We start from the raw sequence: 57671 nt of genomic DNA on the forward strand, positions 1-57671 counted from the left end.
CAGGCTCGCCCTCGACACCGAGAAGGGCAAGACGGTCCCGCACTCCGCGAAGGCCGGCACCACGGTCGGCGTACTGAGCGTCGGCGACGGCAAGAACGACGCCGTCGAGGTGCCCGTCGCCCTCCAGAAGGACCTCACCGAGCCCGGCTTCGGCGCGAAAATCAAGCGCGTCGGGTGACGTCCGTGCGGGAGGCTGGTGACCACCGGCCTCCCGCGGCGCCCGTTCACAGGTGCCGTGCTAGCGTCGCGAGACCGGGGCAGGACCGGGACGTTCGGGACGTTCCCTCGGTCGTTACGACGAAACGCACGGGGAGTGTCAGCAGTGACCACAGCGGAGCCGACGCGCGCCGACGACGCGGATCCGGGCTCGGGGCGGGTACGAATACAGCGGCCCGCGCAGCACGCGGGCACGGCGGGACCGCAGCCGGAGCAGGACGCGGCGCGGAGCGAGCGACAGGGAGCGTGGGCGCGGCGCGCCGCAGGCCATCCCGTGGTCCTCACCACCGCCATCGCGGGTGTCCTGCACCTCATCTGGTTCTTCACGTTCGCGAACAGTGGCGGTGACCTCGCCGCGCAGGACGCGTGGGCCGAGTTCGTCGGCCGGCACCCCGACTCCGCGTACAACCTCGCCTGGTACGGCGGCATGCACCCGGTCTCGTACAGCGTGGTGTCGCCGTATCTGATGTCCGTGCTCGGGGTGCGGACGACGATGATGATCGCGGGGACCTTCTCCGCGACCCTGCTGACGATGATCCTGATCAGGACGCGGGCCGTCGCCAAGCCGCTGTGGCCCGCGCTCGCGGGCGTCTTCGCGCTGCTGTGCAACGCCGCGTCGGGGCGCGTCACCTTCGGGCTCGGCATGATGTTCGGGCTCGGCGCGGTCGCCGCCGTGTTCTGCTGGCCGTACCGCTGGCGCCGCCGGCGCTGGGCCAAGGCCGCCGTCGCCGCGCCGCTCGCCGGGATCGCGACCGCCTGCTCGCCGGTGGCGGGGCTCTTCGTGGGGCTCGTCGCCGTCGCCCTGTTCCTGCAGAAGAGACGGCCGGGTGCGTACGCGCTCGGGCTCGCGCCCACCGCCGTGGTCGGGCTGTCGGCGTGGCTGTTCCCGTTCTCGGGGACCCAGCCGATGTCGTTCTGGTCGGCGCTGCTGCCGATCGTCTACGGGGTCCTCGGCTTCGTACTCGTACCGAAGGAATGGGTGACGGTCCGGATCACCTCCGCCGTCTACACCCTGTCCGTGCTGCTCGTCTGGCTGATCAGCTCGCAGATCGGCTCCAACATCACCCGTCTTCCGATGCTCTTCTCGGGCGTCGTGCTCCTCGCCGCGCTGCCGTTCACCGTGCCGCGCTCGCGCAAGTGGTACGTGATCGTGGTGGCGTTCATCGGGTTCAACGGGTGGATCGGCTTCAAGTCCGTCGACGACGTCGTGCACACCACGCCCGCCGCCTCCTGGGCCCGCGAGCTGGCGCCGCTCGTCAACGAGCTGCAGGAGGTCAGCGCCGGGCGCGGCCGTGTCGAGGTCGTGCCGGCCCGCTCGCACCGGGAGGCCTCCGCGCTCGCCCCGTACGTGAACCTGGCGCGCGGCTGGAACCGCCAGGCCGACATGGAGCGCAATCCCCTCTTCTACGACGACACCCTCAACTCGGCGAACTATCACGAGTGGCTCAAGCGCTGGGCCGTGCACTACGTGGTGCTGCCCAAGGGCGAGCCGGACGGCTCCGGCGGCGAGCGCGAGCGGGAGCTGGTGCAGCGCGGCCTGCCGTATCTGAAGCAGGTGTGGGGCGACGCCAACTGGCAGCTGTTCGCGGTCGCCGACCCGACGCCGATGGCCGAGCCGCACGCCGTCGTCGACGCCGCCGAGCAGGGCGAGCTGACCATCGAGGTGACGCAGCCGGGCCGCGTCCTGATCCGGATCCCGTACTCGCCGTGGCTGTCCGTGGTCGACGCCGAAGGCAAGAGCCTGGGCGCGCCGCAGGAGACCGAGGCGTCGAAGCGGGCGCGGGAGCAGGACGACAGCCTGCCGAAGCGGTACGCGAATCCGCACGGGTGCCTGATGGAGACCGAGGAGGACGCGGCGGGGGACCAGTGGACGGTGCTGCTCGCGCCCAAGGCCGGGACGTATCACCTGGCGGCGCCCTACAAGTGGTCGCGGGGCACCCCGTGCCCGGACGAGCTGCGCTAGCGGGATCGCGTCCGCCGGATCGGGTCGCGTTGCCGGACGCGGCTCGTGGTGGGTCGCTCGCGCAGTTCCCCGCGCCCCCTGGGCGAGCGACGCTCGCATCCAGGGGCGCGGGGAACTGCGCGACCAGCCACGACGAGAGCCGCACCCGGCAACGGAACCGCACCTGGCAGACGCTCTCAGCGGCTCAGCGGGTCAGCAACCCCGCCAGCCGGGGCAGCTGAGCCGGGTCCTCCAGCGCCGAGCCCACCGCGACGACCCGCGCCCCGGCCTCCAGGTACGCGGCAGCGTTCCCCGCGTCGACGCCGCCCGTCGCCACGAACGGCACCTCGGGGAACGGCCCGCGCATCGCCCGGAACCAGCCCGTGCCGAGCACGCTCGCCGGGAACGCCTTCAGCCAGTCGAGGCCGAGCGCCCGCGCCGCCTGCACCTCGCCGGGCGTGGCCACCCCGGGCAGATGCGGCAGGCCCGCCGCGACACTGGCCCGCGCCACCTCCGCGTCGAGCCCGGGGGCCACCGTGAACGCGGCGCCCGCCGCCACCGCCCACTCCAGCCGCTCGGCCGAGGTGACCGTGCCCGCGCCGACCGGCCTGCCGCGAGCGGCCCCGGCGGCGACGACCGCGGCGAGCACCCCGGCGGCCGCCTCGGTCTGCACCGGTACCTCGACGCACTCGATGCCCAACTCCCATGCCCGCTCGGCGAGTTCGACGGTCCTCGCGGCGGGCATGCCGCGCAGGATCGCCATCACGGGCACCCCGGCGAACAACTCGTCGAAGGTCGGCGGTGCGGGGGTCGTCACGGTCGCCATCCCGGCTCCCTGGAGATCGTCTCGGTGGTGGTCGGCAGATCGGGCAGGACGTCGCGGGTGAGCGCGTCGAGGCCGGCGCGCGCCTTGAGCGCGGTCACCGACACGGCCGCGACGATCGCGCCGTCGCAGTCCTCCCGCACGGGGGCGGCGACACGGTTCACGTACGCCTCGTACTCGTCGTCGTACTGTCGTCGTACTCGTACTCGTCGTCGACGGCCCGGCCGCGCGCCCGTACGGTGTCGAGGGCGGCGCGGTAGGCGTCCGGACCGGAGATCGTGGGGTCCGTGTCCGTGTCCGTGTCCGTGCGCGGGGCTCGCGGGCGGCGTGCTCCGGGATGTCGGCGGCCCGCCGCACGGTCTGGGACACCGGGTCACCGCCCTTCGGCCGGGACGTAGTCCTCGATGCTGCGCAGGGTGCGCGCGGCGAGCCGGTGCCCGAGCGCGAGGCGTTCGCGCACCGGCACGCCCGTCAGCAGGCCGCTGAGATACCCGGCGGCGAAGGCGTCCCCGGCGCCGACGGCCTCGACCACGTCGACCGCGGGCGCGGCCACGAACTCGCTTGCCCCGCCGCTGAATCGGGTGGCTCCGACGGCGCCGTCCTTGACGACGAGGACGCCGCGCGGCGCGAGGTGCGCGTGCAGAGCGTCGGCGGTGCCGGCGCCCCACAGGGCCTCGCCCTCGTCCCGGCCGACGAGCACGAGACCGGCGCGGCGGGCGAGCGCGAGCAGGACCTCGGCGGCCTGCTCCCGTGAACTCCACAGGGCGGGGCGGTAGTTGACGTCGAACGAGAAAAGCGTGCTGGCCGCGGCGGCCCGTTCGGCGAGCGTGTCGACGAGCTCCGCGCAGCCCTCGGACAGCGCCGGGGTGATCCCGGTCAGATGCAGCAGCCGTACGCCGTCCAGATCGACGCGGCGGGCGTCGGCGGCCGTCATCCGGGAGGCGGCCGAGCCGCGCCGGTAGTAGTGGACGCGGGTGGTGCCGTCGGGTCCGGGGTCCTTGAAGTAGACGCCGGTGGGGGCGTGCCGGTCGACGGCCACGCCCTCGACGTCCACCCCGCGCCCGGCGACCGAAGCGACGATCCGCCGCCCGAACGGATCGTCCCCGACCCGGCTCACCCACGCCGTGCGGTGCCCCAGATCGGCGAGGTACTGCGCGACGGTCGACTCGGCCCCCGCCACGGCGAGCCTGACCTCCCCGCTGTGCTCAAGGCCCACCCCGTCGGCCGGGGTCAACTGCGCCATGGTCTCGCCGAGACATATCGCCTCGGGACGGTGCGGGGACGGCACGGGCGGCTCCTGTGACGGCGGCATCGGACGGACCGCGGCCGACGCTAGCAGGGGCCTCGCGACAGGTGTGCACATGCTGCAACGGGGGTCCGCCGGGCCGGTTTTGGGCCGGACGCGGTCACGACGCCAGGACCAGCGCCGCCACCACCGGGGCCGCGTACAGCAGCGGGAACGGGACGTGGCCGAACCAGCGGGCCCGGACCACCGTCACCACGGCTCCCGTGAAGTACAGGAGGAGCCCGATCGCCGCGGCGATGCCGATCGGCGGTACGGCGAGGCCGACGAGCAGGCCCACCGCCCCGGCGGCCTTGGCCGCGCCGAGGAACGGCAGCCAGTGCGCAGGGACCCCGTAGTCCGCGATCGGCTTGACCACCCAGGCGGCGCGGGCGAAGACGGAGGCGGCGGAGAAGGCGGTCATGGCGGCGGCGACCACGGTGACGGTGACAAGGGCGACGGACATCGCGAACTCCTCGGTTCAGGAACGATCAAGGCCCTCAACTGGCCTTATGCGGCGCGGAATCGATCCGCTGCCTGTCTGACGCGGCCCGCGCGGAGAATGTGACGGCCCGGCCGCACCCGACCGCGTACGGAACCTGCGGGAAGCACTCTTGACAGCGTGCGTACTGTTTCGCGACCTTTGAGCCCCATGGGGGAATAGGGGGGCCCATGCTGCGCAGCACGTTCTGCACGCCGATCCACTCACGTACTGATCCACGCGCCCCTGCGGAAGGGCGGTCGATCGCACGGTGAACATCACCACGCACAGACCCGACGAACTGAGCCCGTCGCTGCGTGCCGTCTGGCACGAGACGATGGACGACGCGCCGGACTACCAGAACCCGTTCCTGTCACCGGAGTTCGCGATCGGCATGGCCGCGCACCGGTCCGGCGTCCAGGTGGCGGTGCTGCGCCAGGGGGGTGAGCCGGTCGGGTTCCTGCCGTACGAGAGAGGCCCGCTCGGCGTCGGCCGCGCCATCGGGCTCGGGCTCTCCGACTGCCAGGCCCTGGTGCACAGACCCGGAGTCACCTGGGACACCCAGCAGCTCCTGAGAGCCTGCCGGCTCTCGGTCTTCGAGTTCGACCACCTCGTGGAGGAGCAGAAGCCCTTCAGCCGCTACGTCACCGGCACCTTCGCGTCCCCGGTGCAGGACCTCAAGGACGGCGGCCACGACTCCTACCAGGAGTGGCTGAAGGCGACGTATCCCGGACAGGCCAAGACGATGCTCAAGAAGGAGCGCCGCCTGACCCGGAACGTGGGGGAGATGCGTTTCGTCTACGACGAGCGCGATCCGCGCGTGCTGCGCCAGCTGATGCGCTGGAAGTCGGCCCAGTACCGGCGCACGGGCCGTATGGACCGCTTCGCCCGCCCCTGGATCGTGAACCTGGTGAACCACCTCGCCACCGTCCAGGAGCCGCACTTCACCGGCGTTCTGTCGGTCGTCTACGCGGGCGAGCGCCCCGTCGCCGCGCACTTCGGGCCGACGTCGCGCACGGTCTTCGCGGGCTGGTTCACCGCCTACGACCCGGAGTTCAGCTACTACTCGCCGGGCCTGATGATGCATCTGCGGATGGCCGAGGCGGCGGGTCGGCACGGCATTCGGATGATCGACTGGGGGCGCGGCGAGAAGGAGTACAAGGACTGGCTCAAGACCCGTGAACTGCGGGTCACCGAGGGCTTCGCGACCCGCCGGCACCCGGTGGCCGCCGCCCACCGCCTGTGGCGCCGCCCGGTCCGCGGCCTGCGCAACACCGTCCTGGCCCACCCCGAACTGCGGGACCGGGCGGACCGGCTGCTGAAGACGGCGGGGGCGCTGCGGGGTGGTTCCCGGCCGGGCCGGCCTTAGGGCCTGTCCGGCGGATCTTGTCGCGGGCGCGGGGTCTGGCACGCCGACCCTAGGGCAGGCGGGCCACGCCGCCGTAGAACCCGATCTTCGCCGCCTCTGCGGGCGGCGGGGAGTCGGGACGCCAGTACGAGATCTGGGCGAGCCCGGGTTCGACCAGTTCGAACCCCTCGAAGAAGGACTCCACCCGGTCCTTGGACCGCAGGTTCAGCGAGGCGGACGCCTTGCGGCTGTACCCGGCCTCGGCCTCGCCGCGGTCCGCGAAGTCACCGGTGGCGTGCGAGAGCACCAGGTGGCTGCCGGCGGGCAGCGCGTCCCTCAACTCGGCGACCACGCGCGCCGGTTCGTCGTCGTCGGTCAGGAAGTGCAGCACCGCGACGAGCAGCAGCACCACCGGCTCGTCGAAGTCGATGAGCCGCCGCACCTCGGGGTGGCCGAGGACGCTGCGTGGCTCCCGTACGTCGCCGAGCACGATGCCCGTCGAACCGGTGCGGCTGAGCAGCGCGTCCCCGTGCGCCTTCACGATCGGGTCGTTGTCGACGTACGCGACGCGCACGCCGGGCGCCACGCTCTCCGCGATCTCGTGCACGTTGGGCGAGGTGGGCAGCCCGGTGCCGATGTCCAGGACCTGACGTACCCCGGCCCCCACGGCGTACCGCACGGCCCGCTCCATGAAGGCGCGGTTGGCGCGCACCCCGGCGCGGGCCTCGGGCGCCGCGGCGAGCAGCTCCTCGCCGGCCAGCCGGTCCGCGGCGTAGTGGTTCTCCCCGCCCAGCAGGTAGTCGTAGATCCGCGCAGGGTGCGGCCTGCTGGTGTCGATCACCCCGGCCCGCAGGTCGTCCTGGTCCAGATCCACGATGTGCTCCCTCCGCGCGCGAATGCGGACAGCTTGGCACATCAACTGGACTGTCGAAGCCGGGAGTTGGCGGGTGGCTCGGGCGGGTAGCTCAGTCGGTGGTGGGCTCGGTGCAGGCCAGGATCGCGGCGCGCAGGGCGACCGCCTGCTCGCGGTACGCCGCCGCCTGCCCGGGATCTTCCAGGGCGAGCCGCGCCTCCCGCTCGTCGGCATCGTCGTCACGACGGTCCTCGCTCATGACGTCGGTATGACCACGGCTGCCGCCCGGCGGACCGCACGCGGGAGTCAGGAGCGGCGGTACTCGTCGGTCATGGTCGGCGTGGTGTTGTGGACGGCCAGGGCGTTGAACGACCCCTTGTCCCGGCCCGCCTGCACCCGCCGGGCCTGTTCGATGAGCAGCCCTTCCGCGTTCTGCGTCCGGCTCCGTCCCCGGCGCAGCAGGATGACGATCATGAAGAGCGCGGCACCCGCCAACAGCCCGAACAGTATGCCGAGTTCGACCATGTGAATCCCCCCGTACCGTCAGTGCCTGTCCCTCACGGTAACGAGCGTACGGACGCGTGACCAGGGCCTCGGCAGGCTCCGGGGGGCCTTCGGAGGGTCCAGGCACGGGATCGGCCCCCCGGAGTGCTCCGAGGGGCCGATCCCGTCTGGCCGGGCCAGAGTGTGTGCCCCCGGCAGGATTCGAACCTGCGACACCAGCTTTAGGAGAGCTGTGCTCTATCCCCTGAGCTACGGAGGCGTACCGGCGTCAGTGTAGCGGGTGGGCTCCGCCGGTGGCTGAGGGTGCCGGAGGGTATCGGCTTGGCGGCCCTGGGCGCGGACGGGCCGGGGGCGGTGTGCGGGCGCTACGTCGCCGAGCCGGGGGTCGTCGTGGTGCTCGGGCTGCCGCCGCGGGCGTTCGAGTCCTTCGCGGCGGGCAGTGGGGTCTCGGACGCGGTCGCCGCCGATGTGGCCCGGGAGTTCGCGGCCGTCGGCGCCGTCATCGAGGTCGAGGGGCGGCGTACGCGGCCGATGCGGGGTTCACCGAGCGGCGGTCCCGCGTGCCGGTCGCCCGGGTGCTGTCGGGCGCCGCCGCACCGGTGCAGGCGAAGGAGCAGGTCCCGGGCGGGCCGGGCGCGGACAGCGCGACGCCCGTGCGGGCCGGGGCGGTGTCCGCGCGGGGTGCGCGTCACCGGCCGGCCGCACGGGCGGCGGGGTCTACTGGGGGCCCGAGTGGTGCGGGCAGGCGGCGATGCCGGAGACCATGGCGGCCAGGGACGCCCGGAGGTCGTCCCCCAGGGAGAAGCCCGCCCTGCCCTCGGTGGACTGGCTCCACCGGAACAGGGTGCCCAGGTAGATGTCCCGCAGCATGAACCCGATGCGGGCCGAGTCCACCATGGCGTTGATCTCGCCCCGCGCCTGGCCGCGCTCGACGATCTTGGCGAAGGTCTTGGCGACGTACGGCTCCTCGCTGAGGGGATGACCGGCCTTCACCCAGGCCGTGAGCATGGGGACGACCAGCGTGCCCTCGCTCTCGTTGATCTGGCTCAGCGTCGACATGCACTGCTCCAGCTGGCTGAGCGTGTCCGGCGCGGCGCTGGAGCGGTCCTGGGCCAACGACTTCTCCAATGCCGCCCTGCGGCGCTCGCCCCAGGCGCTGATCAGGTCTTCTTTGCGCTGGAAGTAGTTGAAGAAGGTCCCGCGCGCCACGTCCGCGTGCTCGGCGATCTCACCGACGGACGTCTGGTCGTAGCCGCGCTCGGCGAAGAGGGTCATCGCCGAGTTGTAGAGGCGTTCCCTGACCCTTTGCTTGTTGCGCTCGCGACGGCCCAGTGACGTCGTCGTCTCCGGCATGTCCACGCTCATGAGGGCCATCCTCGCCTTCGTGCGGCCGATGCAATCTCTGCACCAGAGTACATGTTTTGTCTGGTGTCAGGGTTGGCGTGCGGGACCTTCCTTGGTCTCTACACGCTTTTTTCGCGTTCCAGTGTCGCCAGGCTCTCGTCCCCGAGCAGGCGACCTGCGGTGATGTCGATGCCGTGATCGCGGCGCAGTCTCACCTGCAACTGCGCGGCCATCAGTGAGTCGAGCCCGAACTCGCGCAGCGGACGGCGGATGTCGAGCCGCTCGGGCGGGAGCCCGAGCACGGTGGCGGCCTGGGCGCGGATGACGTCCGCCGGCGCGGTCCGCGCGGTGCGCGGGGACGGCGGGGCGGTGGTCAGCGCCGGTGCGGGAACGCTCGCGGTGATCCGCTGCGCGCCGGTCGTGGGCAGGTGCGGTGCGGGGAAGACGGTCCGGGTCCCGCGGGTCCGGGGCAGCAGGGTCCTGGCGCGCTGCATCAGCGTTCCGTTCAGCAACGGGAGCGAAGCGGGCAGTCGCACCGGCAGCGACGTGGCCGGGCGGGGTCTGCCCGTCGGCAGGGCGCGCAGCCGGATCCCCGCGAAGTGCGCCAGCACCCGCCCGTCCGGGGCGATGAGCGAGACGTCGGCGCTCGCGGAGTCGCCGGTCCCGGGCTGGAAGGCGCAGACGCTCCAGAACTCGTCCGGCAGATCGGCGTAGAGCTCGACGCGGTCGAAACCGACGGGGGCGTACGGGCCCTGGTGGGCCGGCCAGGCGGCGAGCAGTGGCTGCAGACCGGTCTCCCAGGCCGCCGGGGACGAGGCCTTGGGGCGCCGCATCCGTGCCACGGCCTCGCCCCTGCGCCGCCACAGCATCTCCGTCGCGCGGAACGGCTCGTCGATCTGGTAGCCCTGGCGCAGCGCCACCGACTCGAAGCCGCGGGCCGAGGAGTACTGCGCGCAGCGGGCGAGAGCGGAGTCGATCAGCCGCAGGCCGTCCGGGGCGTCGGCGTCGTCCGACGCGTGCACCTCGGCCGTCAGGCAGGTGATGCCCCTGCCGGAGCCGGGGCGCAGCGCCGTGACGCAGGCGCCGCGCACTCCGCGCTCGTCGGCGTCCGCGACGGTGACCCGCAGCACTACGCCCTCGCAGTCGCTCAGATCGAGCAGCTCGGTGCCGAGCCGTACGTCGGCCAGCCGGGACTGCTGCCCGGGGAAGGCGTCGCGCACCGCGCCGAGCAGGGTGTCGATGTAGACCGCGGGCGGCACGGGGGCGACGCCGTGCAGACGGACGCCCGCGCCCCAGTCGCGCAGCCCGAGGCTCTCCAGCGGCACGTCCGTGACGTGCTCCGGCGCGGCGGCGACGGGGCGGGCGGCTGCGGCGGCCCGCCGGTGGCGGAACTGGGTGGGCTCCCAGGGGTAGGCGGGCAGCGGGACCGCCTGCCGGGGCCCCGGGTACCAGCGGGTCCAGTCCACGCTGCCGCCGACGGCCCAGAAGCGGCCCGCCGCGCGGATCAGTTCGAGGGTCTCGTCCGTGTCGCGGCGCAGCGAGGCGACCGCGGTCTCCGTCCCCTGCTCGGGCTGGGCCGACAGCGTCTCCTCCAGCCCGGCCAGCAGGACGGGGTGCGGGCTGACCTCGATGAAGACGCTCTCCCGGGTCCGGGCGGTCTCGGCGATCGTGCCGGTGAAGCGGACGGGCCGGCGCAGATTGTCCGCCCAGTACGCGGCGGTGAGTTCGGGTCCGGCCACCGGGTCGCCGCTGACCGTGGAGATCATGGGCGTACGTGCCTCGGCCGGCGTCAGATGGCGCAGTTCGGCCAGCAGTTCGTCCCGCAGCTCGTCCATCAGGGGGGAGTGGGAGGCGACGTTCACCTTCACCCGGCGGCAGAACACCTGCCGGGCGCGGAGTTCCCGCTCGACGTCCGACAGGATCTCCTCGGCCCCGGACAGGACCGTGGAGTTGGGGGCGTTCTCCGCCGCGACGCAGATCCGGTCGGGGTGGCGGCCCGCGATGCGCCGTGCCTCGGCCGCGGTGAGCTCGGTGACCAGCATGGCGCCCCGGCCGGCGACGCGCTTCATCAGCCGGCTGCGACGGCAGATCACCGAGGCGGCGTCGGCCAGGCTCAGCGCGCCGGAGAGGTGCGCGGCGGCGACCTCGCCCATGCTGTGCCCGACGCACAGATCGGGCTCGACGCCCAGCTCGCGCCAGGCAGCCGCCAGCGCGACCTCCATGGCCCACAGGACCGGCTGTACCTGCTCGACCGCGCTCGGCACGGAGTCCAGGTCCCGGTGCAGCAACTCGACCACGGACCAGCCCAGTTCGTTCGCGACGTGCTGGTCGCAGGCGTCCAGCGCGGTACGGAAGGCGGGTGAGGAGGCGTAGAGCCCCCGCCCCATACCCAGCCACTGGGAGCCCTGTCCCGGCAGGACGAAGACGGTCCGCCGGGGCCCCCGCACCCCGGCGTCGCCGAATCCGCCGTTCGCCACCCGGTCGCCCGCGACGAGGGCGCGCAGTGCGGCCACGAGGTCGTCGTGCGTCTCGCCGACGGCCCACAGTCGGGACGGATGGGTGTCCCGGTGCAGCGCGGCGGTGGCGCACACGTCGCTCAACGGCTGTGCGCGACCCGGTCCTTCGAGGTGCTCGGCGTGGGCGGTCGCGACCCGCAGCAGCGCGTCGTGGTTGCGGGCGCTGAGCACGAGCAGGTGCGGGCGGCCGGGCCGCTGGACGACGGGTGCGGCGGTGCCGGGCGCGTCGGCGGGGACGTACTCGCCGACGACGGCGTGCGCGTTGGTTCCCGACAGGCCGAAGGAGCTGACGCCGATGGCGGCCCGGCTGCCGGCGCGCTCCAACGGGCGGTTCGCGCGCACGACTTCGACCGGGGCACTGCCGTCGGCGAGGAACGGGTGCACCTCGTCGACGTGGAGGGAGGCGGGGATCGTGCCGCGCTGGGCGATGAGGACCGCTTTGATGAGCCCGGCGAGTCCCGCGGTGGCCTCGGTGTGCCCGATGTTGGTCTTCACGGAACCGGTGAGCAGGGGCCGGTCCGCGGTGCGCTCCGCCGCCACCGCCGCCGCCAGGGCCTGCAGTTCGACGAGGTCGCCCGCCGCGGTCCCGGTGCCGTGGGCCTCCACGTAGTCGAGCGCTCCCGGGGTGATCCCGGCGCTGTGGCACGCGGCGCGCAGCATCTGCTCCTGTCCTTCGACGGAGGGCCGCAGCAACAGGCCGCTGGCGGCACCGTCGTTGGTGACGGCGCTGCCGAGGAGGAGGCCCAGCACCGGGTCGCCGTCGCGCAGCGCGTCGGGCAGCCGCTTCATGACGACGGCCGCGATGCCCTCGCTGCGGACGAATCCGTCACCGGAGGCGTCACCGAACCGGCAGCGTCCGCCGGGGGAGAGCATCGAGCCCTGCGAGTACGCGATGGCGTCGTCGGGGGAGAGGATGACGTTGACGCCGCCCGCGATGGCCAGGTCGCTGTCGCCGGTGAGCAGGCTCTGCCGGGCGGAGTGCACCGCGACCAGCGAGGAGGAGCACGCGGTGTCGATGACCACGCTGGGCCCGCGCAGGTCGAGGGCGTAGGAGATGCGTCCCGAGGTCACCGCGCGTATTCGGTTCCCGGCCACGTCGTGGACGCCGCGGTGTTCGGGCGACGGGCCCGTCTCGGCGTACTCGGACGTCGCCTGGCCGACGAAGACGCCGCTGCGGGTGCCCGCCAGCGACGAGGGCCGGATACCGGCCGCTTCCAGGGCCTCCCACACGACCTGGAGGAGCAGGCGCTGCTGCGGGTCCATCCCGTGCGCCTCGACGGGTGAGATGCCGAAGAAGGCCGCGTCGAATCCGTAGACGTCCGGCAGGAAGCCGCCGTGCCGGGATGCGGTCCTGCCCGGGGTGCCGGGTTCGGGGGCGTACAGGGCCTCGACGTCGAACCGGTCGGTCGGCACGGTCGTGACCGCGTCACCTCCGGACGTCAGGAGGTCCCAGAAGGCCTCGATCCCGGGCGCACCCGGGAATCGGCAGCCCATACCCACGATTGCGACGGATCTTTCCAAGTCCACTACTGCCACCTTCTGATGACGAGCGCGCCTGACGTGACGGCACCGAGGATGTCCCGCGTGCGGAGCGGGATCTAAAAATACACCGGGGATCAATTTTGTCCACGAGTTCTGGACGGGCAGTGTGCCGCCTTCGTGAACCAGGGGTTACGGCAGCACTGACGCGAGGCGTCGCCGCAGGTCGAATCGGGGCAGCCCGCCATGCAAAGCAGACATTTCAGGATGGATGCCGCCTCGTTGCGTGACGTCGATCACAAGTGGCGCGCGTTCAAGTTCCATGCATAGACTGCCGACTGTTCTTGAACGTGGGTCCAAAATTGCACGCGCGTCGCACATTGAGGCGCCGCCGCGCTCCCGCAAGGTTCGAAAACAGGGGGTAGTGATGACCACAGAGGTGCGCCACAGGTACGACGCCCGGCTCCTTCGCCGGCCGGGCGCGGGCCTGTCGCCGGCCCAGCAGGCGCGCATCGAGATGCGCCGACAGCAGGAGCAGTTCCTGCGCGAGATCCTCGGCTCGCTGAGCCGGCGGGACCAGCGGGAGCGCGCGGAGCGGTACATGCGGGGGCTGCTGACCGCGGACGGCCGCAAGTCGATCCGGAACATCGCCGCGTGCCTGGGCCTGCCGGACGAGGAGCAGCGCCTGCATCACTTCATCAGCGGTTCGACGTGGAGCTGGGACACGATGCGCGCCGGTCTGGCGTCCTGGGTCGGCTGTGTGGCATCGCCGCAGGCCTGGGTGGTGCAGGCGGTGACGATCCCGAAGGTCGGTGACCACACCGTCGGGGTGGACCGGTTCTTCGACCCGCAGGCCGGGCAGATGGTCGCGGGCCAGCGGGCCTTCGGCGCCTGGCTGGCCACCCCCGACCTGAGCGTCCCGGTGAACTGGAAGCTCTATCTGCCGCGCCACTGGCTGAGCGACGGCGCGCTGCGCACCCGCGCGGACATCCCGTCCGCCCTGGACTACGCCTCGCTGGAGGAGTGCGCCGCCGACGTGGTGGCCGACCCGACACGCATGTGGGGCACCGCGCCCCGGCCCGTCCTGATGGATCTGCGCGGGCACGCGGACTGGCGCGCCCTGCACCGGCTGAGCGCCGCGGGCATGCCGGTGCTCGCCCGGATCTCACCGACGACCCGGCTCGTCGTGGACGATCCCGCCTTCCCCGCGTCCCGGGCCACGGTGCAGCGGTCCTGCGAACTGCTCGGGACGGTCGCGAGCGTGCGGCGCGGCGTCGAATGGCTGGATCCCGCACGGTCCGCCGAGCCGTGCCTGTCACAGGTCGCCGCGGTGCGGGTGCGCATCCCGGGGGCCGCGCCCGGCCTCGACCGCCCTCTTCTGCTGCTCGGTGAGTGGCGGGCCGGGCAGGCGAGCACCGCCCAGGTGTGGATCACCCATCTGACCAAGGTGCCCCCGGCCACGCTGCTGCAACTGACCAAGCTGACCCGCCGCGTGGCGTGGGACGCGCAGCGGGGGGTCGAGCAGACCGGGGCCCGGGACTTCGTGGGCCGCTCCTACGGCGGCTGGCACCGGCATCTGACGCTGGCGTCCACGGCGCACACCGTGCGCATGATCGCGGACCGCGGCAGCCGGCCGGATCCGGCCGGGCCGGCCGGAGCGGCTGGTTCCACGGCCCCGGAAGCGGCCCGGGGCCGTGGTCTCAGCTCATCTCACACGAGGGCTTCCGCCGGCACCGCCGTGACCTGAACCGCGTCCAGCAGCAGCGGGAAGCGGGCGTCGATGTCGTCCCGGCGCAGCGAGATGACACGGGACGTCCCGCGGATCTCGGTCTGCATGAGGCCGGACTCGCGCAGCACCTTCAGGTGGTGCGAGAGGGTCGACTTCGCGATGGGGTAGCTGAGTTGACCGCACACACGTGGTCCCTCCACGTGCATGGTGCGAGCGATGTCCCTGCGGATCGGGTCGCTGAGTGCGTGCAGCACCTTGTCCAGGGAGATGTCGTCCCGGTCAGGGTGGAAGAGTTCGTTGCGCACGCCTGTCCTCCTCGTCAACTGGTCGTCATGGCCAACGTCCTGTGCGGGCGCGGTGGTCCGCGCTGCCGCACGGTCGGGGTCGCCGCCGGCCGCACGGGTCAGATCTCGCGGAAGCGGTCGATGACGGTGAGAGCCTGCTCCAGGTTGAGACGAGGATCGCACAAGGTCGTGTAGCGGTGGCCGAGTGCCTCCTCGTCCGGCACCGGCCCGCCGACGCACTCGGTGACCTCGGGGTCCGCGGCCGTCTCCAGATGCAGCCCCCCGGGGCGCAGGCCGAGGCCGGTCAGGACGCGGGCGAATCCGACGGCCTCGGCGGCGACCTGGTCCACGTACCGCGTCTTGACGCCGCCCGGCGTGCGCACGGTGTTGCCGTGCACCGGGTCGGACACCCAGACCACGGGGTGGCCGGCCGACCTGACCGCCCTGACCAGCTCGGGCAGCCGCTCCGCCACGAGACGGTGTCCCATCCGGGCGACGAGGACCAGGCGCCCGGCCTCCCGCTCGGGGTCGAGCAGCCGGCACAGCTCCAGGACCTGCTCCGGTGTCGCCGAGGGGCCGATCTTGCAGGCGACGGGGTTCGAGATGTTCGCGAAGAGCCGCACGTGCGCGCCCCGTACGTCCCGGGTGCGCTCACCGATCCAGGGCAGGTGGGCCGAGCCCAGGAACCAGCGTCCTTCCCGGTCGTCGTAGCGCACGAGCGGCACCTCGTAGTCCATCACGAGGGCCTCGTGGCTCGTCCACACGCGCGGCCCGCCGGCCCGTGCCTCGGCGTCCAGCTGCGCCGCTGCCGCCGCCGAGAGGTCGTAGGCCCGCAGCATCCGCGCCGGATCGTTGGCGCGCTCCGCGGCCGTCGCGCCTTCGCCGTTGACGAGGTGCCCGCGGAAGCTGGGCAGCAGCTCGCCGTCGATCTCCTCGTACCCCTCCGAGCGCGGCTTGGCGAACTGGCCCGCGGTCCGGGCGATCGCCACGACGCGGTCCGCGGGTCCCAGCCGCCGTGCCATCGCGGCGACGGCGGCGCTCTTGGCGCGGATGTGCTCGGGCGTGTACTCGTCGAAGCTCTCGGCGCAGTCGCCGGCCTGGATCAACTGAGCCTCACCCAGGGCCACTTGGGAGAGTTCCTGTTTCAGGCGGTGCAGCGCGCCGGGGGTCACGAGCGGTGCGGCCGAGGACAGGGCCCGGCAGACGAGGTCGCGCTGCGTCGGGTTGTCCCAGTTGGGCTGCTGCGCGGTCGGGAGGTACTTCCAGCGTTCCACGTCGTCCTGGCGGGCGGCGTCGGCGAGCGGCAGCGGAAGGCGTGTGCCGGACAGGGCCATGAGGTCTCCTCGCAGATTCTGTGACGGTGTGCCGAGGTGCGCGGGTGCCCAAGGGGCGCGGCGCCCGCGGCATGGAGCCGCGGGCGCCGCGCCCAGGCAGTGCTGCGGCCGTCAGGAGACGGCGATGGCGAAGTAGGGGGTCAGACCCTTCGCCAGGATCGCGAGCGACTGCACGGCGGCGAAGCCCTCGTCGATGGTTCCCGAGGTGACACCGGGGATGTTGGAGAAGCCGCCGTCGGGCGTCTGGCACCCGGTCAGCCACTGCTGGACCTCGTCACGGCGCAGCGGCTCGGCGTCGAGGAGGTAGAGGGCCGCGACCGCGTGGTAGGTCGCGATCAGGCTCTCGCGGCTGACCAGGTCGTGGCTGAAGCCGCCGCCCGGGCCCTGGCAGTCCTGGAGGAAGCGGATGGCCTCCTCGCGGAACGGCAGGTCCTTGCCGAGCAGGGCGAGCGTGCCCACGGCGCGGTAGACGGAGTACGTGTCCGAGGGGGTGCCCACGCGCTCGCCGTAGCCGCCGTCCTCGTTGCGCGAGGCCATGATGTAGCGGACGCAGGCGTCCGGGTCGGCCGGCTCGGAGCGGAGCGAGTCGAGCGCCACCACCGCGAGGTTGGTGTGGAACAGGTCGCTGGCGAAGCCCGGCACCACACCGAAGCCGCCGTCCTCGTTCTGGCAGGCGCGCAGGAAACTCACGGCGGCCTCGTGGTCGCGCGGGCCCGCCTCGTGGCCGAGCAGCTGGAACGCGTTGACCGCCAGGTAAGTGTTGAGCACGTCGGCCGGGCCGCCGGGGAACTCCGCGAAGGCGCCGTTGGCGGCCTGGGCGTAGGTGAGCCAGGTGGTGACCTGCTCCAGCTCCTGCGGGTCCTCGCCGAGGACGCGCAGGTTGGCCACGGAGTGGTGGGTGCCGAACACGGACGGGGCCTGGTTGGCGCCGGAGCCGATCGGGGCGATGCGGGGGGTCCACCCGTAGCCCTGGCCCGGGGTGAAGCTGGAGCGGATGTACCGCAGGTGCCGCTCGACGTCCATGACCCCGGAGAGGTCGACGCCCTCCATGGCGTAGATGTTCTCGATCGGCGCGGAGGCCGGCTTCAGCGCCGCGGCGAGCTCGGTGACCTCGGACGTCTGGGTGGGGGCCAGCTGGGTCAGGTCATCGGAGGTGACCGTGCGGGTGGTCTCCAGGGCGAGTGCCGTCAGGATCTGCGGCGTGGCCTGCTTGTTGTACAGGCGCAGGAAGCTGCTGGAGCCGAAGTGGAAGATGCCGGGCAGATCGCGCGGGGGCAGCATCTGGCGCACGAAGGGGCCGACCGGGGTGCCCGGCGGCGTCCAGAAGTAGCCCTCGCCGATGAAGACGCCGCCGTTCTCGCGGTCGGTCATCGTCTCTATGTAGCCGCGGGTGCGGGCTATGGAGCGCTCAAGGGCGTCCCGGCCGTCGGCCGGCAGGGTCTGCACGACGCGGCCGTAGGCCAGCAGCGCCCAGGCGTTGGCCGCGGTCGTCTTGATCGGGATGGCGGAGTTCAGGAGCGTGATGAACTCGCGGTGGATCGTGATCCGGCCGTCCAGGTCGCAGTGGTTCCAGTGACCGCCGAAGCGCTCGTCCCACAGGTGCTCGCTGTTGTACGTGACGATCGTGGCGGCCTGCCGCAGCAGCCCCTCGTCGTCGAGGACCCGGCCGGCCTCGGCCAGCGCGATCGCGGTCAGCGACGACGCGGTCAGGTCGACCTTGGCGGTCGGCACCGGCAGGCCGTCCACGCCCCGCCAGTCCGGCACCGAGCCGTCGGCCTCGACATGGCGTTCGACCAGCGTGGCGGCGGCCTGCGCGGCGGCGTCCCGGTCCTCCTGGCGCCCGGAGAGCCCGGCGATCCGGGCCAGGGCGAGCAGTTCGGCCGCGGCGCCCGCGGCGGGGGAGCGGTCGTCCAGCACGGAGCTGCCGTCGCGGGCCACGGAGCCGAGCATCCGGCCGTCGCGGACCAGCAGGCCACGGGCGTGGGCGAGCTGCTCGCGGCCGGCGGTGAGGTCGCCGTCGCCGTGCGCGGCCGCCTCCAGGAGCGCGGCGGCGACGAGGAACTGCCGCTGCGCGGTCTTCACGCTGCTGAGCTCGTGCGGGATGCCCGAGACCTCGAGGAATTCGAGGTAGCCGCCGTGGAGGGGGTCGACGAAGTCCGCCAGGCTCTGCACCAGTTCGGCCTTGCCCTCGGTGAACCCCCCCTCCGCCATGGCCCAGCGGGCGAGCACCGCCGTCTCGACCATTCGGTCGGCCGTGATGGACCGGGTCGCGTCGTAGTCGATCGCCGAGACGAAGCCGCCGAACTCGGTGTTGGCGAACTTGGTGACGTAGGTGCTCCACAGAGCCTTGGGGGAGAGGGAGTTCTGGGACATGTCGATCTCCGTAACTGGTCGGTGGCCGTGCGGCCGGGATTCAGGAGCTGGTTGCGGTGCTCTTGGTGGCGACGACGTTGGCGAGGACGGCGATGCCGGTCGCGATGACGGCCGCGATGCCGAGGGATCCGAAGGACGCGTGGGAGAACAGCGCGCCGAAGACCGCGGAGCCGAGGGTCAGGCCGAGGTAGATGCTGGAGCTGTTCAGCGACATCACCGTGGCGCGCGACTGGGGCACCGCGCCGGCCGAGACGGTGGTCATGGCGGTGACGGCGAAGCCCTGGGTGAAGGCCCACAGGATCAGCAGGACGAGGACGCCCCAGGTGGCGAGGTGGGCCGTGGTGAGCGCGAGCACGATGACGGCCGAGAGCACGCCGTTGACCAGGACGGTCTTGCGCGGGCCCAGCTTGGCGACCGTCCAGCCGGCCAGGAAGCTGGCCACGAAGTTGCCCGCGCCGTAGGCGAGGAGCAGGGAGCCGACCGTCGCGGTCGAGATGGCCAGCGAGTCCCCGAGGTAGGTGCCCAGGTAGGTGTAGACACCGTAGAAGCCGGTCATCCAGGCCAGGGTGGTGAGGAGCGCGAAGACCGCGGTCCGCGAGCGGAGCACCTCGGCGTAGGAGGCGGCGTAGGACTTCTTGGGGCCGGGGGCGGGCGGGGTGTTGGGCAGCACCGAGCTCAGGATGAAGGCGGCCACCACGGCGACGATCGCGACGAAGTAGAAGCTGGAGCGCCAGCCGGCCGCCTCGGCGAGGTAGGAGCCGATCGGCACGCCGATCACGATGGCCAGCGAGAGCGCGGACATCACGATGCCGATCACCTTCGGCAGCAGCGGCGGCCGGTACGTGGTCGCGATCAGGGCCATCACGTTCGGGGTGACCATCGCGGCGCCGACGCCGGCCAGGCCGCGGGCGACGCAGAAGGTGACGACGTCGGAGACGAAGGCGCTGAACACGGTGGCCAGGACGAAGACCGTCATGCCGGTGAGCAGCATCCGCTTGCGCGAGTAGCGGTCGGCCAGCGGGCCGAGCAGCGGTGCGCCGACCGCGTAGCAGATGGCGTACGTGGTGACGCCGAGGCCGGCCGCGGCGAGCGAGGAGCCGAGCGCGTCACTGATGGGGCGCAGGATCGGGGAGATGATGAACGAGTCCGCGCCGATGCAGAAGACGGCGAGGAACATGCCCGCGATGGTCAGCACGTCCTTGGCCGCCAGGCGCTCTGCCGTGGTGGTGGGGGCGGCTGCCGCGGCCGATGTCTGAACAGACATGACTGCTCCAGGGATTGGGGTGAAGGTGGGGGGTCCGTCCGGGCGGCGTACGGCCGTCCGTCGATGAGTGGCACTGCCGGTTTTCGATGTTCTACGAATGTCGAACTTCGATATCGGTGACGGTATCGGCCGACCGCCGGACCCCACAAAGGGAGAAGACAGAGTTCTTGAAGTCAGACCGCGGTGGCGGCGGACAGCACCCTGTCGTCGGTGTCGCGGGTGTCCGCGGCGACGAACGCGGGGTTGAACTTCTCCATCACGTACAGCTGCGAGCCGTCCTCGCAGGCGATGATGTACTCCTTGTACGCGCACGGCTGGTGGGCGTCGTCGCCCGGCCATTCGGAGATGCCGCTGGACAGGATCCGCCGGTGCTGCTTGGTGCCCGCCTCGCGCAGCCGCCTGCCCAGGGGCGCGGAGTCGGCGGAGGAGCCCGACCAGCCCGACGGCGGGGCCGCGTAGCTGACGACGTTGACGCTGACCACGTCGTCCGAGGGGGCCAGCAGCGCCGAGTGTCTCTCGACGGCCGTGTCACCGGGTGCCAGGCCCAGTTCGAGGCGGGCCCGCGGATAGAGGGACTGGGCCTGCACGGGGCCCTGGCTGTGCACGCGCACGGTCAGTGAACAGTCCAGCAGGGCTTCGAGCAGCGTCGTCGTGGAGCCGTCGCTCGACAGCAGCATCCGGGTGGCGCCGGCGGAGAGTGAGGGGGGTGTGGTGGGTTCCACGGATGGCTCCTTCGGTCCGCCTCAGGCGGCGTCGAGGTCGGCGTTGCGGAGGGCACGGCGGGCGGTCGCGCGCACGGCGGCCTCGGCCAGCAGGCCGACGGCACGCTCCGTGCCGGAGCCGGCCGGGGCGATGGTGCGCGAGGCCCGCTCGACCTGCTCGGCGGCGGCGCCGCCGAGCAACGGGGCGATGGCCTGGGCGAGTTCGGGGACGCGGGGTGCCACCAGGGTGGGGAAGCCCAGCTTCGCCAGCCGGCGTACGGCCTCGACCTCGTGGTACTCGCCCATGCCGCTGAGCACGAAGAGGGTGGGGATGCGCATGGCGGACACCTCGGTGACGGTGATCCAGCCGGGCGCGGACAGCAGCAGGTCGGCCTCCTGGAGCAGCGGCATCCAGTCCGGCAGGTAGCTCAGTGTCACGACGTGTTCGGGGACGGTGGCCCCGTCCCGGGTCAGCAGCACCAGCTGGAGATCCGGGCGGTCGCGCTTCAGCAGGTCGTACGCGGCGACGTAGTCCTCGATGATCCGTTCCCGGTTCTCCGCGAACATGGTCGTGCCGCCGACCGAGCCGACGATGACCGGTCCGTCGCCGAGTCCGAGCCGGCGCCGCACCTCGGCCCCGTCGGACCTGGCGGGGAAGTCCCGGACCACGGGGCCGGTGAACACCGCCGTGCCGCGTTCGAGCGCCGCGGCCACCGGGGTGCCCGCGTCGAGCTCGGGCACCATCGGCTTGTCCGTGATCACGAGTTCGGCGCTGTCCACGATCCACGAGAAGAGCGCGTGCAGGGACTCCCGGGCCCGGCGCATGTCCTCGGTGTCGACGGTGAAGCCGCCCGCGCGCAGGGTGTCGTCGTCGAGCTGGCACAGCGTGAAGTCGTACCGCTCGGTGACGAGGGCGTGCGGGACGCCCAGGATCGCCGCCGCCATGGACGCCGAGATGTTGTAGTCGCTGATGACCAGGTCCGGGTCGAGGTCCCGGTAGTGGGCCAGGTGGTTGAGCACCTTGTCACCGCTGACGAAGGCGGGCGCGGCGTACTGCCGCACGTAGGTGTTCCAGTCCATCTCCCGGCCCAGGTGGCTGGAGACCGCGTAGTCGACGTGGTGGCCCACGGCGTCGACGACGGTGACGCCCGCCTCCTCGAAGAGCGGGGTGAAGGTCGGCTGCAAGGACCCCAGGAGGACGAGGAGTTCGGCCTCGGGGAGGCGGCGGCGCAGGCCGCGGGCGACCGCCAGCATGCGCATGTTGTGGCCCGAACCGGTCGAGTTGGGTGCCAGGACGATCCTCATCGCGGTGCTATCCCTTTCTGCAGTACGCCAGACGTGGTGTGGCCGGGTGGTACGTCCGAGACGACGAGCGCCCCCGGTTCGACCACGGCCCCGTCGCCGAGCGAGAGCGGACCCACGAGGGTCGCGCCGTCGCCGACGGAGCATCCGGCGCCGATGGTGACGGGACCGCCCTGCCAGGGCAGCGAGCGGCGGTTCATGTCGTGTCCGCTGGAGACGACGAGGACGCCCCGGCCCAGCCGGCTGCCGTCGCCGACGTCGATGCCGCCCGACGCCTCCAGGATCGAGTCGTCGCCGACGGACGCGTCGTGGCCGAGCCGGACCCCGCCGTCGGGCGAGGGGCCGTCACCGCGCCCCATCGTGATGACGCGGTCGCCCAGCGCCGCGCGTCCCGGACCTGCGAGGTCGGAGTCGAGGAGGCAGTCCGCACCCACGGTCCAGCCCTCGGGCACGGCCGGCGCGGCGGTCTGCGCGGCGCGCGCCAGTACCGTCGCCACGATGCTCCCGATGCGGGGCAGTCCGTCCTCGACGGGCCTGCGGTGGCGCAGGAACCGGCCCGGCCGGCCGACCACGACGGCGTCCTCGCCGACGTCCTCGGTGACCTGCGCACCGGCCGCGATCACGGCCCCCGCGCCCACCGTGACGCCCGGCGCGATGTCGGCGCGGGCACCGATCCAGGCGCCGGGGCCGACGACGGTGCGCGGCGCGTCGGGCCGCCCTATGCGGGCCTGTGAGGCGATGAGCGTGCCGGCCCCGATCTCGGCCGACGCGATGACGCAGCGGAAGCCGGCGAAGACCCCTTCGGCCAGCAGCGAGTCGCTGACCGTGGTGCCGGATCTGAGCCAACTCCCTTCGGAGACGACGGAGTCGGCGGCCGCCGTCGCTCCGTCCTCCAGCAGGACCACAGACATGCCTCTCCCCGAGCTTGTGAGTGTGGTGGCGCGCGGCTCTTCCGTCGACTGCCGACGGAGGCCTTGGAAGCCCTCGGCTGTTACTCAGCGATATTTCGAACTTCCACGAACGTGAACGAAATTACTGACCGGCTCGTCGATCGCGCAAGCGTTCACCCGCCTACTTGACGGACTCGCGGCAAGGTTGGCCGCCGCGCCCTCGCGGCGCGGAGGGTGATCGGATTGAACGTGTAAGTAAGCCTCTGACCTGCAAGTTCATGGGTCTGTACGGTCACGGTGGAAGAGGTGTTCGACCGGCCGTCAAGGTGGTCGCGGCTCTTGGCGGCCGATTGCCACGCCGAAATCCGGCCCTCTAGGGTCGGCCGGGCCGGGCCGCTCGAAGGCCCCTGTGGCGGCACGGGAAACGCGCATCCGTTACGCACAGTCACATTCTCTGGAGGCCGGTGCGCATCGGCCGGCCGTCTCGTCGACTCTTGAGCAGGAGCACCTTCATGCATCTCCTGGTGACCGGTGGAGCCGGTTTCATCGGCAGCAACTACGTCCGCAGGGCACTCGCGGGCGAGTACGGCGAGGGCGTCACCGCCGTCACCGTCCTCGACAAGCTCACCTACGCGGGCAACCTCGCCAACCTGGCTCCCGTCGCGGACAGTTCACGCTTCCGCTTCGTGCAGGGCGACATCGGCGACGCGCAGCTGCTGCGCCGCGTCCTGCCCGGTGTCGACGCGGTGGTGAACTTCGCCGCCGAGAGCCATGTCGACCGGTCCATCGGGAGCGCGGGGGAGTTCGTCACGACCAACGTGGTCGGCACCCAGGTGCTGCTCCAGGCGGCGCTCGAAGCGGGCGTCCCCCGCTTCGTGCACGTGTCGACCGACGAGGTCTACGGGTCGATCGACTCCGGATCCTGGACGGAGGAGTGGCCGCTGGAGCCCAACTCCCCCTACGCGGCCGCGAAGGGCGGCGCCGACCTGCTGGTCAGGGCCTACGCGCGCACCCACGGCATGAACGTGAGCATCACCCGCTGCAGCAACAACTACGGGCCCTACCAGTTCCCGGAGAAGGTCATCCCGCTCTTCGTCACCACGCTGATGCGCGGCGGCAGCGTGCCGCTCTACGGCGACGGCCTCAACATCCGCGACTGGCTCCACGTGGACGACCACTGCCGCGGCATCCACCTCGTCCTGGAGCAGGGACAGCCCGGCGAGGTCTACAACATCGGCGGCGGACGGGAGTTGACGAACCGTCAGCTCACCGGGCTGCTGCTCGACGCCTGCGGGGCGGACTGGGGCCGGGTCCGCAACGTCGCGGACCGCAAGGGCCACGACCGCCGCTACTCCCTGGACGACAGCAAGTTGAGGGCGCTCGGCTACCGGCCGCAGGTCGCCTTCGAGCAGGGCCTGGCCGACACCGTGGCCTGGTACCGCGAGAACACCGACTGGTGGCAGCCGCTCGTCGCCGTCGCCGCCTGACCACATCCACCGAAGGGGAATCCCATGCGCGGCATCATCCTGGCCGGCGGCTCCGGTACCCGCCTGCGACCGCTCACCAGCGTCCACTCCAAGCAGCTGCTGCCGGTCTACGACAAGCCCATGATCTATTACCCGCTCTCGGTCCTCATGCAGACCGGGATACGCGAGATACTGATCATCTCCACGCCCGAACACCTCGACGTCTACCGCGCGCTGCTGGGCGACGGCAGCCACCTCGGCATCCGCCTGGACTTCGCCGAGCAGGTCGAACCCAAGGGTCTGGCCGAAGCCCTCCTGATCGGCAGCGACTTCGTCGGCTCCGAGCAGGTCTGCCTCATCCTCGGCGACAACATCTTCTACGGGCACCGGCTGCCCGACATGCTGCGCGCGGAGGCGGCCCGGCTCGACGGGTGCACCCTGTTCGGCTACCCGGTGAGCGACCCGGAGCGGTACGGGGTCGCCGAGGTCGACGAGGACGGCGCCATCCTCTCGCTGGAGGAGAAGCCCGCGAACCCCCGCTCCAACCTGGCCGTCACCGGGCTCTACCTGTACGACAACGACGCCCTGCGCCAGGCCGCCGAGCTGACTCCGTCCGCCCGCGGCGAGCTGGAGATCACCGATCTCAACCTGCGCTACGTCGACCAGCAGCGGGCCCGCCTGGTGAACCTGGGCCGCGGATCGGCCTGGTTCGACACCGGCACGCACGACAGCCTGCTCGAAGCCTCACTGTTCGTGCAGCTGCTGGAGAAGCGCCAGGGCATCCGGATCTCCTGCCTCGAAGAAGTCGCCTACCACATGGGGTACATCGACGCGGAGCAGCTCATCGTGCTCGGCAAGACCCTGTCGCCCGCCACCAGTTACGGGCGGTACGTGCTGGAACTGGCCGGCGCGGCATGAGCCCCTCGGCCACCGTCCCCGCCCGCAGGAGCGCGGCGCTCGTCCTCGCCCTGTGCTGGACGGTCGTCCTCCTCGACGGCATGGACCTGAACGTCTACGGCGCCGTCATGCCGTACATGCTCGGCGACCACACGCTCGGGCTCACGGCCGGGACGGCCGGGACCGTGGGCAGCTGGACGACCTTCGGGATGCTGATCGGCGCCCTGGTCGCAGGGAACGTCACGGACCGGGTCGGACGCCGTCCCGTCGTCGCCGGGTGCGTCCTCGTCTTCGCCGCGGGCTCCGCGCTCTGCGCGACGGCGCCGACGGCCGCCGAGTTCGGCGCGGGGCGGCTCGTCGCGGGCCTCGGACTCGGCGGCGTGATGCCGACCTGCCTCGCGCTGGCCATGGAGTTCGCCCCGGCCGGACGCGCGGCGCTCAGCACCGGCGTGCTGATGACCTCGTACCACGTGGGCGGCATGATCGCGACGGTCCTCGGCCTGGTGGCCGCGCCGTCCGCGGGCTGGCGGCTGCCGTTCTGGATCGCCACGGCGGCCTCGTGCGCCGTGCTTCCCGTACTGCTGCGGCTGCTGCCCGAGTCGCCGACCGCGCTGCGGGCCATGGGCCGCGAGCGGCAGGCGGCGCAGGTCGCGGACGCCTACGGGATCCACCTGGCGCCGCAGCCGGTGACCCGCTTTGCGGGCGGCCGCGCGCCGCTGCGCGGGCTGCTCGATCTCGTGCGGGGCGAGGGCCGTCGGGCCACTTCGCTGCTGTGGGCGGCGTCGTTCTGCGGCCTGCTGCTCGTGTACGGGGTCAGCACCTGGCTTCCCCAGCTGATGCGGGCCTCCGGCTACGGGCTGACGTCCTCGGTCGGCTTCCTGTTCGCGATCAACGCCGGCGGTGTCGTCGGGATGCTGATCGCGGGCCGGGTCGCCGAACGGTTCGGGCCCGCCCGGGTCTCCGCCGCCTGGTTCGTGCTCACCGCGGCCGGGTCGCTGCTGCTCGCCTTCCACCTGCCGCTCCTGGCGACGTACGCCGTCGTCTCCCTCACCGGCGTCTGGCTCTTCAGCGCCCAGGTGATGGTCTACGCGACCGCGGGCCGGGCCTATCCGCCCGGACAGCGCGCGGCGGGCCTCGGCTGGACGACGGGGATCGGCCGCTTCGGAGCGGTCGTGGGACCGGCGCTCGGCGGCGCCGTCGTCGCGGGCGGCCGGGAGCAGTGGGGCTTCGTCACCTTCGCCGCGGCCGGACTCGTCGGCGCCCTCGCCGTCGCGGCGCTGGCCGGGTCGACCGGGGCGCGTGCCGCGGGCCCCGCGCCCACGGCGTACGAGGCCGAGCGGGCCGTCCCGCAGGCACAGCACTGAGCGCGGCGGGAGCCCGTCCGTGTCCTTCACCTATCTCGACGCCCTCGGGCGGTCGTTCGCCGAGCGGCTGCGCCCGCGCGGCGCCCGGACATCACACGAACCAGACACCTCGGAAAGGAGAAGCGCCACCATGAGCAGGTTGCGCTGGCTGACCGCGGGGGAGTCGCACGGCCCCGCACTGGTGGCGACGCTGGAGGGTCTTCCCGCCGGCGTTCCGGTCACCACGGAGATGGTGGCGGACCACCTGGCACGGCGGCGCCTCGGTTATGGCCGCGGGGCGCGGATGAAGTTCGAGCGGGACGAGGTGACCTTCCTCGGCGGGGTGCGCCATGGTCTGTCGCTGGGTTCGCCGGTCGCGGTGATGGTGGGTAACACCGAGTGGCCGAAGTGGGAGCAGGTCATGGCGGCCGATCCGGTCGATCCGGAGGTGCTGGCGGGGCTGGCGCGTAATGCGCCGTTGACCCGGCCGCGGCCGGGTCATGCGGATCTGGCGGGGATGCAGAAGTACGGGTTCGAGGAGGCCCGGCCGATCCTGGAGCGCGCCTCGGCGCGGGAGACCGCGGCCCGGGTGGCTTTGGGGGCGATCGCGCGGTCGTATCTGAAGGAGACGACCGGCATCGAGATCGTCTCGCACGTGGTGGAGCTGTGTTCGGTGAAGGCGCCGCAGGGCGTGTACCCGACGCCGGCGGACGTGGAGAAGCTGGACGCGGACCCGCTGCGCTGCCTCGACGCGGACGCGTCGAAGGCGATGGTGGCCGAGGTCGACCAGGCGCACAAGGACGGCGACACCCTCGGCGGTGTGGTCGAGGTCCTCGCCTACGACGTGCCGGTGGGTCTGGGGTCGCACGTGCACTGGGACCGCAAGCTGGATGCCCGGCTGGCGGGTGCCCTGATGGGCATCCAGGCGATCAAGGGCGTCGAGATCGGCGACGGGTTCGAGCTGGCGCGGGTGCCGGGTTCGCGGGCGCACGACGAGATCGTGAACACCCCCGAGGGCATCCGCCGCGTCTCCGGGCGCGCCGGCGGCACCGAGGGCGGTCTGTCCACGGGTGAGCTGTTGCGCGTACGGGCCGCGATGAAGCCGATCGCTACCGTGCCGCGCGCGCTGAAGACCGTGGACGTGACGACGGGCGAGGCCACCCAGGCCCACCACCAGCGCTCCGACGTCTCCGCGGTGCCGGCCGCCGGCATCGTCGCCGAGGCCATGGTCGCGCTGGTCCTCGCGGACGCCGTCGCGGAGAAGTTCGGCGGCGACAGCGTGCCCGAGACCCGCCGCAACGTGCGTTCCTACCTCGAGAACCTGCACATCCGGTGACCGGGCCGCAGGTCGTCCTGGTCGGCCCGATGGGGGTCGGCAAGTCGACGGTGGGCAGCATGCTCGCCGGGCGGCTCGGCTGCGCCTACCGGGACACGGACGACGACATCGTGGCCGCGCAGGGGCGCACCGTCGCGGACATCTTCGTCGACGAGGGCGAGGAGGCGTTCCGGGCGATCGAGAAGGCGGCGGTGGCCGCGGCGCTGGCCGGGCACGAGGGTGTCCTCGCGCTGGGTGGCGGCGCGGTCCTGGACGCCGGCACCCGCGCGCTGCTCGCCGCCCATCCGGCGGTGGTCTATCTGTCGATGGATGTGGAGGAGGCCGTCAAGCGGACCGGGCTGAACGCGGCCCGGCCGTTGCTGGCCGTCAACCCGCGTCAGCAGTGGCGGGAGTTGATGGAGGCGCGGCGTCATCTGTACACCGAGGTCGCCCGGGTGGTCGTGGCCACCGACGGCCGTAGTCCCGACGAGGTCACCGAAGCGGTCCTCGACGCACTGGAGTCGGAACACGGAAGGGGCGCCATCGGCCGCTCCGTCGACATCGTCTCGACCCTGCGCGTGCTGTCCGACCCGGTGCGGCTGCACATCTTCACCCAGAGCGTCCGCACCGGTGAGTACCTGTGCGTCCCGGAGCGGCTCGGCATCGACCACCGCCGTCCTTCGACCCTCTCCCACCACGTGCGCCTGCTCCGGGAGTCCGGCGTCGTCACGACGAGAGCCGAAGGACCGGTGCTCTACGTCCGGGTGCGGCAGGACGACCTCGAATCCCGGTTCCCGGGCCTGATCGACGCGCTCACCGGCGCCGCCGACCGTACCGACCTCATGAACTCCCGCTTGCCGAAAGGAAGTTGACCCGTGCAGATCGGACTGGGGCAGTGGAGCACCTATCTGGAGCTGCTGCTCCACCACATGGGAGGGACGGATCCGCTCCCGCCCGAGCAGCCGCCGGCCGAGGAGGCCCAGGAGCCCGAACCGACCCCCCGACCGTCAGGAATCCAGGCATGAAGACCGCACCGGCACAGGCCCGCCACGGGCTGCTGCTCGCCGTTCTCTGTTCCCTCAACGCCGGCGGCCTCTTCGCCTCGGACATCAACCTGCCGGGCGTGCCCGCCACCGCGCACGCCTTCCACACGCCGGTCGCGTCCGTGCAGTGGACCTTCAGCGCCTTCATGATCGGCATCGCCGTCTCGCAGGCGGTCTACGGCCCGATCTCCGACGCCTACGGCCGCAAGCGGGTCATCCTGCCCGGCCTCGGACTCTTCGTCGTGGCCTCCCTGATCTGCGCGGTCGCGCCCAGCGTCGAGGTGTTCGGCGCCGGCCGGCTGCTGCAGGCGCTGGGCGCCGGGTCCGGCATGGTGCTCGGCCGCGCGGTGATCGGTGACCTGTACGACGAGAAGGACGCGGCCCGGATGTTCACCACGGTCATGCCGATCGTGGGCGTATCGCCGTCCGTCGCGCCGCTGATCGGCGGCTACCTCACCACGTACGTCAGCTGGCGGGCCCCGTTCGTCGTCACCGCGGTGATCGGGCTCGTGACGCTCTTCGTGGTGGCGACGGCGATCCCGGAGAGCCTGCCGCCGGAGCGGCGCGCCCAGCGCCTGGGGACCACGCTGCGCGGCTACCCGCGGCTGCTGACCCGACCGCTGTTCTGGGCCTACACCCTCAACCTCGCGGTGGCGTACGGCGGTTACTTCGGCTACCTGGCGGCGTCCCCGCTGGTCTTCGAGAAGATGGGCCTGTCCACGCAGGCCACCAGCTACTGCTACATCACCGTCTCGCTCACCTACGTGGCGGGCAACCTGTGCTCGCGGGCCCTGGTGCGCAAGCACGCGGTCGACCGGCTGCTCTGGTGCGGCCACGGCTTCTTCTTCCTCGGCGCGGTCCTGATGCTCGGCCTGGGGCTGAGCGGGGCGGGCGGCCGCTGGGGGCTGCTGGTCCTGGTGTTCATGCCGGTGATGACCTTCGGCAACGGATTCCTGCTGCCGCTGTCGACCAGCGCCGGTGTCACGGCGTTCCGCTCCACCGCCGGATCCGCGTCCGGCCTGATGGGCGCGCTGCAACTGCTCGGCGCGTCCCTCGGCATCTACCTCTCCAGCCGGCTGCCCGCCGGCGATCTGTTCAGCCTGGGCTGGTTCGTGCTCGCCGTGTCGCTGATCGGCAGCACCGCCTTCGCCGTGTGCCTCTCGCTCGCCGCCCGGCAGCGGCGGGCCCCCGCCGCGGCGCCCGCCGCCACCGGGCCCACCGCCGTCGTGCCCGCACCGCGCGCCGCCGCCCGCGGCGAGCAGCAGCCCGCCTCCGTCGACTGACGCAGACACCCCCACCACAGCGCCTTTCGCGCCGACTCCCTGAGGAGAGAACATGATCACGAACCTTGATGTGACCCTGCGGGACGGCGGGTACCGCAACAACTTCGACTTCCCGCTCGACTACGCGCTGCACCACGCCCGCGAGGCGGTCGCCGCCGGCATGGAATGGGTCGAGATCGGCTACCGCAACGGCTCGTTCAAGCAGGTCCCCGGCATCGGCCGCACCGGCGAGGGCGCCGACGACTACATCCGCGCGCTGGCCGAGGTGGTGCCCCCCGAGAAGATCTGCATGATCCTCCACCCGAAGAACATCACGGACGAGGACCTGCCCCGGATGTACGAGGCCGGGGTCCGGCTCGTACGGTTCTGCCTGCCGTCCTCCGCCGAACCCGACGCCGCCCTCGCCCAGCTGCGCCGGGCCGCGGACATCGGGTTCACCACGACGGTCAACATCACCCGGGTCAGCCAGCTCGACCCGCGCCGCCTGGTCGAGATCGCCGCGCGGTCGGGCGACGCGGGCGCCGACGTCGTCTACCTGGCCGACTCCAACGGCAGCCTGCTGCCGGGGCAGACGGCCCGGCTGGTCAACCTCGTACGGTCGGTCACCGACGCCGCGATCGGGCTGCACGCCCACAACAACCTCGGCCTCGCCCTCGCCAACGCCATCGCGGCCGTCGACGCGGGCGCCACCTGGATCGACTCCTCCGTCCTCGGCATGGGCAAGGGGCCCGGCAACCTCGTCACCGAGCAGTGGCTCGCCTACCTGGGCCGCGACGGCCAGGGCGACGCCTACGACCTGGGGCGGATCCTGACCCTCGCCGACCGGCTCGCGGCCGATGTCGCGGAGGCCCAGCCGGCCCTGCCGCTGCCCGACCTGATCCTCGGCCGCTTCGACCTGTCCGTCGAGGCCCGCGCCGAGCTGCCCTTCGAGCGGATCGGCGAGGCGTTCTCGGCCGCCCGCGAACTGACCGCGGCGGCCGCCGCATGACCTCGCCCCGCACCCTCCCGGCCCCGGCGCCGCACCCCGCGGCGCCCGGCCCGGTGAGTGTGCTCCTCGGCGACGCGGACGCCCGCCGCACCGCCGTCGTGCTGTCACCGGTGATGCCCCACTGGGACAGCGGCGCCTTCATCGAGCAGGTCGCCGGGGCGTTCCTCGGCACCGGCCACCGGGTGCTCGTGCACGACACCGTGTCCCTGCTGCGCGAGGGAGACGACCTGGCCCGGCTCACCGAGCGCTGGGCGGACGTCCTCCGGCGCGGCGGACCCGTCGACGTCCTCGTGGGCAACGCGCTCGGCGGCGCCGTCGTGCAGGGCCTCCTCGACCGCCCCTGGACCCACGGCAGCGACGTGGTCGTGCTGTCCGGGCCCACCGTCGCCGACCACGAACTCAACACGAAGCTGGAGAGCATCGCCCGCGCCGTCGACGAGCAGGGGCTCGCCGAAGCGGTGCGCCTGAAGGACGAGTTGGTCCTGGGTACCGCACGCCCGGCCGGTCCCCCCGCACCGTACGACGGCACCGCGCCCGACACCGCGAGGGCCGCGTTCAGGCTGGCCGCCGGAATGCGCCTGCTGCACGACGTCGACCTCGCGGACCGGGTCCGTGCCTTCCCCGGCCGACTGCTGCACGTGTACGGCGCCGAGTCGCGGCTGGTCCGGCGCGCCCACCTCGCCGCGGCCGCGCACCACCGGTGCGTGGAGGTCCCGGACGCCGGGATGCGCCCGCACTCCGACCGGCCCGAGCTCACCCGCGCGCTCCTCACCCGCTTCCTGGAAGAAGAAGGCACATGAACCGCAAGACCGTCGCAGTCCTGCCCGGGGACGGCATCGGCCCCGAAGTGATCGACGCCGCGCTGCCCGTACTCGACGCCCTCGGGGTGCCCGTCGACGTCGAGTTCGGGCGGATCGGCTGGGAGTGCTGGCGCACCGAGGGCACCCCGGTGCCCGACCGCACCTGGGAGCAGATCGACCGGAGCGACGCGGTGCTGCTGGGCGCCACCACCACCAAACCGCACCGCGACGCCCTGGCCGAACTCGCCCCGGAGCTGCGCGACACCGCGCGGCCCTACGTCTCCCCGATCGTCCAACTGCGCACCAGACTCGACCTGTTCGCCAATCTGCGGCCCGTGGAGAACTACCTCGGCGGCGCCCCGTACCGGTTCTGCGTGGTCCGCGAGAACACCGAGGGGCTGTACTGCGGGCTCGACTACCGCACCGTGCCCGACGCGCTGTGGCCGCTGGCCGCCGGCCACCCCGGCGCCCGCCGCAGCGGCCCGCAGGGCACCGCCGCGAGCGTGCGCCTGCAGACCCGGCACGGCCTGGACCGCATCCTGCGCTTCGCCTTCGCGCACGCCCGCGCCCACGGCCACCCGCGCGTCACCCTCGCCGACAAGCCCAACGTGCTGCGTGAGAGCAGCGCCTTCGTGCGCGAACGCCTGGAGGCGATCGGCGCCGAATACCCAGGGATCCCGTACGAGATCCTCAACGTCGACGCCGTGGCGCTGTGGCTCACCCGCCGCCCCGAGCGGTTCGGGGTGATCGTCGCCGAGAACATGTTCGGCGACATCCTCTCCGACCTCGGCGCCGGCGTCATGGGCGGCCTCGGCCTCGCCCCCAGCGCCAACATCGGTGAATCCGGCGGGTACTTCGAGCCCGTGCACGGCAGCGCCCCTGCCCTCGCCGGAACGGGACGCGCCAATCCCGCCGCCGCCTTCCTCACCGTGGGACTGCTCCTCGACCACCTCGGCTTCTCCGCGGAGGCGGCCGCGGTCCAGGACGCGGTCCGCCGGGTGGTGCGCCGCCGCGACCGGGTCACCTACGACCTCGGCGGCACCGCCACCACCGGCGAGGCGGCCGCGGCCGTCCTGGAGGCGTGCGGCACCGCCCCGCACACCCCCACCGGCGCGGTGGTCACCGTCGGCGACGAGCTGCTCCGCGGCGACCTGGAGGACTCCAACGCGGGCAACGCCTCCCGGATGCTGGGCGCGCGCGGCGTCCCGGTGCGGGCGCGGCAGACCGTCGGCGACGACGAGGCCACCATCGCGGACGCCGTCCGCCCCTCGCTGGGCCGCGACGACGTCGTCGTGCTCATGGGCGGCCTCGGCCCCACCTCCGACGACGTCACCCGCAGCGGACTCGCCCGCGCCCTCGGCCGCCCGCTGGAGCACCGGGAGGAGGCGTGGCAGGGCGTCGTCGCCCGGCTCGAACGGTTCGGCGTGAGCGTCCACGAGGACAACCGCCGCCAGGCCCTCTTCCCCGAGGGCGCCACCCTGCTGCCCAACGCCAACGGCACCGCGTGGGGCTGCCTCGCCGAGGCCCGGGGCACCACCGTCGTGATGCTGCCCGGCCCGCCGCGCGAGTGCCTGCCCATGCTGGAGGAGGCGCTCCGCGACCGGCTCGGCCACCTGCCCAGGCCCGCCGAGCACCGTACGGTCTTCCGCCGCACCCTCGGCATCATCGAGGCCGACGCCGCCGCCCTGGTCGACGCGGTCGTCCAGGAGACCGGCCTGCGGCTCAAGCCCTCGTACCGCTGGCACTACCCGTACGTCGACCTGCGCGTCGACTGCCCGCCGGCCGACGCCGACGAGATCGCCAAGCGGCTGGACGCCGTCCTGGGCGCGTACGTCGTCACCGACCGGGACCGCACCGCCGTGCAGGAACTGGCCGAACTGTGCGACGCGCAGGGCCTGGACCTCGACCTCGACGACCGGGTCACCGGCGGGCGGTTCGCCCGCGAGCTGGCGGCGGCCCGGGAGAGCGCGGCGGGCGGCCGGACACTGCGCGCCCGGCTCACCGGCACCGCGCACGGCGCCACCAGCGCCACCCCGCACACCGGAACGCTCACCCTCGTCTGCTCCGTCCAGCAGCGGGTCCAGGTGGACATCGGCGAGCTGACCATCCCCCACCGCGGGCCCGAAGTCAGCGACTACGCGACCCAGTTCGCCGCCTGGTCGCTGGCCCGCCACCTCACGAAGGAACACGCCCGATGACCACCATCCCCGCCGTGGCCGACCGGCTGCGCGAGCGCCTGGCCCGCCTCGACTCCGCCGCCCTCGCCGACGCCCTGGACAGCCTGCACGCACCGCAGTTCGTCCTGCCGGGCATCCGCGCGCGGGTCCCGGGCGCCGTCGCCTGCGGCCCCGCCTTCACCGTCCGCTACCGCACCGCCGACCCCGACCCGACCGCGTTCCGCAACGCCGCCGACTACATCGACGACGTGCCCGCCGGATCCGTCGTCGTGGTCGACAACCACGGCAGCCGCACCTGTACGACCTGGGGCTCGCTGCTGACCACCATGGCGGGCCTGCGCGGCCTCGCGGGCACGGTCGTGCACGGCTCGCTGCGCGACGTGCGGGAGAGCCGGGAACTGGGCTACCCCCTGTTCAGCACGGACGTCACGATGGTCAGCGGCAAGAACCGGGTGGTCCTCGACGAGACCGGCGTGACCGTCGACATCGCAGGGACCGAAGTCGCCCCCGGCGACTGGGTGTTCGCCGACGACAACGGAGCCCTGCGCATCCCGGCCGCCCTGGTCGAGGAGGTCGTGACCCGGGCCGAGGCCGTCGACCGCACCGAGACACGGATCCGGGCCGCGGCCGAGCGGGGCAGCAGGCTCGACGCGGCCCGCGCCCGCTTCGGCTACGCCCGGCCCTGGGAGGCGGCGGACCGCGATGACCACCGTTGAGCTCCCCGCGCCGGCCGCCGCCCGCGCCCGGTTCGTGGACGTCCACTACCACGCCGACCCCGACGCGTACGTCCGCCGGCACACCGCCGTCGCGGCCGGCGCGCACTACGCCGAACTCGACGGCTGGGTGGTCCTGAAGAACCATCTGGGCTCCACCGCGGCGCAGGCCTGGGAAGCACGCCAACAGGGGCTGCCCGTCTCCGGATCGGTCGTCCTGAACGACATCGCGGGCGGCCTCGACCCGCGCGCCGTGCTCCAGGCCGTCGTCCAGCACGGCGACGACAGCGGGCTGCGCCTGATCGTGCATCTGCCCACCGTCACCGGACGGCCGCACCGCAGCCGGCTGCGCCGCGACCCGGCCCATCCGCTCCTCGCCCGGGACGGGCTGCGCCCCCTGACGGTGACCGACGAGGCGGGCACGCTCCGCCCCGAAGTGCGTGAACTCCTGCACATGGCACGGGATCTGCCCATCGTGGTGTCCACCGGCCATGCCGGCGGGGCCGAGGTGCGCCTCCTCGTGGACGAGGCGGTACGGCTCGACGTCCCCCGCCTCATGCTGAACCAGCCGGCCAGCCCGCTCACCGGCCTGACCTGCGCCGACCTGCTCGACCTCGCCACCGCCGAGCAGGTCTACACCGAGCAGACGGCCCTGACGCATCTGCTCGGCTACCAGGACCGGGACGACTTCGACGGCGTGCTGTCCCGGGTGCCGCGGGTGGTCTACAGCTCGGACCTGGGCCAGACGTCGCAGATGGACATCGCGCAGTGGCGCGCGGCGAGCCGGCAGTGGTTCCAGGAGGCCGGACTGACCGAGGAACGCGTCACCGAGATCACCCGGTCGGCACCGCTGCGGATGCTGCGGCTCACGTGACCGCCCCGACCCGCTCAGAAGGAGGCCGCTGACATGGCGATCCGCGCCCATCTCAGCCCCATCGGCCGGATACCCGAGGCCGGCCCCGGCCGGCACATCCTGGCCACCGTCACCTACGGCGCGACCACCGGTCTCACCGTGGGCCACCACGGCAACCCCGACCTGGCCGTGCCCATGGCCGTGACCGCCGGCGACCCGTTCACAGAAGTGTGGACGGTGTCCGGCCGCCCGCGCTGGGCGAGCCGCGACGACCTGGCCTACGCCCACGACGGCAGCCACCTCTTCGTCGCCGGCGTGCTGCCCGAACAGGACGTGTACACACCCTCCGTACGCGCCCTGTACGAGAAGGCGTTCGCGCTGGTCAACCACCTCGACTACGGCCACATCTTCCGCATGTGGAACTTCGTCGGCGACATCGTCGGCAGCAACGCCGAAGGCATGGAGATCTATCAGGACTTCGTCCGCGGCCGCGCCCAGGCCTTCCACACCTACATGGGCGACAGCACCGCCCAGCTGCCCGCCGCCACCGGCATCGGCACCCAGGGCCGCGGCATCGCCTTCCTGCTGCTGGCCACCCGCAGCGCAGTGCCCCGCCACCTGGAGAACAGCCGGCAGACAGCGGCGTACCACTATCCCGGCCGGTACGGCCCCAAGCCGCCGAGCTTCGCCCGTGCCACCGTCCTCGACGACGTGCTCTACGTCTCGGGAACCGCCTCCATCCTCGGCCACGAGACCGTGCACCGGGGCGACGTGCGGCGCCAGACGCAGGAGACCCTCGCGAACATCGGGCACCTGATCTCCCGCGACAACCTGGCCCCGCAGGGCGCCCGCGGCGACCACGACCTCAAGGACCTCCGGCTGGTCAAGGCGTACGTGCGCCGCGAGGCCGACATGGACGAGGTGCGGGCCGTCTGCGAGGAGACGCTGGGCTCCGGCGTCGAGGTGCGGTACCTCAACGTCGCCGTCTGCCGCGACGACCTCCTCGTCGAGATCGAGGGCCTCGTCCCCGGACCGGAGTGGGAGCTGTGACCGGCCTCAAGGTGGGCATCGTGCTGCCGGGCCGCGAGTCCGTCGTCGACGAGGGGCCCTACCCGCGCCACCTCGCCTCGCTCGCCGCCCTCGCGGAGGAGTGCGGCTTCGACTCCGTGTGGGCGGGCGAATCGCCGCTCGCCCGCTCCCGGATGAACCCGCTGCTCGCGCTGACCGCCGCCGCGACGGCCACCGAGCGCCTGCAGCTGGGCACCGCCGTCCTGATGCCGCTGCGCCCGCCCGTCCACCTCGCCCACGAACTCGCCTGCCTCGACCGGATCTCCGGCGGCCGCCTCGTCGCGGGCATCGGATCGGGCTTCGCCTCCCCCATGACCGAGCGCGAATTCGCCAACTACGGACTCGACTTCGGCACCCGCTTCGGCCGGATGCGGGAGACCGTGGAGATCTGCCAGGCTCTGTGGGCGGCGCGCGGCGAGCCCGTCTCGTACGAGGGCGAGCACTACCGGATCGAGGACGCGGCGCTGCTGCCCGTACCGGAGCGGCCCCAGGGCCCGCCGCTGTGGATCGCCCACTCGGGGCCGAAGATGCTGCGGCGCGCAGGACACCGGTTCGACGGCTGGATGCCGACCTCCACCAGCCCCGAGAAGTACGGCGAGGGCTGGGAGCGGGTCGAGGCCGCCCGCGAGGAGGCGGGCCGCCCGCCGGGCGCCGTCACCGGCGCCGTCTACCTCTCGGTCGCCGTCGACCGCTCCCGCGAGCGGGCCGAACAGACCCTGCGGTCCTACTTCCGGGCCTACTACGGGCTGCCGCTGGAGACGATGCGCACCACGCAGGGCATCTTCGGAGGCACCCCGGAGGAGGTCGCCGACCGGCTGCGGCACTACGTCAAGAACGGCGCACGCCATCTGATCCTGCGGCTGCCCACCGGCGAACTCAGCGAGAGCGGCTACCGCGACGCGGTGCGGCGCACGGCCGCTGAACTCCTGCCGCTCCTGCGCGGTTTGTGAATTCCCCCCGGCAGGCCCACCGGCCCACCGGCCCGCGGGTCAGCGGGTCAGCGGGACGGCGGGGCGAGGTCGCGCAGGACGTCGGTGACGCCGGTGTGGACCGAGGTGACGTCCGCGCCGATCGCGTACTGCAGGTCGTAGCCCGCCGGGCCGAGCGCGCCGCGGACCGCGGCCTCGCAGGCGCGGCGGTGCTCGGTCATCTCGGGGGAGCCCAGGTGCGGGGTGCCGAGGATGTCCCACGCCTGGTCGACGAGGCCGAACAGCCGGGCCGCCAGTTCGGGGCGGCCGTCACCGGTGGCGGCCACGGCGAGGGAGTCGAGGGAGACGGCCATCCCGTAGAGGTCGTCCAGATGCCACTTGGCCTCCAGGGACGACAGCAGGGACGGGATCGCCTCGTCCGGGTCGCCCTGCGCGATGCACTGGTTGCCCCAGACGTAGTCGGCGTAGGAGCGGGCCCAGATCTCGCCGATGGGGTCGGTCAGCTCCCGCAGCCGGTCCACCCGGGCCCGCACCCCGTCGGCGTCGCCCAGCATCATGTGGGCGTAGCCCCAGGTGGGCAGGGCGGACAGCTCGATCATGGCCGGGCCGGTGCGGGCCGCCTGCTCGTGGGCGGCCGCGTACAGCGGCAGGGCCTCGGCGGGCGAGCCCTGAAGGGTCAGCGCCGCCGCCTGGATGCACAGCGCGCCGGCCAGGGCGGGCTTGTCGTCGTACTTCTCGGCGACGACCTGGGCCTCGGTGGCGCGGCGGACGGTGGCGTCCAGGTCGCCCTGGCCCAGCGCGACATAGCCGCACGACCACAGGGCCCGCGCCGACGGGCGCGGCCGGTCGGGGGAGAGGGCGAGCGCCGCCTCGCTGTAGTGCCGCCCCTCGCGCAGATGGCCGCAGCAGAACCAGAAGTAGAGCAGGTCGCTGGCCATGTCGAGGGCCGCGTCCGGGTCCGTGAGCAGGCACGTGTCCAGGGCCGCGCGGAGATTGGGCAGTTCGACGGCGGTGCGGGCCTGCCACTTCGCCTGGTCGGGGCCGATCCACTCCTGGTCGCCGTGGTGCGCGAGGTGGCGGTAGTAGTCGCGGTGGCGCAGCCGCATCCGGTCGCTCTCGCCGAGCCGGTCGAGCCACTCGGCGCCGTACTCGCGGACCGTGTCGAGCATCCGGAAGCGGGGCTCGGGCGCGGAGTCCACGGGCAGGATCACGGACTTGGCGACCAGCCCGTCCAGGACCTCGGTGAGATCGCAGTCGGCGAGCGGCTCCGCGCTGCACACGAAGTCGACGGCCTTGCTGTCGAAGCCGCCGGGGAAGGCGGAGAGCCGCGCCCACAGCAGCCGCTCCTGCGGGGTGCACCACTCGTGGCTCCAGCCGATGGTGGTGCGCAGCCCGCTGTGGCGCACGGGCCGCCGCAGCGGGGTGGCGACCGGCAGCTCGTCGTCGGTGTCGATGCCGGGGACGTCGTCGGGCGGCTCGGTCCCGGCGTTCGACGACAGGACGGTCATCCGCTGGTCGAGGCGGCGCACGAGATGGTCGACGGAGGTGGCGCGCAGCAGCCCCGCGGCGAGCTCGATGGCGAGCGGCACCCCGTCCAACAGGGCGCACAGGCGCCCGAGTTCGGCGGGTGCGACCTGCTCGGGCGGCGGCCCGTCCGGCCAGGCGCGGGCGCGCAGCAGGGCGAGCGCCTCGCCCTCGGGACCGGTGTCCATCGGGCCGACGTCGACATGACGCTCGTCCGGGATGTCGAGGGCCTGCCTGCTGGTGGCCAGGATGCGCAGCCCCGGCGCCTCGGCGAGCAGCGTCTCGGCGAGCCGGGCGCACTCGTCGACCAGGTGCTCGCAGGTGTCCAGGACGAGAAGCAGTTCACGCTCGCGCAGATAGTCCTTGAGGACGTCGATGAGCGGGCGGTTCGTCTGGTCGGCGACGCCCAGGACGCCCGCGACCGTGTGCTCCAGGAGGTCGGGGGAGAGGACGGGGGAGAGCTCGACGAGCCAGGCGCCGTGGCGGAGACCGGGTGCGGTCCGCGCCGCGGCCCGCAGGGCGACGCGGGTCTTGCCGATGCCGCCGGGCCCGGTCAGGGTGACGAGCCGCGCCGAGCCGAGGGCTTCGAGCACCTCGCTCAACTGCCGCGCCCTGCCGATGAACGCGGTGGTCTCGATGGGCAGGTTGCCGTACTTCGTGCTGTCGTTGTGCGTGGCCATCGCGGGAACTCACCTCTCCCAGCGGGACGCCGACGGGCTCCACTGGTGCACCGGTTTCCAGACACGGAGCGTTGCACACCGCGCCACCCCCTGTCACTCGAACGGAGGACAATGGCCAAGGCATTGCGGCGCGTGGGAAAACACGCCCCCGTCAGGCCCGCAGGAACGCCAGAACGGCGAGGACGCGGCGGTGGGTGTCGTCGGTCGGCGGCAGGTCGAGCTTGGTGAGGATGTTGCCGATGTGCTTGCCGACGGCCGCCTCGGAGACGACGAGGGTGCGGGCGATCGCCGCGTTCGACTTCCCCTGGGCCATTTCGCCGAGGACCTCGCGCTCGCGCGGGGTGAGGACGGCGAGCGGGTCCCGGCGGCGGCGCAGCAGTTGGCGGACCACTTCCGGATCGACGACCGTGCCGCCGGAGGCGACCTCGGTCAGCGCGGCCAGGAACTGTTCGACCTGGCCGATGCGGTCCTTGAGGAGATAGCCGACGCCGGTGCCGTCGCCGGAGTCCAGGAGGTCGGCGGCGTAGGCGCGCTGCACGTACTGGCTGAGCACCAGGATCGGCAACTGCGGCCGCTCGGCGCGGAGTTCGAGCGCGGTGCGCAGGCCCTCGTCCTGGTGCGCGGGCGGCATGCGGACGTCGGTGACCACCAGGTCCGGGGTGTGCTCGCGGGCCGCCTTCGCCAGCGAAGGGGCGTCGCCGACCGCCGCCACCACCTCGTGCCCGCCGCGCGCGATCAGACCGATCAGGCCCTCGCGCAGCAGCACGCTGTCCTCGGCGAGGACTATCCGGAGGGACTTGCGGGACTCGTGGGACTCGCAGGACTCGTGGGACTCACGGAGCTCGTGGGACTCACGGGGCTCGTCGGGCACGGCAGCTCCACACGCAGCAGGGTCGGACCGCCGGGCGGGCTGGTCAGGCTCAGTCTGCCATCGAGGACCGACACCCGGTCGGCGAGCCCGGTCAGGCCGGTGCCGCCGTCCGGGTCCGCGCCGCCGCGCCCGTCGTCGTGGATCTCCAGGACGAGCCGGCTCCCGGTCAGCGCGCCGGTCACCCGGGCCCGGCGCGCACCGCTGTGCCTGGCGATGTTGGCGAGGGCCTCGCGGACCACGAAGTAGGCCGCGGACTCCACGGCGCGCGGCGGTCGTTCGGCGTCCTGCGGCAGGTCGAGGCGGACCTCGACGGGGACCGGGGAGCGGTCGGCCGCGTCGGCGACGGCCGCGGCCAGGCCGTAGTCGGTGAGCACCTGCGGATGGATGCCGTGGATGAGTTCGCGCAGTTCGGACAGGACGAGCCCGGCCTCGTCGTGCGCCTTGGCGAGCCGGTCGGCGAGCGGTCCTGGCGGGGCGTCCATGCGGGCCAGGCCGAGTGTCATGGTGAGCGCGACCAGACGTTGCTGCGCCCCGTCGTGCAGATCGCGCTCGATGCGCCGCCGCTCGGTCTCGAAGGCGTCCACGAGCCGGGCCCGCGACGACGCCAACTCCCTGACGCGGAGATCGAGTTCGGAGCTGGTGAGCAGCCGGCGGGCCAGGGCGGCGCGGGCCCCGGCCGCGCAGCCGAGCACGTACGTGCCGAGGGCGAGCAGGGCGACGCCGAGCAGCGCGGCCGCGGCGGCGCCCGGCCACGACGTGACCGTCCACAGCTTGATCACCTTCGCCTCCTCGCCGCCGCCCGCGGTCGCCATGACGACGGGGGTGGTGAGGACCGCGAGCGGCAGCAGCAGGCCGACGGTCAGGGCGAGCGCGTCCAGCGGCCACAGCACGACGGCGAACAGCACGGCGTGGCCGAGGTCCCGCCAGGTCGCCGCCTCCCGGGCCCGCGTGCGCAGCCAGCCCCACGGGCCCGGGGTGTCCGGCGTGCGGTGCGGATCGGCGGGCGGGGTGCGGGCCGGGTCGATCAGCCGCAGCCTGCGCCGCTCCAGGGCCGCGACCGGAAGCCCGGCCAGGGCCGCCGCGGCGAGCAGCGCGAGCCCGATCAGGACCGGGGCGAGCACGGCGCCCGCGGTCGCCGTCACGATCAGCGCGAGCAGGGTGACCAGGCCGCAGAGCGCGCCCGTGAGCAGATACGCGGCACTGCGCCACGGCCAGCGGGAGACGGCGTGGCCGCGCCGGGTCATGGCCTGCCAGACGGTGCGCGGGGGCCGGTGGGAGGGCTGCATCCCCGCACCGTAAGCGGGGGCCGGACGGGGCGGCCATCGGGCCAGGGGGCGTGCCGGGGGTATGGCCGGCCCTACCCCCGGTCTCGGCCGGGCCCGACTGCGCGGCACCGGGGTGCGGCGGTTTCGTGGAGCCATGCCGAAAACCTCCCGGGCCGTGCCGCGCCCCGCCCCCGGCGCCCCGTCCGCCCACGCCGTCCGACTCGACGCCCTGACCAAGGAGTTCGGGCGTCCTGCCGTCACCGCCCTCGACCGTGTCTCGCTCCGCTTTTCGCGCGGCTCCTTCACCGCCGTGATGGGCCCCTCCGGGTCGGGCAAGTCGACACTGCTGCAGTGCGCGGCGGGCCTCGACCGGCCGACGAGCGGGACCGTGACCATCGGTGGCACCGATCTGTCGCGGCTGAGCGAACGCCGCCGCACGCTGCTGCGCCGCGACTGCGTCGGCTTCGTCTTCCAGAGCTACAACCTGCTGCCCGCGCTGACCGCCGAGCAGAACGTGGCCCTGCCGCTGCGGCTCGCCGGGCGCAGGCCGCCGCGCGGCGCGGTGCGCGAGGCGCTGGCCCGGGTGGGCCTCGCCGACCGGGCGCGGCACCGGCCGGGGGAGCTGTCCGGCGGGCAGCAGCAACGGGTGGCGCTGGCCCGGGCGTTGGTGACCCGGCCCGAGGTGCTGTTCGGTGACGAGCCGACCGGCGCGCTCGACTCCGTCGCCGGGCGCGAGGTGCTGGGGCGGCTGCGCTCGCTGGCCGACGGCGGCCAGACCATCGTCATGGTGACCCACGACCCGGTCGCCGCCTCCTTCGCGGACCGGGCGGTGTTCCTGGTGGACGGCCGGGTGGCCGGTGAGCTCACGGACCCCGACGCCGAGACGGTGGCCGGGACGCTGGCCCGCCTGAGCAAGGGCGGCGTCCCGTGCTGACCGCCACCCTCCGCTCCCTGCGCGCCCGTTGGACCACGCTCGCCGGTACGTTCGTCGCGCTGCTCCTCGGCGCCGCGGCCGTCGCCGCGACGGGTTTCGCGCTGGACGCCGTCGGGGACGCGCCCGAACGCGTACCCCAGCGGTTCGCCGCCGCCCCGGTCGTCGTACGCGGCGCCGGCGAGCTGCGCGTCGGCGCCGACGTCCGCACGCTGCCGCGGCCCCGCCCCCTGTCGCCGTCCCTGGTACGGGAGTTGAGAACGCTCGGCCGGGTCGTCGAGGACCGGTCCTTCGACGTCTGGGCCGGGGACGGCGCCGGTGAACTGGTGGGACACCCGTGGTCCGTCGCCGCCCTCGGCCGCTACGCCGTCGGGAACGGGCGGGCGCCGCGCGCGGACGACGAGGTCGTCGTCCCCGCGGGCACGGCCCGGCCCGGACAGCGGCTGGTCACGTCGCGGGGTACGGTGCGGGTGGTGGGGGTGACGGCGCGCGCCTCCTTCGAGCGCGCCCTCTTCTTCACCGACCGGCGCGCCGCCCAACTGGAGCCCGAGGTAACGCAGTTGGCGGTGGTGGGCGCGACGCCCGGCGCGGTACGGGACGCGGTGCGGGACCGGCCCGGGGTGCGCGTCCTGACCGGGGACGACCGGCGGCTCGCCGACCCGGACCCGGGGCGGGACCAGGAGGCGGCCACCGCGCTGACCGCGCTGTTCGGCACGGCCGCCGGGGTCACCGGGTTCGTGTCGGTGTTCGTGGTGGCGTCGACGTTCGCGTTCGCCGTGGACCGGCGGCGCCGGGAGTTCGGGCTGCTGCGGCTCGCGGGCGCGACACCGGGGCAGGTGCGCCGGTCCGTGCTCGCCGAGGCGCTGCTCGTCGGCGCGCTCGCGTCGGCCGCCGGATGCGCGCTCGGCGGCCGGGCCGCACCGTATCTGGGCCGCTGGACGGTCGCGCAGGGCCTGGCGCCGCAGTGGTTCACGATCCGCGCGGACGCCGCCGGGCCCACCGCCTGGCCCTACCAACTCGCCTTCTGGAGCGGCCTGTTCGTGGCGCTGTGCGGAGTCGTCGTGTCCTCCTGGCGGGCCGGGCGCACCCGGCCGGGGCAGGCGCTGCGCGAGGCCACGGTGGACGGCAGGACCCTGACCTCGATGCCGTGGCGGCTGCTGGCCGGCGGCGTGCTCCTCGCCACCGCTCTGGTCACCCTGGTGCTCGCCCTCGCCTCCGACCCCGGGGACCTGCTGCACCGCAAGACGTACACCACCCGCCCGATGCTGCTGATCGCCGCCGCGGCCCTGCTCGCCCCGGTCCTGGTCCGCCCGCTCCTGCGGGCCGCGGCCTGGCTGCCCGCCCGGCTGCCCGGCGCCACCGGGCTGCTGGTCCGGGAGAACGCCACCGCCGCCGCCCGCCGCACCGCCGCCGTCGCCGCCCCCGTCCTCGCCACCGTCGCGCTCGCCGGTTCGCTGCTCGGCGCGACGGGCACGATCGCCGGGGCCAAGGCCGCCGAGGCGCGGCAGCGCACCCTCGCCGACTACGTGGTGACACCGCCCGCCGGGAGCGGGGGCCTGGACGCGGACACCGTGCGGCGGCTGCGGCGGGTGCCGGGCGCCACGGTCTCCGCGACCGCCGCGACCACCCTGTACGTGCCCGAGGACGGCGGCGTCGCGCTCGTGAAGTCCGAGGCGCGGGCCGCGGAACCGGGGCCGCTGCGGCGGACCGTGCGGCTGCCCGTCGTCGCCGGGCGGCTCGGTGACCTCGACGACGGGTCGGTCGTGGTCACCGAGGAGTGGCAGCGGCACACCGTCGGCGACCGCGTCACCGTCCACCTGGCCGACGGCACCCGTCGCACGCTGCGCATCGCCGCCGTGCTGCGCACCGGTACCGGCGACAACGGTGCCTACGTCACCCCGCGCAACGGTGGGGGCGCGTCCGTCGACCGGGTGGACGTGCGGTTCGCCGGGGAGGCGTCCGTGGTGCGGGCGGCGGTGGCCGGGACCGGGGCGCGGGTCGTCAGCGGGGCGGCCTGGCTGGACGCGACGCGCCCCGGCGTGCAGCGCGCCACCCGGCTCGGTCTGCTGCTCGTCCTCGGGATCGCGCTGCTCTACACGGGGATCGCCGTCGCCAACGTCGCCGTCATGGCCACGGCCGACCGGGGGCGGGATCTGGCCGCGCTCCGGCTCGCCGGGGCGACTCGGGGGCAGGTGCTGGGGTTCGTCGCGGCCGAGGCTCTTGCGGTCGCGGTCAGTGGTGGGGTGCTCGGGGTGCTGGTCGCCGGGGCGAACCTGCTCGGGATGCGGCTCGCTCTGTCCCGCCTCGGTGTTGCCGCTCCTGTTGTCGTTCCGTGGAGTGCGCTCGGGGTCGCGGTCGGGGTGTGCGCGGCTGTCGCAGTCGGGGCGGCGGTGGGCGCGGCCCGGGTCGGTGGGGGGTCGCGCGCGGTGCGGGTGCCTTGACCGGGTGGGGCGGAGCCGGGGCTCGCGTTGTCGGGCGGGGCCGTGGGCTGGGGCCTGCGGGAGCGCCTGCCCGGCGCCGGGGTGCCGCCTTGCCCACCCTGCCGCCCTTGGCGGCAGATTGCCCAAGGCGGCCGGGGCTTGGCGGCGGATGGCCTGAGGCGGCCGGGGCTTGGTGGCGGATGGCCTGAGGCGGCCGGGGCTTGGCGGCGGATGGCCTGAGGCGGCCGGGGCTTGGCGGCGGATGGCCTGAGGCGGCTGTGGCGGGCGGCGGATTGTCCTAGGCGGCCGGGCCTTGGCGGCAGATTGCCCAAGGCGGGTGCGGGTGGGCGGCAGATGGCCCGGGGCGGGCGGGGTGGGACGGGTGTTGACGGGGTGTTGACTGGGGGTGGGGCGGGGGACGTACCGTCCGGTATGGCATCCGCGGAGTCCCTGGAATCGCTGGAATCACTGGAAGCGCTGCTCACCGCGCCGGGCGCACCTTTCGCCGTCGTACGGGACGGGAGTGGGCGCCCCTCGTACGCCGAAGGGCCGCGCACGCTGCGGGAGTTCGCCGAGACGACCTGGGCGTTCGGCGACACCCCGTTCCTGATCGCCGACACCGGGCGGCTCACGTACGGGGAGTTCTTCGCGGCGGCGAGCGCGCTGGCCCGCCGCTTCCTCGACACCTACGGGCTGCGTCCCGGCGACCGGGCCGTCATCGCCATGCGCAACCACCCCGAGTGGCAAGTCGCCTTCTGGGCCGCCCAGTTGGCGGGCCTGGTGGCGGTACCGCTGAACGCGTGGTGGACGGCGGACGAGGTCGCGTACGCGCTGGACGACTGCCGGCCCGGGGTGCTCGTCGTCGACGGGGAACGGTACGAGCGGGTCGCGCCCTGGCTCGACGCCACCGGTGACGACCCGCGCCCCTGGACCCTGGTCTGCCACGAGGAGGGGCGGGCCGTCGGCGGGCCGCGCGTCGAGCGGTACGCCGAGCTGCCCGCCGCCGACCCGCTGCTGGGCCCGCCCGACGTGGACGTCACCCCCGAGTCGGACGCCACGATCCTCTACACCTCCGGCACCACAGGACGCCCCAAGGGCGCCGTCGCCACCCACCACGCCCACATGGCCGCCATCACCAACCCCCGCTACTTCGCGGCGCTTTCGTCGCTCGGCCGGGGCATCGTCCCGGGGCAGGGGCCGATCCTCCCCGGGCTCCTCACCTTCCCCTTCTTCCACGTCGCCGCCTTCACCGGGTTCTACGCGGCCATGGCGGCGGGCGGCACCCTCGTCCTGATGCGCAAGTGGGACCCGGACGCCGCGCTCGCCCTGATCCACGAGCACGGCATCGGCAGCTTCGGCGGCGTACCGGCGACCGCGCTCCAGCTCCTGGCCCGCGCCGACGAGGTGGACGACGACCTGCCGACGCTGACCATGTTCAACACGGGCGGCGCCGCCGCGCCCCCGGAACTCGTGGCCCGCCTCACGGCCCGCTACGGCGAACGCATCGAGCCGCGCAACGGCTACGGCCTGACCGAGACCCTGGGCGGCATCAGCGCCAACTTCGGCGCCCAGTACCGGCGGTGGCCCGCCAGCGTCGGACGGCCCGCGCCCGCGGTGGAGGCGCGCGTCGCCGACCCCGTGGCCGGGGTGGGCGAGCTGCTGCTGCGCGGACAGGCCCTGATCCGCGGCTACTGGGAGGACCCGGAGGCGACCGCGGCGGCGTTCACCGACGACGGCTGGTTCAGGACCGGGGACCTCGCCGAGATCACCGACGGCCGGATCAGTGTCGTCGACCGCATCAAGGACATGGTGATCCGGGGCGGCGAGAACGTGTACTGCGTCGAGGTCGAGGCGTGCCTGCACGACCACCCCGATGTCCTGGAGGCCGCCGTGGTCGGCGTCCCCCACCCGGTCCTCGGCGAGGAGGTCGCCGCCGTGGTCCGGATCCGCCCCGGCTCCGGACTCGACGCGGCCGCCCTCCGGGCGTTCGCGGCGAAGACCCTGGCCGCCTTCAAGGTGCCGGAACGGGTCGTGCTCCAGGAGTCGGAACTGCCCCGCAACGCGACGGGGAAGGTGCTGAAGCGGGAGGTACGACGCGGCTTGGCGTCGGCGGGGTAGCCGTGTCGCTGTCCCTGGCCGGGCGGAGCTCGCTTCAGGGGCGCGGGGCTGTGTCGACATGCGGCTCCGCCGCGTGGGCGCGACCGGCCCCCACCGGCCCGCAGTACCCGGGAAGCGCGGCACCCGGCAGACGAGGAGGCGCTCGCTCCTACCTCCGCGTCACGGTCACCCGGTAATCGCCGGAGGCGTCCGCCCCCGCCACCGCGATCCGCACGCCCGACTTCCGGTCCCGGAAGACCTCCCCGGGCCGCCACGTCGCGTCGGACAGCTCGGCGTGCACATTGGGCCGCCGCGTGCACCCCCCGCTGTCCGGCGTCGCGTCCTTCACGGTGATGGGCCCGTGCCCGGTGTCCACGTCCGCGTCGACCCGGTAGATCAGCACCCCGGGCCGGCACACCGCCTCGTCGTTGCCGCCCGGCGTGCGCACCTCGATCGCGTACCCGGTCTTCTCCGTCAGCGGCACGAACGCCATCTTCGGCCCGTCCCCGGCCGAGGACATCGGCGAGAGCGTCTGCTCGATGGTGCCGGCCTTGCCCGCGCAGCGGATCTGGGAGTCGTCGAGCCAGCCCAGCTTCCACTTGTGCCAGCCGAGCAGATCGTTCCCGACGCCCCAGTCCTCGCTCATGATGTCCCAGTGCCCGACGGCCCCGCCGCCGTCCTGGGTGTAGAGGTCGGGCAGCCCGAAGACGTGCCCGTTCTCGTGCGGCAGCACCCGGTAGCCGGTCTCCGCGTACGAGCCCGACCCGTCGTCCTGGCGCGAGTACACGAAGGACACGTTCGACAGCGGCACCCCGTCCGCGACCGGTGCGTCGTGGTTGCCGGCGAAGGTCACCGACAGGACGGTGTCCAGCGCGGAGGGCCCCGCGTTCGGGGTGACCAGGATGTTCACGAGGTCGTAGGCGCGGAAGTCCACGTCCGGGTCGGCGGTCGCCACGATGTCGTCGACCAGCTCGCGGTAGCCGGGGTCGAAGGGGGCGCCGCGCTCTATCCCGTACGAGGTGAAGGGCTTCGGCATCCGCAGCCAGTGTCTGACCGGCGTCTCGGGGACGTAGTCGAGGTGTCCGTACGAGGCCCGCTCGAACCACTTCTGGGTCTGCGGGAAGAACTCCCCGAACCGGTCCATGGCGGCACCGTCGCCGGGCGCGTCCGGGAAGTCGACCATGAGGTTGAGGGCGCGGACGGTGCCGGTCGAACGGGCGTAGCCGGCGGAGGTGGGCACGCCCTCCGACATCTGCACCCCCAGCGCGCCGCGGATCATGCAGGGGCCGAGCGAGGTGGCGCGGGCGAGCGCCACGGGTCCCGCGGCGGTCGGCGAGCTGTCGAGGACCCGGCCGGCGCTCGCGGTCATCGTCAGCGCGAGCGCGACGGCGGTGGTTCCGGCGAGCAGCGCACCGCGCCGGCCCCTGCGTATCTGCTGCTGCCGCATCCGACCGCCTCACCGTCGTGAACCCTGAGGTCCGGGGGTGTCCGTCTCGATCACCCTGTGTCGAGGTGCGGCGTGTCGCGCGCTGGGTGCGCCGATCGTGGGTTTCTGCGACGGGAGAGGTGTGAGTCAGGTCACATGAAGGGCGGGAAATAAGTGGGGACCGTTTCCCCGTTTGGCATAGGTGTCCGCAAGAAGCGGGGACCCATTCCCCGCTTATCTGTTCGAAGCCCCCAGAAGGAGACCGCCGTGGCTGTTGCCTTGTCGGCCCTCGCGACCGAGCAGCCGCAGCGCCGCGCCCCGCGCCCGCGGGCCGACGCCGTGCGCAATCGGGAGCGGATCGTGGCCGCCGCGCGCGAGCTCCTGGTCGAGTTCGGGACCGAGCTCCCGCTCGACGAGGTGGCCCGCCGGGCCGGCGTCGGCAACGCGACGCTGTACCGGAACTTCAAGGACCGCGGTGAGCTCATGCATCACGTGGTCCTGACGGTCACCGACCACGTCACCGACCATGCCGAACAGGCACTCGTCGCCGAGGAAGCCGGCGAGCAGACCCCCTTCGAGGCGCTGCGCACCTTCGTGCACGCGGCCGCCGACGAGCGCATCGGCGCCCTGTGCCCGATGCTCAACGCGACCTTCGACAAGGACCACCCCGACGTGGTCGCCGCCCTCGACCGGCTCACCGTGGCCATCGAGACGCTGATCGGGCGCGCGCACGCCGCCGGCCAGCTGCGCGCCGACGTCGGCGTCGGGGACCTGATGGTCGCCCTCTCCCAGCTCACGCGGCCGCTGCCCGGCAAGGCCTGCCTGGACTTCGACCGCTTCGTACGCCGTCATCTGCAGCTGTTTCTCGACGGCCTGATGACTCCCGCCCGCTCGGAACTCCCGGGTGAGGCCGCGACCTTGGAGGACCTCCGCCAGGACTGAGCACCTGACGCGTACTCGTCCGGGGCCCGGCCCCGCCCATCCGTAGCACACCGATTTCTCGCGTTTTTTCACGCTTATCCACGACTTGGAGTCCCGCTGTGGGTACCCCCTTGCCTGTCACGGCACCCGACTCGCGGCGCTGGAAGGCTCTCGTCTTCATCGCGCTCGCCCAGCTGATGGTGGTCCTCGACGCCACCATCGTGAACATCGCCCTGCCCGCCGCCCAGTCCGACCTGGGCATATCCGACGGCAACAAGCAGTGGGTCATCACGGCCTACGCGCTGGCCTTCGGTGGTCTGCTGCTGTTCGGCGGCCGCATCGCCGACCTGTGGGGCCGCAAGCAGACCTTCGTCACCGGCCTGATCGGCTTCGCCCTCGCCTCGGCGCTCGGCGGCGCCGCGCAGAACGAGGCCATGATGTTCGGCGCCCGCGCCCTGCAGGGTCTGTTCGGCGCCCTGCTCGCGCCCGCCGCCCTCTCCCTGCTCGCCGTGATGTTCACGGACGCCAAGGAGCGCGCCAAGGCGTTCGGCATCTACGGTGCGATCGCCGGTGGCGGTGGCGCCGTCGGCCTGATCCTCGGCGGCTTCCTCACCGAGTACCTGAACTGGCGCTGGACGTTCTTCGTGAACATCCCGTTCGCGATCATCGCCGCCGTCGGTGCGGTCCTGGTCATCCGTGAGCCGGCCGGCGGCCGCAACCGCTCGCCGCTCGACATCCCCGGCGTGCTGCTCTCCACGCTCGGCCTGGTCTCGCTCGTCTACGGCTTCACGCGCGCCGAGACCAACGGCTGGTCGGACGCCACCACCATCGGCCTGTTCGTCGCCGCGGCCGTGCTGCTGTTCGCCTTCGTCGCCGTCGAGGCCCGGGTCAAGCACCCGCTGCTGCCGCTGCGCGTCGTCGCCGACCGCAACCGCGGCGGTGTCTACGCCTCGCTCGGTCTCGCCGTCATCGCGATGTTCGGCCTGTTCCTCTTCCTGACCTACTACCTCCAGGTCGTGAAGGGCTTCTCGCCGGTCAAGACCGGCTTCGCGTTCCTGCCGATGATCGCGGGCATGATCACGGGCTCCACCCAGATCGGCGCCCGCCTGATGACCCGCGTCCCGCCGCGCCTGCTGATGGGCCCGGGCTTCCTGCTCGCCGCGCTCGGCATGGGCCTGCTGACCCAGCTGACCGTCGACGCGTCCTACCCGGCGCTGATCCTCCCGGCCCAGCTGCTGCTCGGCCTCGGCATGGGTACGGCGTTCATGCCCGCCATGTCGCTCGCCACCATCGGTGTCGAGGCGCGGGACGCCGGTGTGGCCTCCGCGATGGTCAACACCTCGCAGCAGGTCGGCGGCGCCATCGGCACGGCCCTGCTGAACACGATCGCGGCCTCGGCCACCACCGCGTACATCGCGGACCACGCGGCCGGTGCCGGCAACCCCCAGCTGCTCCAGGCGCAGGCCATGGTCAACGGCTACACCCACGCCATCTGGTGGGCCGTCGGCATCCTGCTCGTCTCCGCGACGCTCGCCCTCACGCTCATCAACACCGGGGTCCCGGGCGCCGGTTCGGCTCCCGCCGCGGGCTCCGGCGAGGGTGCGGAGGACGAGATCAAGGTGCCGGTGGTCGCGCACTGACACCCGTCATCTGAGCCAGGGCAGATCCGCCCCGGCCTCCTTCGGCTGAAGTCCCTCGGCGACGATCCGCATGATCTCGCCGAGGGACTTCTGCTGCTGCGGGGTGAGCCGCTCGAAGAGCGCCCCGCGCACCGCGTCGACATGTCCGGGCGCGGCCTTCTTCAGCACGTCGAGCCCCTCGTCGGTCAGCACCGCGAACTGCCCCCGCTTGTCCGAGGGGCAGTCCTCGCGCCGCACCCAGCCGCTCTTCTCCAGGCGGGCGACGGCGTGCGAGAGCCGGGACCGGGTGATCTTGGCGCTCCTCGCCAGCTCGGTCATCCGCAGCCGCCGCCGGGGCGCCTCGCTGAGCTGCACGAGCAGCCCGAAGTAGACGTGCGGCATCTTCGCGTCGCGCTGCAGCTGCCGGTCGAGGTGGTCCTCCAGAAGCGTGGTGGCATGCAGATACGCGCGCCAGACGCGCTGCTCGTCCTCGGTGAGCCAGTGCGGCTCGGGGTTCGTCATGGGGTCCATCGTCTCTGTCGTGTCCGTCGGCTCCATCGCACAGTCCTCCTCCTTGAATATTAAACAAACGAGGCGTACTTTCGTCAGGAGTAACGCTTGAAACTTCAAGGAGGTCGTCGTGTCCGCCGCCCCCATGGCCCCGGAGCGCATGCCCGCGCTCTACCTCTCCCACGGCGCCCCGCCGCTCGCCGACGACGCGCTCTGGCCCGGCCAGCTCGCCGCCTGGTCCGCGGGGCTGCCCCGCCCCAAGGCGATCCTGATGGTCTCCGCGCACTGGGAGGACGCCCCGCTCTCCCTCGGCGCCACCGAGCAGGTCCCTCTCGTCTACGACTTCTGGGGTTTCCCCGAGCACTACTACCAGGTGACGTACGCGGCTCCGGGCGCCCCCGCACTCGCGGACTCCGTACGGAAGTTGCTGCGCGCCCCGGGCATTCCCGTCCAGGACGTGCCGGACCGCGGCCTCGACCACGGGGCGTACGTGCCGCTCGTCGAGATGTTCCCGGACGCGGACATCCCCGTCCTGCAGATCTCCATGCCGACGCTCGACCCGCAGAAGCTGATGGACATCGGGCGCCGCCTCGCGCCCCTGCGCGACGAGGGCGTGCTGATCGTCGGCTCCGGGTTCTTCACGCACAATCTGGCGGCGCTGCGGGCCGCGGGCGGGGTCCCGTCGTGGTCGGCGGAGTTCGACGACTGGGGCCACCGCGCCCTGGAGGCCGGTGACGTCGACGCCCTCCTCGACTTCACCCGCAAGTCCCCGGCCGGCGCGCTGGCCCACCCGCGCACCGAACACTTCGCCCCGCTCTTCGTCACCCTCGGAGCGGCGGACGCGTCCGGCGAGCTGGGGACGCAGCGCTCGGTGATCGACGGGTTCTGGATGGGGCTGGCGAAGAGGTCGGTGCAGTTCGGGTGAGGGCGCCCGTGGGCAGGTGCGGGTCCGGGTCCGGTGAGGGCCGGTCGCACCCGCCGGTCGTCACACCAGCGGCGCGCTGATCTCCACACACCGCAGCGCGGAGCCGAGCGCCCGCTCGTCGCCGACGTCGAGCGCCGTGTCCGTGAACTTGATGACGTGCTCGTCGCCATGGGCGAGCGCCCGCTCGACGACCTCCCCGGCGGCGAACGTGCCCGGCGCCTCGTAGGCGACGGGCTCGTCCGGCGCGTACATCGCGGTGACCGCCGCGGACGCCGTCCAGGCGGCGCCCAGCGAGGGCACCCACAGCGCCCGCGGCAGCGCGGGCAGCGTCCGCAGCACCGCGTTGGGCGCGGTCGCGGCGTGTACCAGCATCGTCTCCTCGCCGTGCCCGTGCGTGGCGTACCGGTGCACGGCCGCGCGGACCAGACCGGTCAGCCGCAGCCGCGCCTCGTCCGGGTCGGTCACGGACGGCGCCCACACCGGCAGCGCGCTCACCCGGGCGAGCCGGGCCGGGAAGCCGCCGCTGCCGCGGTCCGCGATCGGCTCGACGGCGTCCAGGGCGGCGGCCGGATCGTCGCCGGGGTCGGGCAGCGCGGTGACGCCGGTGACGGGGTGGTGCCGGGCCGCCCAGTAGCCGAGGCCGTGCGCGAGCTCGGTCAGCCGCGGCGCGGTCGGCTCGGCGGACAGCAGGGTGCGCACGGCGTGGCCGACCCGGATCACCGGATGCGTCGAGCCGCCGTACATGCCGGGAAGCAGCCGCGGCCACCACTCGGCAAGCACGTCGCGCCACGGACGTTCCTCGACCTGCCGCGTGAAGTACGCGATCCAGTCCGCCGCCCGCCGCGGATCGCCGAGGGCCGCCCGCCGGTTCTCGTCCGTGATGGGCTCCACCGGGGCGGGGAACTCCTCCAGCTTGGGCGTGTACAGGTCGAGCCAGCGGTGCACCGAGGCGCCCTGCCCGCGCGAGGCGAGGGCCTCGACCGCCATCGGTGCGTGGTTGGTCAGCCGCCCGAGCCGCTCGGGCCCGCTGGTGTGCAGCCGCTCCAGGGCCTCGTCGAGCGTGCCGGAGGGGTCCGTGGTCGTGCCCGTGTCCGTCGTCATGGCTGCACGGTAGGCACCGGTGGGCAGGCCACGTAACCGCCTTTGGCCCTAGGCGTCGAGCCCTAGGGCTCACCTAGCCTCTGGCCATGAGCGACGTGACCCCTGACGTGATCATCAGGCCCGGTTCCGAAGCGGACCTGGAAGCCCTGACCGACCTCTACAACGCGTACGTCCGCACGACCCCGATCACCTTCGACACCGAGCCCTTCACGGCCGAGGCGCGGCGCCCGTGGCTGCTCGCCCACCCCGACCACGGCCCGCACCGCCTCTTCGTCGCCGAGGAGACGGTGGCCGGCGGCCGCGTTCTGGGCTACGCGACGTCGAGCGCGTTCCGCCCCAAGGCCGCGTACTCCACCTCCGTGGAGGTCACCGTGTACTGCGCCCCGGACGCGGGCGGGCGCGGCATCGGCACCCAGCTGTACGAGGCGCTGTTCAAGGCCCTGGAGAGTGAGGACGTGCACCGGGCGTACGCGGGGGTGACGCAGCCCAACGAGGCGTCGGTGCGGCTGCACACCCGCTTCGGGTTCCGGCCCATCGGCACCTACCGGGAGGTCGGGCGGAAGTTCGGCCGGTACTACGACGTCGCCTGGTTCGAGAAGGAACTGGACGGGGACCCGGGGAGTTGTGGGGAAGGGGGCGCCGGGAGCGAAGGGGACGAAAGGCCCTGACGTTCGTGACCTTCGCGGTCGGCGCGTGGGCTCCGCATGGGCAACCATCAGAGCGCCAGGGTCGTCTCAGGTGGCAGAGACCCACCGCCGACCGAGGGTCCGAACGAGGGCCGTTTCACTCGTGCCCCACGGCCTGACCTGCGTCTCTGTGGCCCCCGGCGGCTGCTCGCCGGGCCTTCTCGCGCAGTGTGGCGCGACAGGGTACTGCATGATCAGAAAAAAGATGGGCGGCTTGGGAATTCTGTCCGGATTCCAGGCGTTGATTCGTTCGGATGCAGGGCACCCGTGAAGGGCGTACAAGCCGACCTACCACCGCAAGGGAGCACGCATGGCAACCCGTGCCGTAGCCCGTCGTAAGTCCGCCGCCTCCGGCGAGACTGATGCGGCACGCAGTGTTCGCGCCGTAGGCGGGGAGATCGCCGACCGCGACCTGGTCGGCATGTACCTCGACGAGATCGCGCGCACACCGCTGCTCGACGCCGCCAAGGAAGTCGAGCTGTCCCAGACCATCGAGGCGGGCGTCTACGCCCAGCAGATCCTCGACGGTGAGCTCGGCGATCTCCCGGCCAGCCAGGCCGCGGGCAAGGCGTCCCGCGAGGAGCTGGAGGCCCTGGTCGCGGAGTCCGAGAAGGCCAAGGACATCTTCATCAGGTCGAACCTGCGCCTGGTGGTCGCCGTGGCCCGTCGCTACCCGCGCGCGGGTCTGCCGCTGCTCGACCTGATCCAGGAGGGGAACGCCGGCCTGGTGCGCGCGGTCGAGAAGTTCGACTACCGCAAGGGCTTCAAGTTCTCCACGTACGCGACGTGGTGGATCCGTCAGGCCATCACCCGTTCCATAGCCGATCAGTCCCGCACCATCCGTCTCCCCGTCCACCTGGTCGAGGAGCTGGGCCGGATCCGCCGCGTGCAGCGCGAGTTCAACCGCGAGCACGGGCGCGAGCCGGAGCCCGCGGAGATCGCCGCCCAGCTCGACAAGACGACGCCGGAGCGCGTCACCGACGTCCTGGACTGGGCCCGCGACCCGGTCTCGCTGAACATGTCGGTGGACGACGAGGGCGAGACCCAGTTCGGCGACCTCCTGGAGGACACGTCGGCGGTCAGCCCCGAGCAGTCGGTGCTCACGCTGCTGCGCAGCGAGGAGCTCGACGACCTCATCGGGCGTCTCGACCAGCGCACCGCGTCCATCATCAAGATGCGGTACGGCATCGACGACGGCCGCGAGCGCACGCTCACCGAGGTCGGCAAGGAGCACGGCCTCACCCGCGAGCGCATCCGCCAGATCGAGAAGCACGCGCTCCTTGAGCTGAAGAAGCTGGCGCGGGACACCGGGTTCGACGCCGCGGCGTAACCCCTCCAGGGGGAGCGCGGGGTGGGTGCGGCCCCGTAAGGGGCGCGGAGCCGCACATCGATACGGTCCCGCGCCCCCTTACGGGGCGCTCCGCACCATTCGATCCCCCAACTCCCGCACCACATCGGCCAGTTGCCGGGGGCCCCGGACCCGGAAGTCGAACCCGGTCATCGCCAAGCGCACCGCCATCCACTCGACGGCGTCGGACGTCGTGGTCCGCAGCCGGCACCCCGAACCGTCCGGCAGAGCCTCGAGCGGCCCGACCGCCGGAGGCACCCGCTCGGCGACGGCGTCGACCGGCGCCGAGAACTCCACGTCCAGCTCGTACGCGCCGCCGCCCCGGGACGCCACCCCTCGCCGTACGAACTCCGCGGCGCCCCCCTCCGGCACCTCCCGCGGAGCGAACCGCGCCCCGGTCGCGAACGGCTCCGACAGCCGGTCGACCCGGAACGTCCGCCAGGCGTCACGGTCGATGTCGTACGCGACGAGGTACCAGCGCCGCCCGGTGGAGACGAGCTGGGCCGGCTCGACCAGGCGGCGCGTGTCCGCGCCGTCGGCCGCGCGGTAGTGGAACCGCAGCCGCTCGCGCCCCGCCGTCGCCGAGGCGATCACGGTCAGCGTCTCGGGGCTGATCGTCGCGCCGTCCCCCGAGGTGAGCGGGATCGTCGCCGCCTGGAGCGCGGCCACCCGGTGCCGGAGCCGTCCCGGCAGCACCTGTTCCAGCTTGGCGAGGGCCCGCACCGACGCCTCCTCCACGCCCTCGACGGCGTGCCCGGCCCCGGCGCGCAGGCCCACCGCGATGGCGACCGCCTCCTCGTCGTCGAGGACGAGCGGCGGCAGCGCCTTGCCCGCGACGAGCCGGTAGCCGCCGTCCGAGCCCATCGTGGCCTGCACGGGATAGCCGAGGTCGCGCAGCCGGTCGATGTCGCGGCGGACGGTGCGACGCGAGACCCCGAGCCGGTCGGCGAGCTCGCCGCCGGGCCACTCGCGTGGGGTCTGCAGCAGGGAGAGGAGTTGGAGAAGCCTGGCCGGTGTGTCCGTACTGGGCGTCGTCATGTGCTCCAGGATGCCCGGCAACTAGGACACGATCTGACCTACATGGCCTTTAGCTTGAGGACATGACCTCAACCGCAGCACCGCAGACCACGGGGGCCGGGGCCGGCGACCGCCGTCGCTGGTTCGCGCTCGCCATCGTGATGACGGCGGCGTTCATGGACCTCGTGGACGTCACGATCGTCAACGTCGCCCTGCCCACCATCCAGCACGACGAGGGCGCGAGCTCCGGGCAGATCCAGTGGATAACGGCCGGTTACGCGCTCGCCTTCGCGGCCCTGCTGATCACGGGCGGCCGGCTCGGCGACATCTTCGGCCGCAAGCGCCTCTTCCTGCTCGGCATCGCCGGCTTCACGGTCGCCTCGGCGCTGTGCGGGTTCGCCGCGAACCCGGAGATGCTGGTCGCCTCCCGGATCCTCCAGGGCGGCATGGCGGCGATGATGGTGCCGCAGGTCCTGTCGATCGTGCACGCCACGTTCCCGGCGCACGAGCGCGGCAAGGTCTTCGGCCTGTTCGGCGCGATCGTCGGGCTCGGCGCGGTCACCGGGCCGCTGCTCGGCGCGCTGCTCACCGAGTGGAACATCGCGGGCCTGGAGTGGCGCCCGATCTTCCTCATCAACCTGCCCGTCGGCATCGCCGCGCTGATCCTCGGCTCCCGCGTCATCACCGAGTCGAAGGCGCCCCGGGCCCTCAAGCTCGACCTCGTGGGCGTGGTCCTGGTGACCCTCGCGATGCTGGCACTGGTCTACCCGCTCACCCAGGGCCGCGAGAA

The 57671-nt window shown here is 73.0% G+C and carries 50 protein-coding genes, 1 tRNA gene and 1 pseudogene (2 of these 52 running past the window's edge); 27 read left to right on the forward strand and 25 right to left on the reverse strand.

The features are described from left to right. Together J3486_RS38680 and J3486_RS38685 are read left to right on the forward strand one after the other, a co-directional pair. Positions 1–178, forward strand: the final stretch of a protein-coding gene (locus tag J3486_RS38680) for a D-alanyl-D-alanine carboxypeptidase (RefSeq protein ID WP_307805119.1). Its footprint begins 1886 nt before the window's first position; the window shows 178 of its 2064 coding nt (coding positions 1887–2064); its start codon lies beyond the left edge, outside the window; its stop codon occupies positions 176–178. A 144-nt stretch (positions 179–322) separates the two neighbouring features. Then, positions 323–2179: an MFS transporter gene (locus J3486_RS38685; RefSeq protein WP_207828637.1), complete on the forward strand. Its 1857-nt coding sequence runs from the start codon at positions 323–325 to the stop codon at positions 2177–2179. 184 nt (positions 2180–2363) lie between these two features. Here J3486_RS38685 and J3486_RS38690 read toward each other — a convergent pair whose 3' ends face one another. The 4 genes from J3486_RS38690 to J3486_RS38705 all read right to left on the reverse strand — a co-directional run bounded on the left by J3486_RS38690 (position 2364) and on the right by J3486_RS38705 (position 4729). Continuing rightward, positions 2364–2984, reverse strand: a complete 621-nt coding sequence (locus J3486_RS38690) for a bifunctional 4-hydroxy-2-oxoglutarate aldolase/2-dehydro-3-deoxy-phosphogluconate aldolase (RefSeq protein ID WP_207828639.1) — start codon at positions 2982–2984, stop codon at positions 2364–2366. Further along, positions 2972–3145, reverse strand: a complete 174-nt coding sequence (locus J3486_RS38695) for a hypothetical protein (protein ID WP_207828641.1) — start codon at positions 3143–3145, stop codon at positions 2972–2974. Before J3486_RS38695 ends, J3486_RS38690 begins: the two co-directional genes overlap by 13 nt. Before the next feature lie 209 nt (positions 3146–3354). Continuing rightward, positions 3355–4269, reverse strand: coding sequence for a sugar kinase (locus J3486_RS38700; RefSeq protein ID WP_207828642.1), 915 nt, complete (start codon positions 4267–4269; stop codon positions 3355–3357). A 118-nt stretch (positions 4270–4387) separates the two neighbouring features. Further along, positions 4388–4729 (reverse strand): DoxX family protein, encoded by a 342-nt coding sequence (locus J3486_RS38705; protein ID WP_207828644.1) that lies wholly within the window; start codon positions 4727–4729, stop codon positions 4388–4390. Between the two features lie 286 nt (positions 4730–5015). On the opposite strand from J3486_RS38705, the gene J3486_RS38710 reads away from it, so the two are divergent. After that, positions 5016–6113, forward strand: coding sequence for a GNAT family N-acetyltransferase (locus J3486_RS38710; RefSeq protein WP_207828646.1), 1098 nt, complete (start codon positions 5016–5018; stop codon positions 6111–6113). 49 nt (positions 6114–6162) lie between these two features. On the opposite strand, the gene J3486_RS38715 is transcribed toward J3486_RS38710, so the two are convergent. From J3486_RS38715 to J3486_RS38745, 7 genes are all read right to left on the reverse strand, one after another. After that, positions 6163–6960, reverse strand: a complete 798-nt coding sequence (locus J3486_RS38715) for an SAM-dependent methyltransferase (protein ID WP_229379307.1) — start codon at positions 6958–6960, stop codon at positions 6163–6165. 97 nt (positions 6961–7057) lie between these two features. Beyond that, positions 7058–7204 carry a hypothetical protein gene (locus J3486_RS38720; RefSeq protein WP_207828648.1) on the reverse strand — a complete coding sequence of 49 codons (147 nt, stop codon included), beginning with the start codon at positions 7202–7204 and terminating at the stop codon, positions 7058–7060. A 47-nt stretch (positions 7205–7251) separates the two neighbouring features. After that, positions 7252–7470 (reverse strand): hypothetical protein, encoded by a 219-nt coding sequence (locus tag J3486_RS38725; protein ID WP_207828649.1) that lies wholly within the window; start codon positions 7468–7470, stop codon positions 7252–7254. 165 nt (positions 7471–7635) lie between these two features. Next, positions 7636–7708: transfer RNA gene (locus J3486_RS38730), tRNA-Arg, on the reverse strand. Positions 7709–7814: 106 nt separating this feature from the next. After that, the gene (locus J3486_RS38735; RefSeq protein WP_207828650.1) at positions 7815–8141 is read right to left on the reverse strand and encodes a hypothetical protein; all 327 of its coding nucleotides are present in this window, start codon (positions 8139–8141) and stop codon (positions 7815–7817) included. Between the two features lie 25 nt (positions 8142–8166). After that, positions 8167–8814 carry a TetR/AcrR family transcriptional regulator gene (locus tag J3486_RS38740; protein WP_207828651.1) on the reverse strand — a complete coding sequence of 216 codons (648 nt, stop codon included), beginning with the start codon at positions 8812–8814 and terminating at the stop codon, positions 8167–8169. 98 nt (positions 8815–8912) lie between these two features. Further along, entirely contained in the window at positions 8913–12845 is a 3933-nt protein-coding gene (locus tag J3486_RS38745; protein ID WP_307805121.1) for an acyltransferase domain-containing protein, read from the reverse strand. 370 nt (positions 12846–13215) lie between these two features. Between J3486_RS38745 and J3486_RS38750 the strand changes: the two genes are divergently transcribed. Continuing rightward, on the forward strand, positions 13216–14535 hold the full coding sequence (locus tag J3486_RS38750; protein WP_207828655.1) for a transposase: 1320 nt from the start codon (positions 13216–13218) through the stop codon (positions 14533–14535). Here J3486_RS38750 and J3486_RS38755 read toward each other — a convergent pair. The 7 genes from J3486_RS38755 to J3486_RS45065 form a co-directional block, all read right to left on the reverse strand. Beyond that, positions 14499–14822 carry a helix-turn-helix transcriptional regulator gene (locus J3486_RS38755; RefSeq protein ID WP_207828657.1) on the reverse strand — a complete coding sequence of 108 codons (324 nt, stop codon included), beginning with the start codon at positions 14820–14822 and terminating at the stop codon, positions 14499–14501. The genes J3486_RS38750 and J3486_RS38755 overlap by 37 nt on opposite strands. A gap of 98 nt (positions 14823–14920) precedes the next feature. After that, positions 14921–16135, reverse strand: a complete 1215-nt coding sequence (locus J3486_RS38760; RefSeq protein ID WP_207828659.1) for a 3-deoxy-7-phosphoheptulonate synthase — start codon at positions 16133–16135, stop codon at positions 14921–14923. Between the two features lie 111 nt (positions 16136–16246). Continuing rightward, entirely contained in the window at positions 16247–18508 is a 2262-nt protein-coding gene (locus J3486_RS44835) for a prenyltransferase/squalene oxidase repeat-containing protein (RefSeq protein ID WP_207828661.1), read from the reverse strand. Between the two features lie 40 nt (positions 18509–18548). Beyond that, positions 18549–19772 (reverse strand): MFS transporter, encoded by a 1224-nt coding sequence (locus J3486_RS38770; RefSeq protein ID WP_207828662.1) that lies wholly within the window; start codon positions 19770–19772, stop codon positions 18549–18551. Positions 19773–19945: 173 nt separating this feature from the next. Next, positions 19946–20494, reverse strand: a complete 549-nt coding sequence (locus tag J3486_RS38775; RefSeq protein ID WP_207828664.1) for a hypothetical protein — start codon at positions 20492–20494, stop codon at positions 19946–19948. A gap of 21 nt (positions 20495–20515) precedes the next feature. After that, on the reverse strand, positions 20516–21778 hold the full coding sequence (locus J3486_RS38780; RefSeq protein WP_207828665.1) for a hypothetical protein: 1263 nt from the start codon (positions 21776–21778) through the stop codon (positions 20516–20518). Further along, on the reverse strand, positions 21775–22686 hold the full coding sequence (locus tag J3486_RS45065; RefSeq protein WP_207828666.1) for a DapH/DapD/GlmU-related protein: 912 nt from the start codon (positions 22684–22686) through the stop codon (positions 21775–21777). Before J3486_RS45065 ends, J3486_RS38780 begins: the two co-directional genes overlap by 4 nt. 491 nt (positions 22687–23177) lie before the next feature. On the opposite strand from J3486_RS45065, the gene rfbB reads away from it, so the two are divergent. From rfbB to J3486_RS38855, 14 genes and pseudogenes are all read left to right on the forward strand, one after another. Then, on the forward strand, positions 23178–24152 hold the full coding sequence (rfbB, locus tag J3486_RS38790; RefSeq protein WP_207828667.1) for a dTDP-glucose 4,6-dehydratase: 975 nt from the start codon (positions 23178–23180) through the stop codon (positions 24150–24152). Positions 24153–24176: 24 nt separating this feature from the next. Next, a complete protein-coding gene (rfbA, locus tag J3486_RS38795) occupies positions 24177–25049 on the forward strand; it encodes a glucose-1-phosphate thymidylyltransferase RfbA (RefSeq protein WP_207828668.1) in 873 nt (290 codons plus the stop codon). Continuing rightward, positions 25046–26392: an MFS transporter gene (locus J3486_RS38800; protein ID WP_207828669.1), complete on the forward strand. Its 1347-nt coding sequence runs from the start codon at positions 25046–25048 to the stop codon at positions 26390–26392. The genes rfbA and J3486_RS38800 overlap by 4 nt, the downstream gene beginning before the upstream one ends. A gap of 130 nt (positions 26393–26522) precedes the next feature. Beyond that, entirely contained in the window at positions 26523–27707 is a 1185-nt protein-coding gene (gene aroC, locus J3486_RS38805) for a chorismate synthase (RefSeq protein ID WP_207828670.1), read from the forward strand. A gap of 29 nt (positions 27708–27736) precedes the next feature. Further along, positions 27737–28207, forward strand: a pseudogene (locus J3486_RS45070) (shikimate kinase); the annotation flags it as partial. Positions 28208–28561: 354 nt separating this feature from the next. Beyond that, positions 28562–28711 (forward strand): hypothetical protein, encoded by a 150-nt coding sequence (locus tag J3486_RS38815; protein ID WP_207828672.1) that lies wholly within the window; start codon positions 28562–28564, stop codon positions 28709–28711. Then, the gene (locus J3486_RS38820) at positions 28708–30012 is read left to right on the forward strand and encodes a multidrug effflux MFS transporter (RefSeq protein ID WP_207828674.1); all 1305 of its coding nucleotides are present in this window, start codon (positions 28708–28710) and stop codon (positions 30010–30012) included. The genes J3486_RS38815 and J3486_RS38820 overlap by 4 nt, the downstream gene beginning before the upstream one ends. Positions 30013–30064: 52 nt before the next feature. Continuing rightward, positions 30065–31000, forward strand: a complete 936-nt coding sequence (locus tag J3486_RS38825; protein ID WP_207828676.1) for a hypothetical protein — start codon at positions 30065–30067, stop codon at positions 30998–31000. Beyond that, positions 30997–31800: an alpha/beta fold hydrolase gene (locus tag J3486_RS38830; RefSeq protein ID WP_207828678.1), complete on the forward strand. Its 804-nt coding sequence runs from the start codon at positions 30997–30999 to the stop codon at positions 31798–31800. The genes J3486_RS38825 and J3486_RS38830 overlap by 4 nt, the downstream gene beginning before the upstream one ends. Then, on the forward strand, positions 31797–33998 hold the full coding sequence (locus J3486_RS38835; protein WP_207828680.1) for an isocitrate/isopropylmalate family dehydrogenase: 2202 nt from the start codon (positions 31797–31799) through the stop codon (positions 33996–33998). The genes J3486_RS38830 and J3486_RS38835 overlap by 4 nt, the downstream gene beginning before the upstream one ends. After that, positions 33995–34693, forward strand: a complete 699-nt coding sequence (locus J3486_RS38840; protein WP_207828682.1) for an RraA family protein — start codon at positions 33995–33997, stop codon at positions 34691–34693. Before J3486_RS38835 ends, J3486_RS38840 begins: the two co-directional genes overlap by 4 nt. Then, positions 34680–35564, forward strand: coding sequence for a DUF6282 family protein (locus J3486_RS38845; RefSeq protein WP_207828683.1), 885 nt, complete (start codon positions 34680–34682; stop codon positions 35562–35564). The genes J3486_RS38840 and J3486_RS38845 overlap by 14 nt, the downstream gene beginning before the upstream one ends. Positions 35565–35597: 33 nt before the next feature. Further along, positions 35598–36593 (forward strand): FkbO/Hyg5 family chorismatase, encoded by a 996-nt coding sequence (locus J3486_RS38850; protein WP_207828685.1) that lies wholly within the window; start codon positions 35598–35600, stop codon positions 36591–36593. Next, positions 36590–37561, forward strand: coding sequence for an LLM class flavin-dependent oxidoreductase (locus J3486_RS38855; RefSeq protein WP_207828687.1), 972 nt, complete (start codon positions 36590–36592; stop codon positions 37559–37561). Before J3486_RS38850 ends, J3486_RS38855 begins: the two co-directional genes overlap by 4 nt. Before the next feature lie 47 nt (positions 37562–37608). Here the strand turns inward: J3486_RS38855 and J3486_RS38860 are convergent, their stop codons facing one another. The 3 genes from J3486_RS38860 to J3486_RS38870 form a co-directional block, all read right to left on the reverse strand. Continuing rightward, on the reverse strand, positions 37609–39744 hold the full coding sequence (locus tag J3486_RS38860) for a regulator (RefSeq protein ID WP_207828689.1): 2136 nt from the start codon (positions 39742–39744) through the stop codon (positions 37609–37611). Between the two features lie 151 nt (positions 39745–39895). Beyond that, positions 39896–40510 (reverse strand): response regulator transcription factor, encoded by a 615-nt coding sequence (locus J3486_RS38865; RefSeq protein WP_307805124.1) that lies wholly within the window; start codon positions 40508–40510, stop codon positions 39896–39898. 17 nt (positions 40511–40527) lie between these two features. Further along, positions 40528–41901, reverse strand: a complete 1374-nt coding sequence (locus tag J3486_RS38870) for a sensor histidine kinase (RefSeq protein ID WP_229379296.1) — start codon at positions 41899–41901, stop codon at positions 40528–40530. Between the two features lie 133 nt (positions 41902–42034). Between J3486_RS38870 and J3486_RS38875 the strand changes: the two genes are divergently transcribed. The 3 genes from J3486_RS38875 to J3486_RS38885 all read left to right on the forward strand — a co-directional run bounded on the left by J3486_RS38875 (position 42035) and on the right by J3486_RS38885 (position 47349). Continuing rightward, positions 42035–42814: an ABC transporter ATP-binding protein gene (locus J3486_RS38875; RefSeq protein ID WP_207828691.1), complete on the forward strand. Its 780-nt coding sequence runs from the start codon at positions 42035–42037 to the stop codon at positions 42812–42814. Next, a complete protein-coding gene (locus tag J3486_RS38880) occupies positions 42808–45252 on the forward strand; it encodes an ABC transporter permease (protein ID WP_207828692.1) in 2445 nt (814 codons plus the stop codon). The genes J3486_RS38875 and J3486_RS38880 overlap by 7 nt, the downstream gene beginning before the upstream one ends. A gap of 411 nt (positions 45253–45663) precedes the next feature. Next, positions 45664–47349, forward strand: a complete 1686-nt coding sequence (locus J3486_RS38885) for a class I adenylate-forming enzyme family protein (protein WP_207828693.1) — start codon at positions 45664–45666, stop codon at positions 47347–47349. Positions 47350–47497: 148 nt separating this feature from the next. Here J3486_RS38885 and J3486_RS38890 read toward each other — a convergent pair whose 3' ends face one another. Then, complete coding sequence (locus J3486_RS38890) at positions 47498–48775, reverse strand: M6 family metalloprotease domain-containing protein (RefSeq protein WP_207828694.1); 1278 nt, start codon at positions 48773–48775, stop codon at positions 47498–47500. A gap of 246 nt (positions 48776–49021) precedes the next feature. Here J3486_RS38890 and J3486_RS38895 point away from each other — a divergent pair, with 246 nt between their 5' ends. Together J3486_RS38895 and J3486_RS38900 are read left to right on the forward strand one after the other, a co-directional pair. Then, complete coding sequence (locus J3486_RS38895; protein WP_307805122.1) at positions 49022–49696, forward strand: TetR/AcrR family transcriptional regulator; 675 nt, start codon at positions 49022–49024, stop codon at positions 49694–49696. Between the two features lie 110 nt (positions 49697–49806). Further along, positions 49807–51315 carry an MFS transporter gene (locus J3486_RS38900; protein ID WP_229379297.1) on the forward strand — a complete coding sequence of 503 codons (1509 nt, stop codon included), beginning with the start codon at positions 49807–49809 and terminating at the stop codon, positions 51313–51315. Positions 51316–51321: 6 nt separating this feature from the next. Here the strand turns inward: J3486_RS38900 and J3486_RS38905 are convergent, their stop codons facing one another. After that, positions 51322–51825 (reverse strand): MarR family winged helix-turn-helix transcriptional regulator, encoded by a 504-nt coding sequence (locus J3486_RS38905; protein WP_207828717.1) that lies wholly within the window; start codon positions 51823–51825, stop codon positions 51322–51324. 139 nt (positions 51826–51964) lie between these two features. On the opposite strand from J3486_RS38905, the gene J3486_RS38910 reads away from it, so the two are divergent. Then, positions 51965–52729 carry a dioxygenase gene (locus J3486_RS38910; protein ID WP_207828718.1) on the forward strand — a complete coding sequence of 255 codons (765 nt, stop codon included), beginning with the start codon at positions 51965–51967 and terminating at the stop codon, positions 52727–52729. Positions 52730–52789: 60 nt separating this feature from the next. Here J3486_RS38910 and J3486_RS38915 read toward each other — a convergent pair whose 3' ends face one another. After that, positions 52790–53830, reverse strand: a complete 1041-nt coding sequence (locus J3486_RS38915; RefSeq protein WP_207828696.1) for a questin oxidase family protein — start codon at positions 53828–53830, stop codon at positions 52790–52792. An 86-nt stretch (positions 53831–53916) separates the two neighbouring features. On the opposite strand from J3486_RS38915, the gene J3486_RS38920 reads away from it, so the two are divergent. Further along, entirely contained in the window at positions 53917–54498 is a 582-nt protein-coding gene (locus J3486_RS38920) for a GNAT family N-acetyltransferase (protein ID WP_207828698.1), read from the forward strand. Between the two features lie 328 nt (positions 54499–54826). After that, the gene (locus tag J3486_RS38925) at positions 54827–55846 is read left to right on the forward strand and encodes an RNA polymerase sigma factor RpoD/SigA (protein WP_207828701.1); all 1020 of its coding nucleotides are present in this window, start codon (positions 54827–54829) and stop codon (positions 55844–55846) included. A gap of 78 nt (positions 55847–55924) precedes the next feature. Here J3486_RS38925 and J3486_RS38930 read toward each other — a convergent pair whose 3' ends face one another. Further along, a complete protein-coding gene (locus J3486_RS38930; RefSeq protein ID WP_207828702.1) occupies positions 55925–56902 on the reverse strand; it encodes a YafY family protein in 978 nt (325 codons plus the stop codon). A 62-nt stretch (positions 56903–56964) separates the two neighbouring features. On the opposite strand from J3486_RS38930, the gene J3486_RS38935 reads away from it, so the two are divergent. Further along, on the forward strand, positions 56965–57671 hold the start of the coding sequence (locus tag J3486_RS38935; RefSeq protein ID WP_207828703.1) for an MFS transporter. 802 nt of this gene lie beyond the right edge of the window; the window shows 707 of its 1509 coding nt (coding positions 1–707); the start codon lies at positions 56965–56967; its stop codon lies off the right edge, out of view.

Source organism: Streptomyces sp. VRA16 Mangrove soil (assembly GCF_017377775.1).
In the GTDB taxonomy this organism is placed as follows: Bacteria; Actinomycetota; Actinomycetes; order Streptomycetales; family Streptomycetaceae; genus Streptomyces.

Bases quoted from the DNA above. Each gene is read 5' to 3' on its own strand.
- J3486_RS38690 (WP_207828639.1), bottom strand. From the start codon at position 2,984: ATGGCGACCGTGACGACCCCCGCACCGCCGACCTTCGACGAGTTGTTC.
- J3486_RS38885 (WP_207828693.1), top strand. From the start codon at position 45,664: ATGGCATCCGCGGAGTCCCTGGAATCGCTGGAATCACTGGAAGCGCTG.
- J3486_RS38830 (WP_207828678.1), top strand. From the start codon at position 30,997: ATGACCTCGCCCCGCACCCTCCCGGCCCCGGCGCCGCACCCCGCGGCG.
- J3486_RS38860 (WP_207828689.1), bottom strand. From the start codon at position 39,744: ATGGCCACGCACAACGACAGCACGAAGTACGGCAACCTGCCCATCGAG.
- J3486_RS38870 (WP_229379296.1), bottom strand. From the start codon at position 41,901: ATGCAGCCCTCCCACCGGCCCCCGCGCACCGTCTGGCAGGCCATGACC.
- J3486_RS38780 (WP_207828665.1), bottom strand. From the start codon at position 21,778: ATGAGGATCGTCCTGGCACCCAACTCGACCGGTTCGGGCCACAACATG.
- J3486_RS38910 (WP_207828718.1), top strand. From the start codon at position 51,965: ATGCCCGCGCTCTACCTCTCCCACGGCGCCCCGCCGCTCGCCGACGAC.
- rfbA (WP_207828668.1), top strand. From the start codon at position 24,177: ATGCGCGGCATCATCCTGGCCGGCGGCTCCGGTACCCGCCTGCGACCG.
- J3486_RS38890 (WP_207828694.1), bottom strand. From the start codon at position 48,775: ATGCGGCAGCAGCAGATACGCAGGGGCCGGCGCGGTGCGCTGCTCGCC.
- J3486_RS38770 (WP_207828662.1), bottom strand. From the start codon at position 19,772: ATGTCTGTTCAGACATCGGCCGCGGCAGCCGCCCCCACCACCACGGCA.
- J3486_RS38840 (WP_207828682.1), top strand. From the start codon at position 33,995: ATGACCACCATCCCCGCCGTGGCCGACCGGCTGCGCGAGCGCCTGGCC.
- J3486_RS38820 (WP_207828674.1), top strand. From the start codon at position 28,708: ATGAAGACCGCACCGGCACAGGCCCGCCACGGGCTGCTGCTCGCCGTT.
- rfbB (WP_207828667.1), top strand. From the start codon at position 23,178: ATGCATCTCCTGGTGACCGGTGGAGCCGGTTTCATCGGCAGCAACTAC.
- J3486_RS38740 (WP_207828651.1), bottom strand. From the start codon at position 8,814: ATGAGCGTGGACATGCCGGAGACGACGACGTCACTGGGCCGTCGCGAG.
- J3486_RS45065 (WP_207828666.1), bottom strand. From the start codon at position 22,686: ATGTCTGTGGTCCTGCTGGAGGACGGAGCGACGGCGGCCGCCGACTCC.
- J3486_RS38905 (WP_207828717.1), bottom strand. From the start codon at position 51,825: ATGGACCCCATGACGAACCCCGAGCCGCACTGGCTCACCGAGGACGAG.
- J3486_RS38835 (WP_207828680.1), top strand. From the start codon at position 31,797: ATGAACCGCAAGACCGTCGCAGTCCTGCCCGGGGACGGCATCGGCCCC.
- J3486_RS38845 (WP_207828683.1), top strand. From the start codon at position 34,680: ATGACCACCGTTGAGCTCCCCGCGCCGGCCGCCGCCCGCGCCCGGTTC.
- J3486_RS38705 (WP_207828644.1), bottom strand. From the start codon at position 4,729: ATGTCCGTCGCCCTTGTCACCGTCACCGTGGTCGCCGCCGCCATGACC.
- J3486_RS38725 (WP_207828649.1), bottom strand. From the start codon at position 7,470: ATGGTCGAACTCGGCATACTGTTCGGGCTGTTGGCGGGTGCCGCGCTC.
- J3486_RS38875 (WP_207828691.1), top strand. From the start codon at position 42,035: ATGCCGAAAACCTCCCGGGCCGTGCCGCGCCCCGCCCCCGGCGCCCCG.
- J3486_RS38925 (WP_207828701.1), top strand. From the start codon at position 54,827: ATGGCAACCCGTGCCGTAGCCCGTCGTAAGTCCGCCGCCTCCGGCGAG.
- J3486_RS38720 (WP_207828648.1), bottom strand. From the start codon at position 7,204: ATGAGCGAGGACCGTCGTGACGACGATGCCGACGAGCGGGAGGCGCGG.
- J3486_RS38920 (WP_207828698.1), top strand. From the start codon at position 53,917: ATGAGCGACGTGACCCCTGACGTGATCATCAGGCCCGGTTCCGAAGCG.
- J3486_RS38760 (WP_207828659.1), bottom strand. From the start codon at position 16,135: ATGGCCCTGTCCGGCACACGCCTTCCGCTGCCGCTCGCCGACGCCGCC.
- J3486_RS38930 (WP_207828702.1), bottom strand. From the start codon at position 56,902: ATGACGACGCCCAGTACGGACACACCGGCCAGGCTTCTCCAACTCCTC.
- J3486_RS38850 (WP_207828685.1), top strand. From the start codon at position 35,598: ATGGCGATCCGCGCCCATCTCAGCCCCATCGGCCGGATACCCGAGGCC.
- J3486_RS38800 (WP_207828669.1), top strand. From the start codon at position 25,046: ATGAGCCCCTCGGCCACCGTCCCCGCCCGCAGGAGCGCGGCGCTCGTC.
- J3486_RS38915 (WP_207828696.1), bottom strand. From the start codon at position 53,830: ATGACGACGGACACGGGCACGACCACGGACCCCTCCGGCACGCTCGAC.
- J3486_RS38825 (WP_207828676.1), top strand. From the start codon at position 30,065: ATGATCACGAACCTTGATGTGACCCTGCGGGACGGCGGGTACCGCAAC.
- J3486_RS38750 (WP_207828655.1), top strand. From the start codon at position 13,216: ATGACCACAGAGGTGCGCCACAGGTACGACGCCCGGCTCCTTCGCCGG.
- J3486_RS44835 (WP_207828661.1), bottom strand. From the start codon at position 18,508: ATGTCCCAGAACTCCCTCTCCCCCAAGGCTCTGTGGAGCACCTACGTC.
- aroC (WP_207828670.1), top strand. From the start codon at position 26,523: ATGAGCAGGTTGCGCTGGCTGACCGCGGGGGAGTCGCACGGCCCCGCA.